A 57671-nucleotide genomic window follows, 5' to 3' on the forward strand; every position below is an offset into this window, starting at 1 on the left:
CACCAAGGTGGAGTTCGTGGCACTCAGGTTGCCGCTGTCACCGTTCAGGGTCACGGTGGCTGGCGTCACGCCCAGCGCACTGCCGCCCACGCTGACACTCAGGCTGGCGACACCGGAAACGGTGCCGGCGGTCAGGGTGGCGCTGTAGATGCCACTGGCCTGCTCGGTCACATTGCCCAGTGTTCCCAGGCTGCTGGCCAAGGCCACCGTCTGCCCGGTCACCGGGTTGTTGTTGCTGTCACGCAGTGTCAACGTCACCACCGAGGTGTCGCTGCCGTTGGCTTCGATGCTGACTGGCGCCGCCACCAAGGTGGAGTTCGTGGTACTCAGGTTGCCGCTGTCACCGTTCAGGGTCACGGTGGCTGGCGTCACACCCAGCGCACTGCCGCCCACGCTGACACTCAGGCTGGCGACACCGGAAACGGTGCCGGCAGTCAGGGTGGCGCTGTAGACACCACTGGCCTGCTCGGTCACGCCGCCCAGTGTTCCCAGGCTGCTGGCCAAGGCCACCGTCTGCCCGGTCACCGGGTTGTTGTTGCTGTCACGCAGTGTCAGCGTCACCACCGAGGTGTCGCTGCCATTGGCTTCGATGCTGACTGGCGCCGCCACCAAGGTGGAGTTCGTGGTACTCAGGTTGCCGCTGTCACCGTTCAGGGTCACCGTGGCTGGCGTCACGCCCAGGGCATTGCCGCCCACACTGGCCGTCAGGCTGGCGGTACCGGAAACGGTGCCGGCAGTCAGGGTGGCGCTGTAGACACCACTGGCCTGCTCGGTCACGCCGCCCAGTGTTCCCAGGCTGCTGGCCAAGGCCACCGTCTGCCCGGTCACCGGGTTGTTGTTGCTGTCACGCAGTGTCAGCGTCACCACCGAGGTGTCGCTGCCATTGGCTTCGATGCTGACTGGCGCCGCCACCAAGGTGGAGTTCGTGGTACTCAGGTTGCCGCTGTCACCGTTCAGGGTCACCGTGGCTGGCGTCACGCCCAGGGCATTGCCGCCCACACTGGCCGTCAGGCTGGCGGTACCGGAAACGGTGCCGCCAGTCAGGGTGGCGCTGTAGACACCACTGGCCTGCTCGGTCACGCCGCCCAGTGTTCCCAGGCTGCTGGCCAAGGCCACCGTCTGCCCGGTCACCGGGTTATTGTTACCGTCACGCAGCGTCAACGTCACCAGCGACGTGTCGCTGCCGTTGGCTTCGATGCTGACTGGCGCCGCCACCAAGGTGGAGTTCGTGGCACTCAGGTTGCCGCTGTCACCGTTCAGGATCACGGTGGCTGGCGTCACACCCAGCGCACTGCCGCCCACGCTGACACTCAGGCTGGCGACACCGGAAACGGTGCCGGCGGTCAGGGTGGCGCTGTAGATGCCACTGGCCTGCTCGGTCACATTGCCCAGTGTTCCCAGGCTGCTGGCCAAGGCCACCGTCTGCCCGGTCACCGGGTTGTTGTTGCTGTCACGCAGTGTCAGCGTCACCACCGAGGTGTCGCTGCCATTGGCTTCGATGCTGACTGGCGCCGCCACCAAGGTGGAGTTCGTGGTACTCAGGTTGCCGCTGTCACCGTTCAGGGTCACCGTGGCTGGCGTCACGCCCAGGGCATTGCCGCCCACACTGGCCGTCAGGCTGGCGGTACCGGACAGGGTGCCGGCGGTCAGGGTCGCGGTATACACCCCGTTGCTGCCTTCACTGACCGCCCCGAGGGTGCCCAGCGTGCTGGCCAAGGCCACCGTCTGCCCGGTCACCGGGTTGTTGCTGTTGTCCCGCAGCGTCAGCGTCACCAGCGACGTGTCGCTGCCGTTGGCTTCGATGCTGACTGGCGCCGCCACCAAGGTGGAGTTCGTGGCACTCAGGTTGCCGCTGTCACCGTTCAGGATCACGGTGGCTGGCGTCACACCCAGCGCACTGCCGCCCACGCTGACACTCAGGCTGGCGACACCGGAAACGGTGCCGGCGGTCAGGGTGGCGCTGTAGATGCCACTGGCCTGCTCGGTCACATTGCCCAGTGTTCCCAGGCTGCTGGCCAAGGCCACCGTCTGCCCGGTCACCGGGTTGTTGTTGCTGTCACGCAGTGTCAGCGTCACCACCGAGGTGTCGCTGCCATTGGCTTCGATGCTGACTGGCGCCGCCACCAAGGTGGAGTTCGTGGTACTCAGGTTGCCGCTGTCACCGTTCAGGGTCACCGTGGCTGGCGTCACGCCCAGGGCATTGCCGCCCACACTGGCCGTCAGGCTGGCGGTACCGGACAGGGTGCCGGCGGTCAGGGTCGCGGTATACACCCCGTTGCTGCCTTCACTGACCGCCCCGAGGGTGCCCAGCGTGCTGGCCAAGGCCACCGTCTGCCCGGTCACCGGGTTGTTGCTGTTGTCCCGCAGCGTCAGCGTCACCACCGAGGTGTCGCTGCCGTTGGCTTCGATGCTGACTGGCGCCGCCACCAAGGTGGAGTTCGTGGTACTCAGGTTGCCGCTGTCACCGTTCAGGATCACCGTGGCTGGCGTCACGCCCAGCGCACTGCCACCTACGCTGGCGGTGATGCTGGACGTCCCCACCACGATCCCGGCGGTCAGGGTGGCGGTGTAAACACCGTTAACCTCAGTCACCGGACTCAAGGTTCCCAGGGTGCTGGTAAAGGCCACGGCCTGGCCGGTCACCGGATTGTTGTTGTTGTCCCGCAGCGTCAGCGTCACCTGTGAGGTGTCGCTGCCATTGGCCACAATAGCAGTCGGCGCGGCCACCAACGTCGAGTTAGTGGTGCTCAGGTTGCCGCTGTTGCCGTTCAGGGTCACAGTGGACTGCGTCACACCCAGTGCGACACCGTTGGCGCTCGCGCTGACTGTAGTGATGCCTGATACCATCCCCGCCGTCAGAGTAGCGGTGTAAACACCGTTGCCACTCTCTATCACTGTACTCAAGATACCCAGGGTACTGGTAAAGGTCACGATCTGCCCGGTGACTGGATTGTTGTTGCTGTCGCGCAGCGTCAACGTCACTACGGAGGTATCGCTGCCATTGGCTTCAATATTTATTGGTGCTGCCGTCAGAGTCGAGTTAGCATTGTTTATCATTGGTGCATTTACAGTTATGAGCATGCTCGCCTGACGGGAAGAGTTACCTTGGTTGTCATAGGCGATAGCATTCAGAATGTATCTGTTACCGCTAGCTCGATTGACCTGATATCCAGGCAGCGTTATCTCCAGCCCATCCTTGCTGGTTTGTTTTAACACGCCACCCGCTGCGATCAGCTCTGCACTTTGCCAGTCAATGTGTTTAAGACCGTGTGTTGCTGTCACTTGCGCGGTGATGGTGTGCAGCGATAGAGGATCACCCGCCAGACTTTCTGGCAAGGCCAAGCGCACCAGATTCTGTTTCTGGTAATCCAGCATTATATAATTGTTACGTTCAACCAAATCATACCGACTTCCGGCCAGTGTACGGCTCGCGGCAACGGCTGAGGGGTCTATATGAGATTGCCAGGTTTCACCCAGGCGATAGTTAAACTGAACGTTGATGTTGCTGTCGTTTTGCCCACCTTTGCCGACGCGATGCTCTGCGCCAATAGTGACTAATGGGATTGGGGTATAATTTACCCCCGCAGTAATGGAATGAGGGTTTTTCTGGCGGTTATCTTTGCCAAACAGCGCAACTTCATCACCACGATACTTTTCATACATCGCCTTACCGCCCAACTGGGGATACGACGGTAAATAGGCTTCAGCACGGAGATCATAACCGTTGGCAGGGCGTTCGTTATAATCGGTAAAGTCCCGGGATTGATGCCAATCCGTGAGACCAAAATAGTTATTGGCGGACAATTTCAGGTAATCAGTCCAGGCTTCTGCGCCCACGCCGACACGCCGGTTTTTACCGGTCAGATCATTATCAAAGAAGGTATTTGCACCATACATCCAATTCTCCTTGAATGTACGCACCCCGGCGCCCATATTGACCGTATTACGGCTGTCTTTATTGCGGGCCCCAAGTTGGGTAAAGAGAATGGATTTTTCATTATCATACAGCGGGATCAATACATCTGCCGCACTGCCGTCCAGATGGAGGTCATCATTAACATTCAGCTGTACACGAGCCGTACCAAACTGACTCAGCCACTGTTGTGCCGAGTTATTGAATTCATTACTGGCCGCAGAACGAACCATCCTCTCACCGGATTTAGCGGTATCACCGTTGGATAAGGCGGTCGCACCCGCCACCGCATGACCGGCTAATGTATTTTCTACTGAAAACGTATCGCCTTTATTGTTATCTATTGAGAAAGGAGAGACTTTACGGGGAACATCAATTTCATCGCCCGTCGTCAGAACAGTGAAGGGACGAGAAAAAGTACGGTAGACATTTATTTTTTTTAGTTCGTCAACGGTAATACCGTATTTTTTCGCTACAATATTAACATTTTCTCCCAAACCAAGCACATAGGGTTCAGTAGATGAATAGGATAATGTTGTTGTGGCCTTTGAAGCTTTCATCGCCGCAATGGCCGGAGAGAAAGATGTGCTCAGAGGGATAAATAATTGTAATAGTAACATACCCCAGGCAACTCGTCTGATATGGGGCCGGGGGAGAGGAGAAACGTGTCTTTTCAGTGAAACACCGACTGTAGGTTGCAGTTTATTTAAAAAAGAAAAACGTTTAATCATATTTTTGCGCTCACAAATAACGAATATCACCCTTTATCAAGCAAAATAAAGAGTAGAAATTAATTACACATAACTATTGTAATGGTGTTGTAAACTCGATTTTTCTTGAGTATGACAACCAAAAAAAATAAAACTAAAAATTAATATTAAATACTTTAATTAATAAAAATCAGATTAAGTAGAAGTGCTTTTCGTTACTAACCTTAAAGATGCTTTCTACTCAAAATTAGTAACAAACATTTAGAAATACAATGATCAGTTATCTTTTAATTTAACACATGTACTTCACAAAAAAACTTGATTTACAACACATAAGCAATAATCTTATAATAAAATAACAGGGTAGGTATATAAGATTTAATGGCTCTGTCGCATTAAGGCGTGGTCAGGTAACATGCTGTTTTTTTGGTTCTGTCGCATTAAGGCGTTATCAGGTAGCATGCTGTTTTTTTACGATGTTGCCTGCCCATGTCTCTAATAAGAAAAGCCTTCCGTCGCCTGCATTATCCCACTGATGTTATCGTTCAGTGTGTTCGCTGGTATCTCGCTTATGCCCTCAGCCTGCGTAATCTCGAGGAGATGATGGCAGAGCGCGGTATTATTGTTGACCACTCCACGCTTCACCGTTGGGTCATCCGTATGGTGCCCTTGCTGGATAAGGTATTTCGACGACATAAACGCTCAGTAGGTCGTCGGTGGCGCATGGATGAAACCTACATCAAAGTCAAAGGTCAGTGGAAATATCTGTACCGCGCGGTCGATACTTCAGGCCAGACCATCGACTTCCTGCTGACCGCCAAACGGGATGCTGCAGCTGCATTACGGGGTTGTAAGCGGGAAGCCGCCAAAATTTTGCGGCTGGGTATTTTTAGGGTTGTGTCGCGTTAACGGAGGAAAGACGAAAAAACTAGGGCTGTCTATTTTTCAGGCGGCCAACAGATAAAATTGTTCCGCCGGTGATAAATGCTCCCCGACTGGATGCTGAAGTTGTCCTTTGCGTATCATATGCACTAACTCAATACCTGCCAATATCGTCTGCGCCCGCCGAAATGATTTGAATCCCAACATCGGTCGTATTCGCCGTTTGATATTTCGGTGGTCCTGTTCAATCAGGTTGTTCAGGTATTTACTTTGTCTGAGGGTGATGGTTTCTTCTTCTGGTTTGTCTGCATTGAGTGTGGTTAGGGCTGCGGTGTTGGCACCACTTTTATCGATGGTGACCACATCAGGTTCGCCCTGGTAACGAATGGCCTTGCGAAAAAAACGCAGGGCGGCGGCGGCATCCCGTTTGGCGGTCAGCAGGAAGTCGATGGTCTGGCCTGTAGTATCGACCGCACGGTATAAATATTTCCACTGACCTTTGACTTTGATGTAGGTTTCATCCATGCGCCACCGACGACCCACTGAGCGTTTATGTCGGCGAAACGCCTTATCCAGCAAGGGCACCAGGCGGATAACCCAGCGGTGTAACGTGGAATGGTCAACGGCAATACCGCGTTCAGCCATCATCTCTTCCAGGTTGCGCAGGCTCAGGGCATAAGCCAGATACCAACGAACACATTGCGCGATGATATCGACGGGATAATGCAGGCGTTTAAAGGCTTTTCTGATGAGAGACATGAGTAGGCAACATCGTAAAAAAAACAGCATGTTACCTGACCACGCCTTAATGCGACAGAGCCAGAAAACATGGGAAGGGATAAGAGGTTTACTAGTGCGGCGAAACAATGGTGATTTCACTATGAAAGAATAAGAAAAAAACCATAAAATTCATAAATATAAGCATTAAAAAACCGTGGTGAATTTAGCTAAAAAAAGGATGCCATCTGACATCCTATTGTTTATCCCTGACTACCCTTGATAAGACATTCTCTCAACAATACGCTTGATTGCATCATCAATTTCTAACTGCACTTCAGCAGGCATACGAGAAAACTCATATACAACCAGCCGTTTCTTAGTATCAGTTTTCTTCCTCGCAAACTGGTTGCGATCAGAAAAATCTCGTAGCTTTTCGGTTTCAACCGATTTAAGAGGTGCATCCTTAAGCTCTTTGCTCTCAGCTCGGAAGATTGACAATATTTTAGCTTTATCAGTTATAGGATTATCAGGATCTTTGTGAATACATCGACAGACGTTCACCATTAGTTCTTCAACTGAAACTCTTTTTTTATTTGCGTCTTCTACTATATGCAACAAAAACTGATAGTCCGACAATGAAATATCATTGATTATTGGAAAAACAGAAATTATTTCATCTGGTATAGAAGCAGCCTGAAATGCACGAGTAACTTTTGCTGGGGAAATATTCTCCACCTGCGCAATTTCTTCTTTTGTCATGCCTTTGTCGTACATGACTTTAAATCGCTTCCCAAGTTCGCGAAGGCTATGTTCTCTAGCCGTCTGAATATCTTTTGCAAGTTGTTGGGCGTCGGCAAGGTCGATCTCATCCTTCGTTACAAGGATCTCGTACTTCACCTGATTAAAAATACAGGCGGCTCGGCGGCGGGTACCATCCAGAATTTCAATTTTCCCATTAACCTCCCGGCCAATGGCAGGAAAAAACTGCTGGAGATTTATCGTACGAGAAATATCACTGACTGACTCGGGCGTGAGCATAGTCTGGTCACGCCCATTAACAGTGGAGTCAACAAACGTCCGTGATTCAATCTCACCACTTAGCACAATGGTATGGACAAATTTAGCCTGTTTACCTGATTTGAGAGTGAAGGTCTTGGAATTCTCACCACCTTCTAGCATACGTGCAAATTCAGAACTACTATTCCCAAGAACTCGGCCTCGAGACACGATATTTTTCATGCTACCGTCCCTCTGATGTATTCAATCCGGTCAAAAACAGCTTTAGTGAAACGCTCAGCCTCAGTACGAGCCCTCTTAAGCGCCTCTACGCTGCCTGGATAGGACATCGGATTGGCACTGATTATAGTGTCAAATGACTCACCACAACGCTCAAAACCATCCAGTCGTGGCAATGATGAATCTAGTATGTTGCTGGCATACACCTCACGCGCCAAACTGTGCGATGTTTCATGATCACGTTTATTGGTCATTTTGGACATAAAACCGATACTGGCACTTAATCGTGGCTCAATGCCTTCATCTTCTAATTGTTCCAGCATTTCTGGCAAGCGAGTTAGATATTTAAGAGTTGAATGAAAGTCTACTTGAGCTGGAGGGGTAGGGGTTAATAGCAAATCACTGGCAGCTAGGCCATTGAGTAAAAAAGGGTCAAGGTGTGGTCCTGTATCAATGAAAATGAAGTCATAATCATTCGCCACACGATCAATTATTTTCTTACGTAATACCTCAGACGGAGAGACTCCAGGTAAGTGCTCAGCCACCAAAGACGCCCACTGACTCGCAACAAAACCATCATCAATTGACGCAGGGATAACATCAACCCCCGGAACAATTGTCGGGCGGATAACCGTTGTACGAAGTTGTTCTGCATCGAGATCATTCAGCATTGCCTGAGCTGCTGTTTCGAGTATAGAACCGATGCTATGAGTATGATCCAAAAACATTGTGCTAGAGGCTTGTGGGTCAAGATCAATAACAAGAATACGCAGATCGTGACGTAATAAATCCTGATGTACGCGCAAACCATGCGCCAACGTTACCGTGCTAACAGTTTTTGATACCCCTCCTTTTAGATTCACGACAAAGATCACGTATGGCTCTTTGTGAATATCACGATATTTCGTGATCTTACGATGGTCATAAATATCTATGACGTTCTGAATAGTCAATGCGTACTGCTCAACATTACCTACCTGTTTTTTATTGAAGTGGTAGCCACTGTCCTCCATCTCTTTGATAGCCTGCTCGACGATACGACGGCTTAATTTAGGAAGTTTTGCCACAGCATTACGCGTATAGGTCTGATGATACTCGGTAAGATTGAACTCTTTCCGTTGTTCTTCAATGTCCCTACTCATGGCTTTAAGTAAAGCACTAGCCCTCAGAGCAATAGTGCCAACACTACCGTAATCACGTTTCATCATTATTCCCCTAGAGATGGATTCCTTGCACATCATTAATATGTGAGACTGATTTCAGTGTACACAATAAAATGAAACGTACAACATTTTACTATCAGATAATAAAATTGTGTACGTTTCATTTTTTAGTTAACAAGTGACAACTTGGAGATCAGAAGTGATTGTAAGATAGACCTGTTTTTTGAAAATGAGCACATATCGCTTTAGCCTATACCCTAGTGATAGTGAGTGGTGCTCCACAAAAAACACTCTCATATAAATTGATTTATCACTTTTGATACCAGAGAATCACTTAATCTAGTACCTATTGAGATGAAATGAGATGGCACTTGTCGGTTATGCGCGAGTTTCAACTACTGATCAGGATTTGACTCACCAGGTTGAAGTTTTGACCGCTGCGGGTTGCCGCAAAATTTTCTCGGAAAAAGTTAGCGGGACAAAGAAAGAAGGGCGCCAGGCATTTGACGAATGTCTGGACTACCTGCGTGAGGGCGATACGTTGGTGGTCACACGCATTGATCGCTTATCAAGAAGCCTTCGCGACCTCCAGAATCTGGTGTATGACCTTGAACAGCAAAATATCAAACTCAGGGCGACAGAACAGGCCATCGATACCGCGTCAGCATCCGGCAAAGCCTTTCTGGATATGCTGGGCGTTTTTGCTGAATTCGAAACTAATCTACGACAGGAACGGCAACGGGAAGGTATTGCCCAGGCAAAACAACAGGGTAAGTATAAAGGAAGAAAACCCACCGCTCGCGCAAAATCCGCTGACGTCATCGAGCTGGTTCGTGCCGGTTTTACCCGCGACTCGGTGGCCAAACAACTGAATATCGGCAAAGCGAGTGTCTACCGGATACTGAAAACCTACCGGCTTCAGAACCCCGACGATATTTTGCCTGGCGAGCGTTCAGCCAGAAAAATAGCAACGCTACTCATCGAGCTACGCGTTGAAAATAATACCAAATACGTCAGAGGTAAATCCAAGGTCAGAACGGATATCGAGAACGAATGGCACTGGAGCTTTGATATGGAAAAGCCCGACCCAAAAGGCAACGACTATATTCTCCGGGTTCCCTATGAAACCGAACAAGAGCTGGATGAGCTGGTTGATGAACTAAACCAGGATGCCGCCTATGCAGCTGAGATGCGCTATTGTTATATCGAGTTAGAAGTTGTGCATCAGGAAACAGGGAAAATCTGGAATTAACCGCAGTATTCTTCACGCTCAGGCGCTAAAATCCGTGTTATCAATGACTATGCTACTATTGGCCAATGAAAACGACACCTACACCGCACGACGCGCTTTTTAAACAGTTTTTGACACACCCAGAAACCGCTCGCGACTTTCTGGATGTACACCTACCGCCAGCATTACGCCAGGCGTGCGACCTGAACACCCTGCGACTGGAGTCCGGTTCGTTTATCGAAGAAGATCTGCGTGCCTATTACTCGGACGTACTGTATTCCCTTAAAGCGGGGCAGGGTGACGGCTACATCTACGCACTGATCGAGCACCAAAGTTCGCCAGACAGGCATATGGGCTTTCGGCTGATGCGATATGCTATCGCCGCCATGCAGCGACACCTCGATGCTGGTAACGACAAACTGCCTCTGGTTATCCCGATTTTATTCTATCATGGCCAGGTGACACCTTATCCTTACCCGATGAACTGGCTGCAAGAATTCAGTGAGCCGGAACTGGCGGGACAACTCTACAGCAATGATTTTCCGTTGGTTGATGTGACCGTCATTTCTGATGACGAAATCATGACACACCGGCGCATGGCCATTCTGGAACTGCTACAAAAGCACGTTCGTCAGCGTGACCTTGCCGAGCTACTGGAACAACTGGTCACGTTGCTGCTTGCCGGTTACACTAATAATGAGCAGCTGACATCGCTGATGAATTACATGTTGCAGGTTGGCGACACGGCGGCACCGGAAAACTTTATTAGGGAGCTGGCCCGCCGCTCACCACAGCACGAGGAGGTATTGATGACGATTGCACAAAAACTAGAACAAAAAGGGATCGAAAAGGGTCGCCAGGAAGGCCGGATGGAAGGTATCCAGCTAGGTGAAGCCAAAGGACGTCAGGAAGGCGTGCTTGAAGGTAAACTGGAAGTCGCACGCACTATGCTGGCGAACGGTATCGATCGCGACTCGGTAATGAAAATGACCGGTCTGACCGCTGACGACCTGGCACAAATCCGCCATTAATCATCCAAATGACGGGCAGGGAAGACGTTGTTAGATAACATTGAACCGGACTCACCGGAAAACACCACTTTAGCGTTAAGCCACCTGGCCTTTTGTGCGTTGGTGGCGCTTGGCATAGCCCATCAGGATGGCATGGCGAGAACGCACTACGCAGATAATCTGTTTCTTATCCGCTGGCTGGCTACCGCACAAAAGCAAAAGCGGTTTCCAAAAAGTGTCGCTATCGACATTACCTGGTTACTGGAACGGGGCCGCAAACACGCTGCAGTAGGCAAACTACGCCAGCATCTGGAATATTTATGGCGTTCCTGTAGTGGCAATCTGGCCGAGCAATCAGACCTATTTCGACTCACCTACGCCACTGAGACACTGAGAGATCAAGGCTGGGACAATTATGTGATGGACAGTCGAGAATGGAAATCAGGAACTGTACTCACACCGTCTCAGAATAATGGCTTTTACGTCGAAAAATCCACGCTTAATGCCGCCTTTACCGCCGATGGTCGTCACCTGCATCCCGTACCGTTTCGCATTATCGGTGACACAATGACCTTTATTCAGGTGATGTCGGCGTATTCTCTGCACGCAAGGGTTATCAACAGTGCCCTGGATCACCACACAGTAGTATTGGAACCGGTAGAGTATTCATCCTCACATTGACGGTGCCTGTAGGAGGACACTTAAACGGGCTTGTTGCAAATAATGAGAGTCGGTGATTTTACTCATTGATGGGGGAAATAATTAGGCTAAAACCGTCTCAATGTTAAAGAGCCGATTCATAAAGGCGGATCTTTCCCGCACTAGACATTCAGGTTCGTCACGGCGTAGCCAAATATCAAATTGACCTTTATTCAGTCGTCGCAATGTTTCAAATCCCTGAAGCGTTGACCACGCTCGATTTGGCCGTTTGAACCCCCCGGCCGCTTTTACCAATTTTTTGATGGGTGCATGGTCAGACTCGATACGATTATTCAGGTATTTGACTTGCCGCTGCTTCGCATCATCCCGTAGCTTTCCTTCTTTCATCAAACGAGTAATAGCGTAACCGTATGACGAATGTTTATCGGTATTGAGTATTTTCGGCTGTCTTTCAACCGGATAGGGTTTTAACACCCGTTTAAGGAATTGATAGGCAGCATTTTTGTTTCGTTTAGGCGAAAAGTAAAAATCTAATGTAGTACCGAGCTTATTGATGGCGCGATAGAGATAAAACCATTTTCCGTTGACTTTGATATAGGTTTCATCGAGTTGCCATGAGGAGTCGGCATGCGTAAATTGATATCGTTTCAATTTCTGACGAAGTATGGGGGCATATTCAATAAACCAACGGTAAATGGTAGAGCGATGAACGGAAATCCCACGCTCTGCCAGCATATCGCTGACATTGGCATAACTCATTGGGGTTGAACCGTACCAACGTAAGCACCACAGGATGATCTCGGGTGCAAAATGTTTCCATTTGAAATCGCTAGGGGTCATGTGGGTTCATTGAAGAAGGGATGAATAGCCTCAGTTTTCATGACAACTCCATTTTTTGCAACAAGCCCCTTTTTTAGTCCTTACCTGGCAGATAACGTCTTCATCAAGTCGATATTCACCAACCAATTCTTTAAAATTATCCGGGCTAATTTCCTGATCTGGAGAAAATTCTGGTCGCTTCTCTATTTCGATGAAGCTGGAAAAGAATTCTGATTTTTCAATCATTTACACTCCTTATTCAGTTATGTACTGTGTAAAAATACATGCCTGGTCAAATATACACCAAATTAGCACAGTGAACAATCCAGATTCAATGCTTTGTCTTATTCGAAGGGGTCATAGCCATACAGGAAAAACCTGTTCATTAGCCTGTTGTGCTGCGTTCAATGCAATCTTTCTAAACGACTTTACCTAAAAAGGGTGTGGGAGTCCCCATCCGGTATCGCCTCCTTGCGCCTGCACCAACTGACCTGCTTGTACCGCCTGCGCACCACTGAGTGCCGCTTTAACCCCTTGCAGCGCAGACAGTCGTCCATTGCTTTCGTCACTGGCGGTATTGGCGGCACTGCCGACCGCACCGGACAGCGCCAGTGTCAGGCCGCTGCTTTTTTACTCGACGCTATGGGTTTGGCTGCTGTGATTTTCCGCCGCCACAATAGCGACATTCTTACCGCTCAGATTGATGTCTTTACCGGCTAACACCTCGGAGCCTTGCACCCTCAGGTCTTCACCGGCGGTCATATTGACATTGCCCAGTACGCTGCCCACCGTGCTGCCGACATTAGACATCGACTGACCGCTGTCGGTGACTTTGGTGCCGCTGCTTACGGTCGCGGGAAGGTGGAGATTTAGAGCTTAGAAGAAAAGCCCCCGGTTTTGGCCGGGGTTGTCGTTAAGGCTGATAATCTTCATACTCCCAAGCAAAGACGCGGGATAGTTTTTGGGCGATTTCCATCCAGTCCTTACCTTCACACCGGTCAATATAATCTGTGATGGTCTTGGTGATCTCATCAAGATCATACTTACGAACCAATAGAGTATGACGCATTAACTCAGGTACCCAATGATGTTTACAGAGCCACTCAGGAGTACAGATAAATACTTGATAATCATGCCCTCCCATTTGCTTTTCCGGACCAATACATAAGTTCACCCATAATCCAAAACAATCAATCTCATCAGGTTGATAAGTTTCTGGAGTGAATTCTGCTGAATTAACGCCTAAAGATTTAAGCTCCCCTTTCATTGAGTTATCACCATGTGTCCGTTACCTATTTTTTGTCCATCTTTTAATGTTTCAAAATTAGCTTGAACACCTGTTGGACTGATTTCTTGCGGTGTATTTGGCTTAGATGCAGGATAACGATAAACACGAGTGCCATCAGCGCTAATCAATCCTTTTCCATCACTAAGTGGCCTAGCTCCTTCTCCCACCCAAATTTGGCCTAAGCGATCAGCTTCTTCCTTAGATCCTGACCCAACACCATAATTCAACTTACCATTGTCGCCTTTAACTACAGCATCCAATCGTGGATCTTGCTTTGCAATGCTATCGAGGTTTTGTTGCCTTAAATCATCTTTCAACTTCGGATAGGTGGCTGAGTTATGCGCTGATATCTCACCACTAGCCTTATTCAGCAGATTCGACGCTTCAGCAACATTTCCTTTCTTCAACGCTGTCTCTGCTGCCTTGATAAGCTTACCCGCAGCATCCCCAATCCCTGGAATAAATCCTATCGTCGCAATCAGGTAATCCAGCGCACTCTGTGCTTCCGCAACGCTCTTGATATCACCGATGACGGGAACGAAGTCTATCCCAAAACCCGCAAACCCTTTCAGCAGTTCGTCGCTATTGGCCTGCATCTTGGCTGAACACGCATCGGAACTTAACCCGGCGCAGTTCTGTGCTTTGAACTCTTCAACAGCGGCAACCAGTTCTTTCTGCGCATTCTGGTATTTCTGTTCCTGAGTCACACCAGAGACTTTATTATCGATAATGTCATGGAGCGAGTTATTCTCCACCGCATTCTTCCCAGCCTGCGCTCCGGCAACCGCGTCAGCGGTCATACCACCGGTCATACCACCGGCCAATCCTGCTGCCAGTGTACCCAAGGCGCTGATGGTCTGTCGTTGATCTTCGGTCAGGTCTTCACGATTGATACCAGGGTACATCTGTTGGGCGATATACTCACCCATCGCTGCACCCGAAGCGCCCGCCAGCGCACTGTTGCCGTTGATCTGCGCCACGACTGCACCCAGTACCGCATGGGCCATCAGGTTAGCCGCCTGATTATCTCCCGTGCTTTTCTTAATCACTTCCGCCAGATACGGGGCTGAGGCGCCTGCCAGCGCTTTCGCCATATCGCCACCCGCCAGGCCCTGTATGGCCGCTGTTGCGGCCTGAAGACCTTGTTGCAGTGCACTACCGGTGCCGTATTTTTGCATTTCGGCTTTGTATTCTTTTGTCTCACGCAAGGCTTCCGCATCGCCTTTCAACTCAGGATGGCGTTTCAAAGCTTCCTCAAGCCCGAGGATATCTCCCTGCGTCCGCGCAATATCCATTGCCTGACCGGCAATCTCGCCAATCAACTGCGCTTCTTTCAGGCGATTCTGCTCTTTCTCTTTATCAAAGATAGGATTGATGCTGCCGTTGGCATTGTCGGTGTCGCGGCTCAGGTCATCGACATTCTGCTGTTGTTTATCGGTGTCACGAATAGTGATGCTGCCCTCACTGACCGCTGCCTGCGTGGTACCTTCGGCATGGCCGTCATTACCCAGACCCGACAGCACCACACTGCCCAGATTACTCAGCAGGTCAGACCCCACCGGGCCACCGGTACTCAGGCTACCGCCCTGATGTTCCGCTTTAAAATCGGCTTTATTTTCAATGTCACTGAAGCCGAGCGTGCCGGTATCCAGACTGTTTTTACTCTTGTCCGCGGTGCTGGCAATCACTGCGCCATCGAGCTGAGTGAGCCGGGGTTGCATTTAGTCGAACTCTTTTTCTAATTTATCGACAACTCTATTATATATTTCAACTACTTCTGGAACACCATCTGTAAGATCATCTTGAAAGTACTCTTGATATAATTCATCAGGCCATAATGCTAATTCAAAATCACTAAATTTCTTTATTTTCCAGTATATAGAAGGGCGAGCATCGATCACTTCAAATAGACATAAAGGCGCAGGAACGGCGTATCTCATTGGGATTTTTAACATTGTTCCAGCGTAATACCCTATCTGCATATGTATCCCTAATACCGTGTAAATCTTCCCAATAGTAAAAGGGTATTGTGGAGATTCTTCCTTATTCAAGCCTAATTCCCTTTTCTGTTCTTGGGTTAAATTAGTAGCAATACATTTAACTTTCATATCATTTCGTCTTTTGAATAGGAATAGATTTAGGTTCAACAACCTTCCCAGTTAAAGCATTACGATAAGCATGAATTTCAAAAATCGTACCATCAGCCGCTTTGTAACTACTACTGCTGACTTTGCTCCAGTCCTCTGCTTTTCCACCATACTCTGCTGCTAATCTGGGCGCATCACGTAAAGGATCTTTTGCTCCCTTACCTGCAACCGAAGTGCCACCATTGTTGATCAGGTCAGCCAATTGTGCTTCGTTTGCCAGCGATTTATTTAGATTTAACCCATTGGTTGCGCTATGCGCTGATATCTCACTGCTGGCCTTATTGATCAGATTCGACGCTTCAGCAACATCACCTTTTTTCAGTGCTGTCTCTGCTGCCTTGATAAGCTTACCCGCAGCATCCCCAATCCCTGGAATAAATCCTATCGTCGCAATCAGGTAATCCAGCGCACTTTGGGCTTCCGCAACGCTTTTGATATCACCGATGACGGGAACGAAGTCTATCCCAAAACCCGCAAACCCTTTCAGCAGTTCGTCGCTATTGGCCTGCATCTTGGCTGAACACGCATCGGAACTTAACCCGGCGCAGTTCTGTGCTTTGAACTCTTCAACAGCGGCAACCAGTTCTTTCTGCGCATTCTGGTATTTCTGTTCCTGAGTCACACCAGAGACTTTATTATCGATAATGTCATGGAGCGAGTTATTCTCCACCGCATTCTTCCCAGCCTGCGCTCCGGCAACCGCGTCAGCGGTGCTGTCACCGGTCATACCACCGGCCAATCCTGCTGCCAGTGTACCCAAGGCGCTGATGGTCTGTCGTTGCTCTTCGGTCAGGTCTTCACGATTGATACCAGGGTACATCTGTTGGGCGATATACTCACCCATCGCTGCACCCGAAGCGCCCGCCAGCGCACTGTTGCCGTTGATCTGCGCCACGACTGCACCCAGTACCGCATGGGCCATCAGGTTAGCCGCCTGATTATCTCCCGTGCTTTTCTTAATCACTTCCGCCAGATACGGGGCTGAGGCGCCTGCCAGCGCTTTCGCCATATCGCCACCCGCCAGGCCCTGTATGGCCGCTGTTGCGGCCTGAAGACCTTGTTGCAGTGCACTGCCGGTGCCGTATTTCTGCATTTCGGCTTTGTATTCTTTTGTCTCACGCAAGGCTTCCGCATCGCCTTTCAACTCAGGATGGCGTTTCAAAGCTTCCTCAAGCCCGAGGATATCTCCCTGCGTCCGCGCAATATCCATTGCCTGACCGCCAATCTCGCCAATCAGCTGTGCTTCTTTCAGGCGATTCTGCTCTTTCTCTTTATCAAAGATAGGAGCAATGCTGCCATTGGCATTGGCATTGTCGGTGTCGCGGCTCAGGTCATCGACATTCTGCTGTTGTTTATCGGTGTCACGAATAGTGATGCTGCCCTCACTGACCGCTGCCTGCGTGGTACCTTCGGCATGACCGTCATTGCCCAGACCCGACAGCACCACACTGCCCAGATTACTCAGCAGGTCAGACCCCACCGGGCCACCGGTACTCAGGCTACCGCCCTGATGTTCCGCTTTAAAATCGGCTTTATTTTCAATGTCACTGAAGCCGAGCGTGCCGGTATCCAGACTGTTTTTACTCTTGTCCGCGGTGCTGGCAATCACTGCGCCATCGAGCTGAGTGTGTTCACCCACGGTGATATCAAAGCCGCCAGAGCCTGCAAAAATACCGGTCTGCTCCTGTACTGAGTCATAATTGCTGTGCAGCTTATCTTTACTGATGCTCAGGTTGGCAGAGCCACCGCCGCCGACCACCGCCATGCTGACACCGCCGCTGGTACTGGTCTGCTTCGCATCATAGTTATCGCTGTCCTGCTGGCTTCGCAGTAACAGGTCACGGCCGACATCCACTTTGACGGTTTCACCGCTGGCTTGCGCGCCTATCAGCGAAGTGTCACGCCCGCTGCTGAGTGACAGTGTGCCGCCTGTGTCAATCTGCGTTTCAGTCCAGAAGGTGCCGTCGCCGTGCTCATTGCCCTGACCCTTGTTGGCATTGGCAAAGATGCTCAGACCACCGCCAGCGCTACCGAACCCCAGACTGACACCCACACTGCCACCGCTGCTGCTGTTGCTGCCGTCGGTTTTCTGTGTGTTGGCGGCACCGAGCAACAGCACATCACGCGCCGCATCCAGGGTGGTGTCGCCACCGGCTTTGAGCTGGCTGCCTTGCACCACAATATCGCCGCTGTTCGCCGGGTTCCCCTCACCGGTGGCCGTCACGCTCAGGTTGTTGCCCGCCGTCAGGGTCGAGCCCGTCACGCGGGTCTGTTCCTGATGTTGCTGTGAGGCCGATTTTTGTGAGCCTAATGAGGCACTGATGCCGAACATGCTGGCAGTATCGCCCCCTTGCGCCTGCACCAACTGACCTGCTTGTACCGCCTGCGCACCACTGAGTGCCGCTTTCACCCCTTGCAGCGCAGACAGTCGGCCATTGCTTTCTTCGCTGGCGGCTTTGGCGGTGGTGACCGCGGTATTGAGGGCGCTGCCAACCGCGCCAGACAGTGCCAGTGTCAGGCCGCTACTTTTTTGCTCAACGCTGTGGGTCTGGCTGCTTTGGTTCTCCGCCGCCAAAATAGAGACGTTTTTACCGGTCAGACTGATGTCTTTACCGGCTAACACGTCAGAACCTTGCACCGTCAGGTCTTCACCGGCGGTCATGCTGACATTGCCCAGTACACTGCCCACCGTGCTGCCCACGTTGGAGATAGATTTGCCAGTGTCGGTGGTTTTTTGGCTGTTGCTGCCCACCGTGACACCAATCCCGCCGGTACTCATCAGGCCGGATTTTTTCTGCTCGAACAGGTGAGATTCGCTCTCGCTCTGTTGCGCAGTGCCGACGGTGATGTTCTCTTTTGCCCGCAGATTAATATCGTTATCGGCCACCACGTTACTGCCGATGACCGCGATATTGTTGCCGCTGACATCAATGCTGCCTGCCGATAGCATGGAGCCGACCGCCAGCGTCTGGCTAATACTGTCTTCGGTACGCGTGGTGGTCGTTGATGCCAGCCCTTTACTCTTACCGGTATGATTGCGCTGCGCATCATGCTGTTCAGTCTGGGTGGTGAGGGTGACATCGCCGCCTGCCGCCAGCTTCAGTGCGCCATGGGTTTGTACCGCACTGGCACTGATATTGATGTCTTTTGCTGCCTGTAAATTGATATCGCCGGTGGCGTTTAACTGGCTGCCGCGCAGCGTTTCATCGTAGAGCTCCACTGAACTGGTATGGCGCTTGCTCGACGATTCGCCGGTGACGTGCAGGCTGTCAGTCGCTGCACTCAGGTTAATGTTCTGTGCCTGCACATCCACCGTGCCGGCGTTAATGTTAGCCCCCACCGCCGTCAGATTGTCGACGTTGGCCGTCAGCGCACCGCCGACATTCACCTCGCTGCCCAGATGGCGGATATGCTCACTGGTCGAACTGCCATAACCATAATTCGCACTTATCTGGTCGCTGCTTTGTACGGTATTGAGCAGCCAGTCGCCGCCGGTATTCACCTGCAAATCCTGACCGACATTGAGGCTGGCACCTTGCATGATAAAATCACGCTCAGTATTGATAACCGCGTTATTGCTGACATTGATACTCGCCAGCGGCCCCAGTACGGTTTGGCTGCGCTGAACCGCACCATTATCACTGCTGAGTTGCTCACTGCTGGTGCGCAGTATCACATCGCGGCCACTGTCCAGTTGCAGGTTGGTAGCATTGAGCCGCGTACTGGTCAGGTCAATATCACTGTTCAGTGTACTGAGCAGCATATTGCCACCGGCCTGAAGTAAGCCGCCGCGGTTATTGAGCGTGATGCCTTGCGCCATGCTAATGCTCAGGTTATTGCCGGCTTTCATCGCGCCCTGATTAGTGAACCCCTGAACCTCGGTTAAGGTGATATTCTCGGCGGCAATTAATGCGCCGTTGGCCTGTAAATCGCCCGGCTTGACCCCCGCCAGATACACCACCGGCACTAACACGGTTTGCCCGGCGACTTCGCGGCTTTCCATCAGCACGATATTACGGGTCAATGCCGCCATCTGTTCCGCACTGAGGTGGGTGCCGAGGGCAAGATTAAACGTCCTGCTGTACTCGAGTCCCGCCGCAAAGAGCTGTTCGAACTGCTCCTGAGCGCTGCGGTAATCACTGGCGACCGCCTGACCGGTCAGTGCCAGTACCTGATCGCGCACCAGACGCTGTTCATAGGCGTTATCCCCCAGGCGTTTGAATATCACATCCGGGTTACTATTCAACTGTTGGAGTACGTAGTCTGATCCACGCCAGTTATTCAGATTGGCAAACGCCGGGTTAGTTTCAATCAGATAACCGCCGCTGACGGTGTAGTCGGTATTGAACTTATACAGTCCACCGTTGGGCTGTGTCAGCGAGATACCGTTAAACTCGATGGCCAGATCTTTTCCGCTATTGTCGCTACTCTGGGGAGGCGCAATGGCTCCGGGGTTGGCGCCATTGTTGATCGTGGTGCCGCTGCCGCTAAGGGTTTGTGCGGTAATACTGGAGGCATATTGGTTAGTCGCGCGCTCACTGACCTCAGGACCCCAAGAGGTGCCCCATAAATCGCCTTTGTAGGTCCGATAACGCCACTCACCCGTGGATGTTGTTTGTTCAATCAGGCGTTGTGCATTCCCCCAACCATCCTGGTTCAGGGTGACACCGGTGAGGTCAATCTCTCCCTGCGCACTGATTTTACTCCAGAAGTTTTCCAGCGTACCCACTTGTGGGGTCAGGTTCCCACCGGCCAGCAGTTGCGCCTCTGGGCTAATGTTATCGATGCTGTTATAGGCGATAGTCGATGTATAATCGGTGCCAATATAGTCGCTATTCATCGAGCCGCCATGAGGCGGTTCAGCATAGCGTCCCCCCGGAATATCAGGGTTTTCTTCTGTCCAGACCGCGGACCCATTCACGGTGTCGGCCACAACAAAGTTGCTATTGGCGGTGAGAATATGACGGCGATTGGTCAGTGTCGTGGCGTAAATCAACATATCTTTGCCGGATTCAATCAAACCCGAAATATTGAGCACCTGAGCCGCCGCCAGATAATTGCCGCTATTGTCCAATGCGCCGGCCAGAATAATGTTGCCCATCCCTAAAAGGGTGGTGGTTGGGGCGGAATCAGTGTGGGTGACGGTATCACTGTTTTCAATTACCGGTGCCAACAAGGCTAAGGTACCGTTTTCATCGGTGGCACCGATCAGGGCACCAGGGCCGGAGTTGGTAATACGCTCCCGTGCTTTAAGCGTGGCTTCGGCACTGATCAGGGTGCCGGTGTTGAACAGGGTATTGGAGTCGGTATCGAGTCGCCCGCGGGTTAATATCTCACCACGGTTAATCAATGCGCCCGCTGCGCTGAGGCTGGCTTGCGTCGCAATAATATGGCCGCTATTGAGCAAGCTGCTTGAATCGGTGCTGAGTTTGCCGCCCGCTAACATTTGTCCGTTATTGGTCACATCACCAGCGGTGGTCAAGGTGAAATCACGCCCAGCTTGAAGGGTAGAACCCGCCAGATTGCTGAAATCACGCTGTAAATCAAGGGTCAGATCCTGACTGGCAACTATCTTGCCTGCGTTATTGTCAAGCTGACCCAGATTCAACGCGATGTTATTCGCCGCCAGTGTGCCACTTTGGTTATTGAGGGTTTGCCCGGCACTTGCCCCCGCATTAATGGTCAGCGTTCCAAGGGCGAGAATATTGGCGCGCTGCGTACTGATATCGCCACTGTTGGCGGTGATGTCTATCTCTCGGGCTTGGGTATGGCTGTCGGTCAAATCAACCCGGCTACCGGTTAGCGTCATCGCACCGGCGGCTAGGGTCTGCCCTTGCGCGATCAGCTCCTGACGGGTGCTTACCCTCAAGTCACCGCTCTCCATCAGGCGGCCATCACTGTGTACACCCGCCGCTAACAGGCTGCCCCCGTTGCTATCCAGGCGCTGTGCATTGACCGCCACATTGCCTTTAGAGAGAATTGTGCCGCCCCGGTTATCGACATCACCCGGCAGATTCAGGTTGAAATCTGTGGTTCCGGTTTGGGCTATCGTCCCGCCAACATTGGAAAGCGCCTGAGCGTTGAGGGTCATTTGCTCGGCAATCAAACGAGCGTTGTCAGTGCGTAACAGCGCGGCGGTCGACGCAGACAGGTTGCCACTGGCTAACAGTTCAGCGCCGGTGAGATCGATAGCGCCACCTTGTGCGGTGAGTGTCAGGTCACGGCTCTGTGTTTGGCTGCCACTCAGATCGATACTGTGCGCGTTAAGCACTTGCGCCGTCCCGCTAATATTTTTGCCTTGGGCGGTTAACATCCCGCTGGCATCAACGCGCAAGGTGCCACTGGTGATCGCGCTGTTGTCGGACTTGACACCGGCACCCAGTACCGAGTTGCGGCTACTATTGACTTCTGCCGCGCGCAGCGAGGTATCACCTGCCGCCGCGACAGTGCCGGTGTTATTCAACGTGCCTGCGGTGGTGAGCTGGGTATTGCCCTGCGCATAGAGCACACCTGCGTTCGCTATACCGGCGGCGGTATTCACCGCCAGATGTTGAGCACTGTTGATCTGGCCGTTGTTTACCAGCATGCCATCCGCCGTGATAGTGATATCGCCGGCTGACGCCCCTATTTCACCGGCATTGCGCACCCCGACACCGCTTTCAGTCCCGATCAGGCGAATTTTACCGGCGTACATGCCACCCAAATTGGCGACATCCACCGCCACGGTAGGGCGAGCGCTGCCATCGTCGGCTTTGGTGGTAATATTTTGGTGCGCGGCGTCAACCTGATTGCGTCCGGCGGTGACTTTTAGATCATTGGCCCAGATGCCGGCATTGACTTTAACCGAACGGGCAATCAGGTCGGTATGGTCCTGACGGCTGCTGTCCAGACCTTTGCCCTGAATAACAATCTCACCCCGATCCACATCGTAGCCAGTGAGTTGGCCGTTATTGAGCTGTGCCTGACCGGTGGTTAAGGTCGCACGGTTGGCGTTGATAAAGCCGCAGCCATCACAGGTAATGCCTGATGGGTTGGCGATAACCACCTGCGCTTTGCGGCCAGCGACCTCGATATAACCGTTAAGTTTACTCGGGTCGCGGCTGTTGACTTCGTTGAGGATAATACTGGCCTCACCGCGTGCCAGCGACGGGTTGCCGTTGACAAAACCGCCGAGTTGGGTCTGGTTGACACCGTGGCCGTTATTGAGGATCACGCCGCGATTATCGACATCGAACTGGCTGTAAACGTTACGCGAAACCCCACCGCTACTGGGTGTCTGGATATTGACCTGTGGCGTACCGTTGGCGCTGCTGATAATGGTCGGCTGTTGGTTACCCGGCGCACTGGCATCGGCGACAATATTGGCTTGCGCGGATAACGAGACGCAGCCCAAGGCCAGTAACAGACTAAAACTCAGCGACGATAAGGCACTGATACGGCGGCGTTGAGTATGCCCAAGACCTGATGAAGGCGACGAGGCGGCCCGACCGGAGGCGGCGATATCGGCTACCACCATTAATAAGCCACGCGCCTTGTTAAATACGATACGGTACAGGTTCTTATTCATGGTGACTCTCAACAGCTAAAGGGTTAATAAGGTGCATCAGTATTGCCAGTTCAGGTTAAAGCCCACAGTCACTGAGTCGGCTTTGAAGCCATCAGGTTTTGACAGTGGCTTGCCAGCAAACAGGTCATAACGGGTATTCAGCACAGTGCCGCGCACACCGACGACACTGCCCGCCAGATGGTGGCCCAGCAGATAAGGGTCGCTGCGACCACTGACCTCGCCGTAATCCACGCCGACATACAGTTCATGGCCTGGTAGCGGGGTATACCAGCCGAGATCATTGCGTACCGTCCAGCCGCGATCGGCATTCAGCGTGCGCTCACCATCAAAACCGCGCACTGACCAGCGGCCGCCGATGGAGAATTGATCCTGTGGCGTCAGGGGGGTGTTGGTGCTTTGCCGCTGATATTGCAGGTTGTAATGGACGTTTTGCGCCGCAACCACAAAAGGAATATCCAGTTGCGCATTCAAACGCAGAATTTTGCTCAGGGCAGTGGCTTCGCCGACATACTCTTCTTGTGCCGGTACTGCACCCAACCAGCGGGTGCCACGCTGGTAACTGATACCGGCATCCAGTGTGGCCTGCGAGATAAAGTGGCGATGTTCCAGCCCGACACGCCAGGCCGAGGTGCGGCGGCGCTGCACTTCAATTTCGGTATCATTGATATAGTTTTTCGACGAGCGGGTCAGCACATCGTAGGTCAGGGTGGTTTTTTGGCTGGCATTGCGGTGCAGCAGGCGGCTGAGTTGCAGCGTGACGTTCTCCGTTTCCCCCCGGTAATGGATATCGCCATTCAGACCCGCCACCGTTTGGTGGTAGTCATAGCTGCTGGCGGTCATGCCAGCGGTCCAGTAACCGAATGGTAGCGAGTAATGGCCGGTCAGGTTATTGGTGCCTTTATCGCCGCGATCCTTTATTGACCCCCCGGCAGAGACATAAAACAGGTCACTCAGCGAAAGCGGGTTATCCAGAAACAGGGTTGCGCCACCTTGATAACGGCCGGTGCTGCGGGTGCCGGAGTCATCCAGTGAGGCCGCCAGCCGCCACATTTTGCGCTGCTGCCAGTTCAGGGCGACATCGGTCTCGCCGGGGGCCTCACCGGGGACCAATTCCATGCTGGCTTGCACGGTGGGGACGCGCTGTAGGTTCTCCAGTCCTTGCTCGATATCACGTAAATCCAACAGGTTACCGGGGCGGGCAGGGAAGGCACTGAACAACGTGACATGGCGGTCACTGCCGGGCGTCAGCTCAACATGGCGTATTTTGCCGGGCACGACGTGTAACGCCAGTGTGCCGCTGTTCAAATCCTGCTGCGGAGCCAGTACCCGGGTAGTCACATAGCCGTGGTCGATCAGGCGGTTTTGCATCTGGCTCATCAGCAGGTTAATGCCCTGGCCGCCCAAACACTGGCCTTGCGCCTGATTGGCGATGCGTTGCAGTGGCAACCAGCGGGGTAAAGGCTCGGTGCCGCTGAGGGTAACGCGGTCAATAACAAAGCAGGTTTTCTCAACCGGAAAGACAATCCGGCCCCAAGAGGCCGCCGGTGCCGATAAGCGCACATCCGGTGTTGAGGGGGCCAAACGCTCTTCCAGTGCCCGTTGCCGGGTTTGTTGATGAATACTTTGCTCAACGGGGGGGAATTCCGCGCCATAACTGGCGAGTGGAATAAGGGTTATGGGCAATATTGTGCTCACCATGGATAAGCCATAGCAGAAACGGGACATCAGGAATGCCTTTGCCCCAGAATATGGGGAGAGTGATAGACTATAATTTGAGGCTATTCTGCCTGTCGTGGTGTTATTTTCAACCTGTTTTTGATGAGGCTAAATATCCCAGGGAAATAATTAATCAATCTTGTAGGAAATATCTGACAATAAAGTCATTGTGTGGGAAATATCGCACATAGAAGACAAGTTAAGTGAGAAATATCTTATTTATGAGCCAGGGTGAAGTATCAATAACCGATGAGGTCCAGCAGAAGCGAAGCTGCAAAAACGACATCTATCTTAACTGGGGCGGCTATTAACAACACATCTAGCTAAGGATATACCCGATCCTTAACTGTTTGCGGGCAAAGTTCAACATCCATGTTGAATCATTCAACGTTGAAGCGTTACCCTTGGTTTCTTTCTTGGTATGAATGATAGAAGTACAAACCAATCAGTCCAATGGGTGCAATGAAAATGGCAAAAGCCCAACATAGTGCCATCATTATAAATTTTGTCATGAGAAATAATATGGCGTTAGTCCAGAATCTATTATCCCCAATGATATAGTTTATTAGGGTTTCATATACAAATCGTGAGTATGGGTATAGCAACGTACTAATAGCGAAAATAAATAGGGGCGGGAATTTCATCGGGGTCGTTGAGGTGCTTATGACCCATACAAAGGCCCCGAAGAACAACATACCAAAGAGGAAATTTCTAATGTAGTACTGCTTAGATAATCCGCCAATACTCTGTTTAATAAAATTGTTCATATACACAGTCCATTGAGTTAAATCCATTTACAAAAAATGAATATAAATTATAGCGGGCACCAATCCCAGGGATTTTCTAACCCGCTTCGGTGTTAAAGCATACGTTGCCGCTACTGCTTACCCCCACAATACGGTTGGAGTACGCTACCGCATAATAGAAGCCAGGGTCACAAGTGCCGCAGCCCCCTAAATGTGCAATTTCGTAAATTCCGCTTGCCCCTCCCTCTTCTATACTTATCCTCCCCTTTGGGATTTACCTGTAGAGTGCCAAACTCGGACTCTTCACCTGTTTATCGCTGCGACCCCTGTTATAATAGGCTATGCCTCAGCGGGTTACCGTTCGTCTGAAGGCAGGGGCGCGGGGTGTTTCGGGGGCGTCACGTCCCGCAGAGTCCCCGTGTTATTGGCTTTACCCCTCTCCCACCGGAAACTCCCAAAAAATACCCGTTTTTAAAAATGTCCGATCACCGATTTAATTTCGCTACTTTCAACAGTCACTTTGGCTTTGTTCACTATCCGTATAACTGTTCTTTCAGATACACCCGTGAGCCTTGCTGTATCCCTGATACTTTGGCCATTTTTGATGCGCAGCTCTATTATTTTCTCATGCAGAAGGCGATCTGCCTGTCGTCCCTTAAATTTCCCCGCCGCTTTGGCTTTGGTTATCCCCTCTTCCTGGCGCCGGCGTCGGTCACTGTAATCTTTCCGCGCAATAGCCGCTAACATATCCAGCATCATGCCATTGATGGCTGTCAGCATGGCCAGAGTAAACTCATCAGGTGCATTCAGAGTCAGTGCCTGATGACTTGTGGGTAGATCCAGACTGACAACAACAAGCCTTTTTTCTTGGATAAGGTATTTTAGTTTTTGCCACCCTGCTTCATCCAGTCTCGATAATCGGTCAACTTGTTCGATAAGAATAATGTCACCCGGGGCGGCATCATCGAGTAACCGTAAAAGTTCTGGCCGCTGGAGTGACGCCCCTGACACATTTTCGGTGTACCAGCTGGCCATCCGAAAACCTTTCTCTTCAATAAAGGCTTTCATCCGGTTTTTGGCTCGGAGTGCGTCTTGTTCTTTCGTCGAGGCGCGGAGATAGCCGTGAATGTACATTTTTTGCCCATAAGTGACTTTTAGGTGATGATCATAATGTACATGACAGATAGGTGATGATCCAATGGGGAAATGACCATAATTTTAACTATGACATTAGGGTATACTTAAGTGCCATATACAATAATAAAATATCTTGCAATTTTGTCCGTTATAACGGACAATTTCATTAGTTAAGGGAAATGAGGGATGTTCGATGCCATATACGGCAAAGCGATACCAGGAAGAAAACGGCAAAGTGCCTTATACGGACTGGATAAAGAAGCTTAGAAAAAAAGACCCTCGCGCTGCGGTAAAAATTGATAACCGAATAGACCGCGCAGAATCTGGAAACTTCGGGGATCACAAATTTGAGCGAGATGGAGTTTGGGAATTAAGAATTGATTATGGGCCTGGTTATCGAGTGTATTATGCTGTTGATAATAAAGAGATTATACTCCTACTCATCGGCGGTGATAAGACTACACAGGATAAAGATTTAGATAAGGCCGTGACCTTTTGGCGAGATTATCAAGCGAGGTAAAATATGATCACAACCAATAATAAGAAATCTTCCGCGAAGGTAGTTGACCATAACGACGCGATGATCGCCGAGTTAAAAGAAAACCCATCTTACGCCGAGATTTATCTACAGACGGCATTTGAGGAAATTTACGAACCTGGCGGTATTCCTGCCTTTTTGACAGCGCTACGCCGCGTTATTGAAGCCCGAGGCGGATTGGGTGAGTTTTCCAAACAATCTGGTATATCACGGCAGCATCTTTATACATCTTTATCTGAGAATGGAAATCCGACTTTATCCCGTCTTGTTGAGATAACCCGAGCTGTCGGTGTTCGGTTATTCCACACTTCACAAACTAAGTAAATTAGCCCGCTAATGCGGGCTTACATTACATGCAGATTGACGCCTAAATGAAGCGTTGAGGAAGATGCAGTAGAGACTAGATGAAGTGATTCTCTGGTATCAAAAATGATAAATCAACGTATATGAGAGTATTTTTTACGGAGAGTCATCCGCTATCACTAGGGTATACTCTAAAAATATTAGTCTGATTGTCTGATGCTAAGATCCGACTTTATGGATAGTTAAAATAATTTAAAGTACCGTCCAAATAAGGGAGGTACTTTATTGTTTAGACATCTGAAAAAGTCTTCTTACACATGCAAAAAAAGCTGATATTTATTAAGAGTTACTCTAGTGGCACTTAATAAGGTTATGTCGCATTAAGAGCTTGTCAGGTAACATGCTGTTTTTTTTATGATGTTACCTGTCCATGCCTCTAATCCGAAAAGCCTTCAAACGCCTGCATTATCCCGTCGATATCATCGCCCAGTGTGTTCGCTGGTATCTGGCTTATGCCCTGAGCCTGCGTAATCTGGAGGAAATGATGGCAGAGCGCGGTATTGTCGTTGACCATTCCACGCTCCATCGCTGGGTCATCCGTCTGGTACCGTTGTTGGATAAGGCATTTCGCCGGCATAAGCGTGCCGTTGGACATCGGTGGCGCATGGACGAAACCTACATCAAAGTCAAAGGTCAGTGGAAATATCTGTACCGCGCGGTGGATAATGCCGGTCAAACCATCGACTTTTTGCTGACCGCCAAACGGGACGCAGCTGCCGCATTACGCTTCTTTCGCAAGGCCATTCGTCATCACGGCGAACCCAAGGTAGTGACCATCGATAAAAGTGGTGCCAACACAGCCGTGCTATCCACACTCAACGCAGACAAAACAGAAAATGAGACCATCACAGTCATACAGAGTAAATACCTGAACAACCTGATTGAACAGGACCACCGCAATATCAAACGACGAACAAGGCCAATGCTGGGATTCAGCTCATTTCGGCGCGCGCAAACGATATTGGCCGGCATTGAGTTAGTGCACATGATACGCAAAGGACAATTTGATCATCCCGGTGGTGCAGCGTTGTTACCGGCGGAACAATTTTATCTGTTGGCTGCCTAAAAAATAGACATCTACCATTCTTTCGTCTTCTCTTCGTTAATGCGACAGAACCAAAAAAACAGCATACTACCTGACCACGCCTTAATGCGACAGAACCCGATAGAGCACAGACAACAGTGCCGAAACACTGTTGTCTGTGAGGAGGTATTACTCTTAGAAGTTATATTTAACGCCTAACATGACCGCCGTATCACTGTAGCCTTTGTTGCCCACTTGCTGACCAACATTGCCCCACAGATTCACTTGCTTATTGAGCTGCCCTTCAACACCCACTTTCAGTTCCGCAATATTGGCTGCGCCGTCTTGTTTCACGGTCACGCTATCCATTGTAGTACCAAAATCGTTGGTATTATGGACCCAGTTCGCTTCAACAAACGGCTGGAATACCCGGTCTTTGCCTTTGTCCTGGTCACTGTAGCCCTTCATAAACGCTTTCACGCCCAAACGGGTCTGGATATTGCCATCACCTTCACCTGACACATTCGTGCCGTTGGCTTCTTTATGGTCATCGGCTTTCACACCCATCCACGTCACTTGTGCTTTTGGCTGGATAAAGTACGTGGCGTTTTTAGCAGCATTCTCGCCCACTTTAAAGGTATAGCCACTCTCAACAGAAGCCGTTACCCCTTTGGACTTGTATTCTTCAGACGCTAAATCCTGACCATCCACGGTGTTGTTAAACCAGCTGTACTGTGCCCAGCTGTCCACGTATAAGCCAGACTTGTCGGCATCATTGGCATACCAGGTACCGTAAATGCCGGTGCTGTAACCGTCAGTTGACCCTTTGGCGTTGTAACCCGACAAACTGGACACTGTGGTACTCTTGCTGTTGCCGTAACCGGCCATCAGGCCCAGATGGAAACGGTCCCTGTCGTTATTGCTCCATTGCGCAATATCGCCCCCTAATTGAACCACGTAGCGGTTAGCCTGTGTGCTCAACTGACCCGAGGTATCACGGGAACGATTGTGCCCGCCTTCATTACGCAGCCACAGACTGGTGACTTTCTGCTCGCCGGTCAGGGCATCAATGTACTGCGTTTCACCCAGGCGGTCATGCAGTGTAGTGACAAACATATTATTGACTGCCGCCAGGTTGGCGGTATAGCTGCCAGCTTCCGGACGTTGAAGCAGTGTTGGTGGTGTTGGTTCTGGTGTTGGTGTTGGTGTTATTACACTGGTCAGATACCAGTTGCTGGCATTTGTATCTGCACCGCGCACCAATAAGTAATCATAGGCACCCGCCACAATACGGCCATTTTTGACAAACTCCCCATCAGAAACACCGCTGACCTGTATTAACTCAATACCGTTGAGCGTTGCGGCACCACTGCCACCGAGGTTGTTCACTCCCACATACGTGGTTCCGGCAGTACTGCCGTTCACCACCAACTTATCGGTGACCGATGCATCATCAGCCAGCACGGTATTCAACAGCAGGCTGCCGCCATTCCCCACATAATCGCCGTTAATGATGGTGACATCGCCCGCGCGGCCGTTGTCCATGTTCAGGATACCGGTGCTGGCGTTGGTGAAGGTACCAACATTGTTGAATGTGGTGGTCTGCACCGGGTCAGTTACAGACCCGTTCGCGGCGATAAGGGTGCCGTTATTGACCAGGCTATTGCTGGCTGTCAGCGCGCCGAACTCATTGGTCCCACCTGCGGTGACCCAAGAGCCGCCGGCGTTGTTAATGACACGGTTGCCTTCATCGCTCAGTTGAACAGTCCCCTGCAACAGGCCACTGTTGGTGAGGGTTCCCTGTGCTCCGCTGGTCTGGATAGCGATATCTGAAGCGCTGCCTGATAAATTACGGACAGTCCCGGCGTTGGTGATATCGATTGGCGTGGTCGAATTGACGTCAATACCGGTAAGAGCGCCTTGCACCGTACTGCCGGTGTTCACCTCGACAGACACCGGTCCAAGGCCGGTGTTTATCGCCTGAATGCCTTGCATGCCTCTCCCTGTTACCGTGCCGGTCGTAGTAATCGATGTTACCCCCGCGCCGCGATTTTCAGCAAGAATACCAACGTTTCCGGAGACATCAGCGGCCTGAATGGTCAGGTCTGTACCGAGGTTTATGGCATAAATACCAGACTCGTCCGTACCAGTTGCAGTGCCAGTGCTGGTGATGGATAGCGCACCAGTGCCACTGTTGATGGCTAAAATGCCTGCATCACCTCCAAAGACATCAGTGGCGTGGATGGTCAGGTCTGTGCCGAGGTTGGTAGTAGAAATACCATATCCATCCGTACCCGTTGCCGTGCCGGTGCTGGTGATTGACAGCGCACCTGAACCGTCGTTTCGTGCGAGAATACCGGACTGGTATCCAGACACCGTACCGGTGGTGGTAATCGATGTTACCCCCGTACCTCTATTGATGGCATAAATGCCTGCACCGTCACCAAAGACATCGGCAGCCTCAATGGTCAGGTCCGTGCCATCGTTGGTGGCCATAATGCCAAACTGGTTTGTTCCGGTGACTGTACCAGTGGTAGTGATTGACAGCACTCCTGCACCGTCGTTTCGTGCTAAAATCCCGTCCTCCTGTCCGGTGATAGTTGAACCATTGTCGTCGGTAAAGCTCAGACCGTCGGTCCCATTCAGATTAAACGCCTCGTCTGAACTGGTAACGATGCCGAAGTTAGGCTCAGTGGTTACTGACAACGGTGAACCTGACAAGTACTGAGTGGAATCGGTTACGCTATCCTGAACTCCCGAACAGGTATAAACACCGAGCGAGCCAGTACACGAGCCTGCGTGAGCCATTCCGGCCATACTACAGAGGATGACTGTACTCAGGGTGCTCAGAAGAAATTTACGCCTACGAGTATCGCTGGGATGAGGGCAACGGGTTAATTTTAACATTTAATTTATCTGTTCCTGTGGAAGGTATTGTTGCCTTTTATAAGGGCTACGGCATGGTTGTGGCATGTGCTACCAATAAAGGCATCAATATCTGTAATTCAAAGAAATAATACATACAAAAACCATCAAAAAGGGCCGCAATAAAATTATAGTAAAAAAGTCCTAAATAGCTAATACCGGACAAGTCGATGTTAGGGGACATCTTATTAGAAACAATACCTTTGGCGGTCGTCCTTAACTGAGTAATTCTATTGATTGGCTACGGGATAAGTATGGCTCACGATGTTTCTATAAACGCTCAACAATGATATTGTTATATAAGACAGCATTATATGGCGATAATTATTAACTTGATATAGGAATACAGCCTCTATTCAGTGAGAAATTTCCCATTTAACAGGGGCGATTTTGTCGCATTAAGGCGTTGTCCGGTAACATGCTGTTTTTTATGAGAACGTAGCCCGCCTTTTCCAACAACGTAAAGGACAATATCAACATCCGCAAAATGAGGGATTGTCACCTGTGGAACAATTTTATCTGTTGGCTGCCTAAATAACCGGCAGCGCCACTTTTGCTAACTTCTCTACGCTAATGCAACAGAGCCTAATTAATCAGCTCCAGCGTCAGAAGAGACTCTTTTGTCGTGCTCACCCCGACTCTGGCCTCTTCGTTTGTCATAATAGGTTCTATCTCCACACGGACACTGAAGACTTTTCCCTTGACAAGCTGTCTGTTAAGAGTGGCTCCCACCGCCTGCCCAGGTTGCAACCGCTGTGACTCCGACGCAGACCCAGTCACACCGCCATCCGGGGTGACCGGCATTATCTGCACGCTTTCTCCATCCCGCTGCATATCAAACAGACGCACCACCACGCTGCCTCGCTCGCCATAACGCAACTCTCCATTACCCGAACGGTCGCCGCGCAGCGCCAACCGCAGGGGCTGCGTGTAAGGACACACCACACTCAACGTCAGTGTTCGCTTGCCAGGGGTTAGCGTATTGCCACCTGGAGAGGCGGCCTGCAGTTGCCCGCGAGACTGGTTACCGTAGTCAATCACTCCGCCGCCGAGAGACAGACTGCAACGGGTATCCACCAGCAGAGAAGGGGGCTGAGCCTCCGTTAACGCAGGCTCAGCCCCGGCAAGCGAGCTGAGCCCCCAGCCCAGCATCAGGGCAATAAAATAGGTTCTTTTCATGGCAGCTCCAGAGTTACGCCGGTTATCGGCATTGCGCATTAGCGGTCTCAAACAGTTCGCCCCGCACGGCTTTTTCAGGCAGGCTAAGCACGATACTGCACAGCGTCTGGCCCGAGGTTTGTACATCCAGCTTCATGTTGTTGGCCGCATCAGGAATAAACAGCTGCCCTTTGTTACCCACAACGGTCACGAAGTTACCCTCACTGTTGAACACACTGGCCCCGAGGGGTAAAGGATTACCCTGCACATCTCTCACTTCAGCCAAGACCCGACGGCTACGCACAACATCAAAATTGACGTAACTCACCGAACCCCGCGCCGCCTCGGTTTCCTGCCAAGCGTTGCCAATATCGATATTTTTCTCCAGACTGCGGGTATCCAACTGAATGGCAGAACGTTTGTAACCACTGAGCGACGGCAGCACCGCGTAGCCGCGCCTGTCGGTCCAGGCAGGACCGACAGGCGTTTCCAGGCGTACCCCCCCCTCTTCACCTACCTTGGCGATACCAAAGGTGTCACCCACACGGTAAGGCGACAACGTCACGCCATGGTCATGTGCCACCACGGCACCTGTGGCGCGTGCTGACCAGGTGGTGTTATTGTCAGAATTCCGGCTGAGGCTGCCGTTGAGCTGGCTGATGGGGGTCACCCAGTCTGCGCTGCCCGTACTAGACGTTCGTTGGTTACGAAAATCACGGTCGCTGGACAGGCTCCACCCACGGTCCTGGCTGGAGCGGTTGCTGTAGCGCACCCCTGCGCGGTTGCTGCTGCCGCTGCTGTTGAAGTAGCTGCTGACGCTGCGGCTATTGTCAAATGGAATATTGACGGTCAGGAAGGCGCGGCTCTCTGCATCGGTGGTACGGCTCCCACTGCTGCGCTCCAAGCTAGCACCCAAGTAGACTTGGCCGAACTGTTTGCTCCAGCCCCCGCGCAGGTAGTCGGTGTGGTAACCGTCAAAGGTGGTGCTACGAGCCCAAGCAACAGACAAACTGCCCAGGTTTTTCTCTGACCAGTTGACCCCTCCGCCAATCTGGTTACGGCTGCTCCCTGTGGTGTTCTGGTCATCTGCCTGCAAAGCATCGCTCAACTCCCGGTAACCAGCGGTTTTCTGCGATGCATTGACGTTGACCCCGATGCGTTCAGTCAGACTGTGGTTCAACGAGGCCGATAGCGAGACACCCTGACTCCCGTGCTTGTTGTCCTGGGCCACGGTGGTTTGCAATGACAGCAGGGTGGCATCAAACAATTGACTGTCCAGCCCGATAGCGCCCGCACGATAAGGCGTAGAACCCAACAATCCGGCATTTAATGTCGCTTGTGGGACCAACGTCCACCCATTGGCAATCGTGCCAACCAGAGGGGCTTCACTACTGCCTTTCTGGTCAATTTTTCCCACACCGAAAGACACCCCAGGCGCCACTGTGGTTCCGTTCAATAACAAGGCGGACGCCGGTACGGTGAACTGGCGCGTCGCCCCCTCACCGCCGGTGACAGTCACGACCAGGTCTGAGCGAGTATTAAGCAGCGAAAACCCCTGAAGACGAAAAGGGCCGGCTGGCACGGTGGTGCTGTAAACCAGTACCCCGGACTGCCGTACCTCGACCACGGACTGGTTGTCGGCAATCCCTTCCACCAAACCGGCCCCGCCGCGGTTACCCTGCAGTGCCATTTCCGGGAACATCTGAAACCCCAGCACCTGGCCGGTCCCGAACATGGAGTTGGACAGGCTGATTTGGCCAGCCTGCAGTACCTTTTTGATGCCGATAAACGAACGCTGGGCATAAGCATTCTGATGGCGTAACTGGTCTTCACCGTTAAAACGTGAAAACGTCTGGCGACTGCGGACAATCCAGTCGCTGACGTTGAATCCGGCCTCGGTACCGAGTTGCATAAAGCTGACGCCGGCCGCACTGCCGGCAGAATCCAGATATTGTGCGTCGTAGTTGAGCATACCGGCGAAACCACCGTGGCTCCAGTTGCCACTCTCTGTCCCAGGGCCCGCTACAGCCTGCGGCGGTACCACGACATCCACGCGCCCCTCTCCTGGGTCAAAGTTCAATTCGGTTTGCGGCCAGGCGGTTTTCAGATCAAAACAGGGGATATCCTCGTTAAAACCGGGCAGTGACACCAGGCCAGCGTTGTCCTGAAAACGCTTATTGGCACACAGCTTACCCTCACTGTCAAAACGCAGGGTGGCCTTGCCACGCGCGCTGCCGTTGACGGTCAGTTCCACCGTCGACTCGCCGGGCATAAAACGCGGTGCCTGACGAAACCATTCGGCCAGTTTGGGGTCGATACCCCGGGTCTTCATCATCTGCGCATCGAACTCGGTCCCCTCCTGACGGTCAGTGGGGTCAGCGGCCAGCAAGGGGGCTGAGATGGCGAGACTGCCCAGCAAGGTCAACTGTAGTCTGGTGAAGTGATACTTATATCTCATTGGTGTCGCTTATCAGTGAGTAAGAGCTGCGTCATAGGTATTGACGGTATAGCCCCAGGTCGTGGCCGGAGAAATCCGCACCTGTTGCGCGGCACCGGCCTTTTTATTGTCGTTTGGGGTGACAGTCATCGTCTGGCCCGGCAATATGTAGCTGTTCGGCAGGGTCCATGACGTGTTGTCCGGCAGGGTTTGTACGCCCTGCCCCAGGCGAACCACGTACGGTGACGGGTTGCTGACGGTGATACTGTTGCCACTCAACTTCCAGGTCAGGTGTTTCCACGGGGCAAGGTCTTTCTCCAGGCCCGCCGGACGAATAATCACCGGCAGGTTCTGGCGCACGGTCATGTGCACCTCGCTTGTGCCTTTTTTCTGCGGCGGTACGCCTTCAAAGATGACGCGTTTCAGGCGTTCCGTTTTCAGCGGCGTCTTGCTGGTCATGATAAAGCGCACCCGCTGGGTTTTGCCCGGTTCAACGCGCGCCGCTGGCGGCGTGACAGTCAGCAGGGTTTCATCGTCGTCCTTGATGTTTTCGAGGGTTGTGAGCAGCAGCACCGGGGAGGCATCCGTATTCTTGACGTTGATAGCACCTTCGCCATCATCCTGTTCGACAATCACGACAGATGTTTCCGGCACCATGCCGGTGGCCTGGCTATAGGTGGAGGACAGCAGCAGGGCCGCTGCACCGGTTTTCAGCAGGGAAGAGAGTGTCATGGTTTTTTCCTTTCGATTGCGCAGGGGATGTTGAAATAAATGGTCATGTATTCAATGGGTTGATACCACATCAAACGTAAGGCTCTGTCGCATTAGCGCAGTTCAGTCAGCAAAAGTGGCGTTGCCGGCTGTTTAGGCAGCCAGCAGATAGAATTGTTCCGCAGGTGACAATCCCTCACTTTGCGAATGTTGATATTGCCCTTTTAGTATCATGTGGCTCAGTTCGGTGCCGGTCATGAGCGTCTGTGCCCGTCGAAACGATTTGAATCCCAGCATCAGCCGTATGCGTCGTTTGATATTCCGATGGTCCTGCTCTATCAGGTTGTTCAGGTATTTACTCTGCCTGACGGTAATCGCTTCCTCATCAGGCTCGCCGTGATGACGAATGGCCTTGCGAAAGAAGCGCAATGCCGCTGCAGCGTCCCGTTTGGCCGTCAGCAGGAAGTCGATGGTCTGGCCTGCAGTATCGACTGCGCGGTACAGGTATTTCCACTGACCTTTGACTTTGATGTAGGTTTCGTCCATGCGCCACCGACGACCTACTGAGCGTTTATGCCGGTGAAACGCCTTATCCAGCAAGGGCACCCGACGGATGACACAACGGTGCAGCGTGGAGTGGTCAACGATAATACCGAGCTCTGCCATCATCTCCTCGAGATTACGCAGGCTGAGGGCGTAAGCCAGATACCAGCGAACACACTGAGCGATAACATCAGTGGGGTAATGCAGGCTTTTAAAGGCTTTTCTGATTAGAGCCATGGGTAGGCAACATCGTAAAAAAACAGCATGTTACCTGACGCCGCCTTAATGCGACAGAACCCCTTTATTTTTCAATAGTGCCAGGCACAATGCCTGGCACGGCGTGACGATTACAGATAAACAATTTCGATGGTGGTCAAACCATCCAGCGCGATGGGTTTGGTCAGGTCGAGCTCAGAGGCTTTGTTGATATAAGCCTGCACACCCAGTTTACCGGTCAGTGTGGTAAAAGCGATTGGGGTGGTTGTCCCAGGGGCGGCCCAACTAGCGCCCCGTGTGGCCGTGCTGAAAATGCTGCCAGTGGAAGTAACCACCCATGCAGAGGTAGGTGAAGGTCTGTAGATAGACACTACAGGGGCAGAGTCAGCGGTGTAAGTACCTGGCACAAAGCGCATGCCGTAGCCGCCAATTTTATTGTTGTCATGCAATCCGAGACCTGCAACATAATTACTGTTTGTACCAAAAATAGTCACAGAAGTGACAGGCTGCCCGCCGTTGGCTGTATCAGCGGCGGCATCAGGCAGTGTTCCCACACGGTAATTAATTACTTGAACAGCTACTTTGGCCGGTGCATCACAGTTGATAGTGAAATCCAGTTGTTTCTCAGCCAGCGTGGTGTAGGCATCTTTAGCCAACGTATTAGGATGGATGGCGCCATAATCGATGGTACCGCCACCAGTCAGTACCGGGGTACAGGCGGTCGGGGTGATGGTACCGATCACACGAACATCAACGCTTTCTGCAAAAGCCGGCAGAGAGGTGGTGGCCAGTACGGCCAGGGCACAAACGGTTTTCTGGATATTGTTTAACATATTTATTGATTACCTTTTCAAGGTGAGTAAAAGCGGCTCTGTCGCATTAGCGTAGAGAAGTTAGCAAAAGTGGCGCTGCCGGTTATTTAGGCAGCCAGCAGGGTTCTGTCGCATTAAGGCGGCGTCAGGTAACATGCTGTTTTTTTACGATGTTGCCTACCCATGGCTCTAATCAGAAAAGCCTTTAAAAGCCTGCATTACCCCACTGATGTTATCGCTCAGTGTGTTCGCTGGTATCTGGCTTACGCCCTCAGCCTGCGTAATCTCGAGGAGATGATGGCAGAGCTCGGTATTATCGTTGACCACTCCACGCTGCACCGTTGTGTCATCCGTCGGGTGCCCTTGCTGGATAAGGCGTTTCACCGGCATAAACGCTCAGTAGGTCGTCGGTGGCGCATGGACGAAACCTACATCAAAGTCAAAGGTCAGTGGAAATACCTGTACCGCGCAGTCGATACTGCAGGCCAGACCATCGACTTCCTGCTGACGGCCAAACGGGACGCTGCAGCGGCATTGCGCTTCTTTCGCAAGGCCATTCGTCATCACGGCGAGCCTGATGAGGAAGCGATTACCGTCAGGCAGAGTAAATACCTGAACAACCTGATAGAGCAGGACCATCGGAATATCAAACGACGCATACGGCTGATGCTGGGATTCAAATCGTTTCGACGGGCACAGACGCTCATGACCGGCACCGAACTGAGCCACATGATACTAAAAGGGCAATATCAACATTCGCAAAGTGAGGGATTGTCACCTGCGGAACAATTCTATCTGCTGGCTGCCTAAACAGCCGGCAACGCCACTTTTGCTGACTGAACTGCGCTAATGCGACAGAGCCAGTTAAATAACTCGGTACTGTTGTGTATTAATTCGATTGAGGTTGCCCACAAGAATTAATTATATATTTATCGCTGCTGGAAAATAAGACCAGTTGATGAGTACTTTTATCAATCTAATAAATGTAGAAACTCAAGGTGTGTACTTTGTAGCAAAACGATACTTTAAATATTTTTAATAGTAGGAGTAAAGCGGGTTTCTAATATTCACATTGCCCGTACTGTATATAAAGCATTTTAGAAACTTGAAATGTCCTTGTCGCTGTACTCTCTTGCTATTGATTGAAGTATACACGTTCGATTCCTCTAGTAAACGCAAATACTGCAGATCAATGGCCTGTGGATGGAATTGAATTTAAGTTTATTATTATGATATCAATCTAAATCCAGGTTTTTTAGATCGGTTATATAAAAAAATTAACCGTTAATATTGATTTGGATAATTTTAGCAGCTTATTGTTTTTTTAATTTAAAGAATCAAATGATTCCTTCCCATGCGAAAATGGGAATAATCATGTTATTTATGTAATTAAACCTACAAGTTAAAAATAAAAATCCTACGTTATTGTAGGAATATGATTATTTATTGGTCTTTTTTAGTATATTAACCTCACAGCAGCCTTACTTACTTCTCATTAAGTATGGCGTTGGTGCATGGATGGCTAAATTGGTATCATTAGAGGGTTCTGTCGCATTAAGGCGTGGTCAGGTAACATGCTGTTTTTTTACGATGTTGCCTGCCCATGTCTCTGATCCGAAATGCCTTTAAAAGCCTGCATTATCCCACTGATATCAACGCGCAATGTGTTCGCTGGTATCTGGCTTACGCCCTCAGCCTGCGCAATTTGGAAGAGATGATGGCAGAGCGCGGTATTATCGTTGACCACTCCACGCTGCACCGTTGGGTCATCCGCCGGGTGCCCTTGCTGGATAAGGCGTTTCGCCGGCATAAACGCTCAGTAGGTCGTCGGTAGCGCATGGACAAAACTGACATCAAAGTCAAAGGTCAGTGGAAATATCTCTACCGGGCTGTTGATTCGTCAGGCCAGACCCTCGACTTCCTGCTGACCGCCAAACGGGATGCTGCAACGGTATTACTCTTCTTTCGCAAAGCCACTCGACACCACGATGAACCTGAGACAGTGAACCTTGATAAAAGTGGCGCCAACACCGCAGCTTTAGCCACGCTCAACGCTGAAAAACCTGATGAGGAAGCGATTACCGTCAGGCAGAGTAAATACCTGAACAACCTGATAGAGCAGGACCATCGGAATATCAAACGACGCATACGGCTGATGCTGGGATTTAAATCATTTCGGCGTGCGCAGACGCTCCTGGCTGGCATCGAACTGAGCCACATGATACGAAAAGGGCAACTTCAGCATCCCGTCGAAGAACATTTATCACCAGCAGAACAATTTTATTGGTTGGCTGCCTAAAAAAACGGCATCGCTACTTTTGCTGACTTGCCTACGCTAATGCGACACAGAACCTTAAACCTTATTTATAAAAAAACAATAATGGTCCTATCATCTAAAATAATCATGATGCTTAGTGCGTATATCTATATATCAGTAATTTCACGATCTATCGGTCTATATAAAGACTGTTTTATGGTGTTTAATTCTACGAATACTGTTTGTGTTGGTATTTAGATCTGCATTTTGTTTGGTTGACAGGATAAAAGGCTGTAATGTATAGTTTCTTCGGCGTTTGAGTTCGAGTAAAATCTAAATTTAAATTCTGCGTTTTCTAAGAAATATTTTCGTAGGTTGGAGTGTTTTATGGCGATTAATAAGATAAGCAAGTTAACTCATAAGAAGAATGAAATGAATTTGGCTCTCGGCACTTCATTTATTATTTTAGGCCTGCTGGGGATTGCCTTAGTCTTAATGTAATGAAACCAATTCCATTATTTTTTTCAATTAACCCTATTGGGTTGTGTCATTAAATAATGAGTTAAGTTGCCATTTATAATGTCAACGCCTTAAAAAATACCCAGGAAGAAAGGTAAGCGTAATGTTTATTCATCTATATGGCATGAAAGAGAATAAAAAAACAACAACAAAAAGACCCATTCTTTCAGGTCTATTACTGTTTCTGGGGTGTACGGCCCAATCATTCGCTGTACAACCTCCGGTTCCGGTGGAGAGCACGACTCAACCCTTTACCCTCAAGTTAGGGGCTACACGGGTGATTTATGACCCCACATCAGCGGGTGCCACATTGGTGGTCAGCAATCCGCAGGCCTATCCCATACTGGTTCGCTCCGCTGTGTTGGCGGAAGACAGGGTCGCATCAGCTCCTTTTATGGTCACGCCTCCGTTGTTTCGGCTGGAAGGACAGCAGCAGAGTCGCCTTCGGGTGGTCAAAGCTGGCGGTCAGCTGGCCAGTGACCGTGAGAGTTTGTACTGGCTGTGTGTGACGGGGGTTCCTCCTAAAGGTGATGAAGCGTGGGCTGAAGGACAGGATGGAAAACCGGCTCTTCCCCAAAAATCCGTGAATTTAAATATCCAGCTTAGTGTGCAAAGTTGCATCAAGTTGTTCGTTCGTCCCTCAGGATTGGGCCAGCCCTCTAATACCGCTTCCACGCTGACCTGGACCCGAAAAGGTGAACAGCTCGATGTCAATAATCCGACGCCGTTCTACATGAACCTGAAATCTGTCAGGGTGGGAGACAAGGCCGTTGAAAACATCACTCACGTACCGCCTTTCTCTTCACGACAGTTTACACTGCCTAAAGGGGGGGGCGGGCAGGTACAGTGGCAGGTCATTACTGACCTTGGCGGTGAAAGCCGTATTTTTAGCAGTACGTTGTCATGATTTTTATTGTAATGAAGGGTAAGTCTCCAACAATAAGCACAATGAAAAAAAATATTATGACCACATATTTGATGGCAGGATTGGTCTGTATTTCAGACGGCGCTGCGGCACGGACATATACCTTCGACTCTGCAATGTTGGGGGGCGATGCGAGCAGCGTTGACATCGAGTTATTTAACCAGGGTGGGCAGTTACCCGGAACTTATATAGTTGACATACTACTGAACGGTGAGCGTGTTGACTCGCGAGAAGTGACATTCGCGCAGGAGAACAATGCGCAGGGTGAACCAGTGCTTAACCCCTGTCTGGCAGTGGTGGCCTTATCCCGTTACGGTATCAGGGTTAACGATTATCCCGGTCTGTCACGTGACGGTGATGATTGCGCTGATTTGTCTGCCATTTCCCAGGCCAGTGCAGATTTTCAGTTTCATAACCAGCAACTGTTACTGAGCGTACCTCATGTGGCTATACGCCCAAAGATGCGCGGCATTGCTCCTGTCGAGTTATGGGATGACGGTGTGACTGCCGCACTGATGAATTACCGAGCCAATACCAACCGGACAGAGTATCTGGGTAACAGTAACAATCATACGGACTCGCAGTTTGTCCAACTGGAGCCGGGCATGAATCTGGGGGCGTGGCGCCTGCGTAATTCAACGACCTGGCAGAAGTCGGGGGACCAGTCGGGAAAGTGGCAGACCCCGTACACTTATGCTGAGCGGGGGTTATATCCCCTGAAGAGTCGCCTGACACTAGGGGAGCGTTATACCCCCTCCGATATTTTTGACACCGTTCCCTTTCGGGGAGCCATGCTCGGGTCAGATGATGAAATGGTGCCTTATCATGAGCGTGACTTTGGGCCGGTCGTTCGCGGAATAGCCCGCACACAGGCCCGTGTTGAAGTGAAGCAGAATGGATTTACTCTCTATAATGCGACGGTGGCTCCTGGGCCATTTGCGCTCACAGACCTGTCGACGGGGAGTTCGGGCGGAAATCTGGAGGTAACTGTCTGGGAAACGGACGGTAGCCCACAGATTTTTACGGTGGCCTATCAGACCCCCTCCATTGCTTTGCGGGAAGGGTATGTGAAATACAGCACGATGGCGGGGCAATACCGTTCAGCAGACACCTCGATAGAAGAGGCGGCAATCGGGCAGGCGACAGTGATGTACGGTCTTCCCTGGGGTCTGACCGCTTACGGTGGAGCTCAGGGCGCTAACCACTACCAGTCCGCTTCTTTGGGGTTGGGGGTGTCGATGGGGGAGTGGGGGGCGATTTCTGTCGATGGAACACATATGCAGGGTGAGCGTAACAAGTTGGAGCGTGAGCGTGGTGGTGCCTGGCGAACCCGTTACAGCAAGGTCGCAGAAGCCACGAATACCAGCGTGAGTGTGTCAAATACCTACTATACCTCATCTGGGTACCACACGTTGTCTGAAGTGCTGGATACGTACCGGGATGGGTGGAGTGACAGCGATATAAAGCTTCGTAAAACCCGTAACACGGTAACGTTGAGCCAGTCGTTTGGCGGCTGGGGCTATATCACTCTGAACGGAACCCGCGAGAGTTACTGGAACAGGGGCGGGCATGATGATTCCTTCGGTGCCAGTTATGGCGTCGGCTTGGGGGGAACGTCCTTGTCACTCAACTGGACGCAGAACAAACGAATTATTTATTCAGGCCAACAACAAAACGACCGTATTACCAGTGTGATGGTGAGCGTTCCGCTTGGGGGCACAGTGCGAGGCAACTACCAACTGGTGTCACCGTCATCCGGTGGGGACACACAGCAACTGGGGCTCAGTGGTCAGGCTTTAGACCGACAACTGAACTGGAATGTTAATCAGCGTTATCGCCCGGATGCCAACAGCGGTGACCGTAATAACAGTGCAATGCAACTGACCTGGTACGGCGGTTATGGACAGGTCGGGGGCAATTACAGTTACAGCCCAAATATCCGGCAAATGGGCGCGAATGTAGCAGGCGGTGTGGTGGTGCACCGGAACGGTGTGACACTCGGTCAGCCATTAAGTGACACCGTGGCACTGGTGGAGGCCCCTGGGGCGTCGGGTATTCCGGTTGGCGGATGGCCGGGGGTGAAAACTGATTTTCGGGGCTATACCACGCAGTCTTACCTGAGGGCGTATCAGGAAAACAACGTCAGTCTGGACCCATCCCGTTTGTCGTCGGAGGCAGATATCACCCAGACGGATGTTCGGGTGGTCCCGACAAAAGGAGCCGTTATTCCGGCAACATTCGCGACCCGTATTGGGGGGAGAGCCTTGATGGTGCTGACTCGCCCAGATGGTAGCACACTGCCATTTGGTGCCATGGTGACCCTGGAGGACGCCAAAAACCTAGGGGCTGCGGGCGTGGTGGATGATAAAGGGACGGTGTTTTTGACGGGATTGTCAGCTGAGGGTGAACTGGTGGTGAAATGGGGCCTGGGTCAACAGCAGCAGTGCCGTGTGAGTTATCGCCTGCCCAAAGACATCGGGCCTGCCGGTATATTTGAAATGAGCGGTGTATGCCATTGAGTCGAATTTTTTACGGGGTACCACGTCAAATGAAAGAGGCAATGATGGCAATAAAATATGCATCATGGCGGGGATGTGTGATGGTGGTGCTGTGGGCCGGACTTTCACTGGCGCAGGCGGCTGATACGGTACAGCTGACTCTGCGAATGGACAGTGTACAGGTTGCCGGCAGGGTTTTAGACAATAGCCGTATCGGGCAAGGACAGATTGTGTATGACGGTGAGCATGCGGGATTTCAGGTATGGAGTGACACCGCCCCGACCGGTGGTCAGCCGAACAGCTACGTGCTGACGGGACAGAGTCATGGCAATAATCAGTTGCGGGTGCGGATAGAGCAAGAGGGTTGGGTCGCGGACAGCGACGGTGGTAAGGGCATAAAGATACAGACCGGCGAGCGCAGTACGGGATTTGACCTGGTGATTGACGGTGACCAGACGGTGCTCGCCGACCGTTACACGCTGACGTTGCGGGGTGTCGGATTGCAGCCGTAAGCGTGTTGAATTAAACATACTGGTGCGGCCTGAATAAAAGAAAATATGGGCACGCAGCAGAGTGCATTATCTGAAAAGTATCTGGGGATATCCCGTGAGAAGATACCGTGAGTCAGACATAAATATAATTAGTGCATGAATTAACTCGTTTTATACAATGTGTTCGTCTGTATCTCGACGCAAATAATAAAAACATGAGTTGAAAATAACATGCTGCCGTTAATAAACTAGGCTCAATTATAATTTTTTATGCAACCCGATATTAATGGGGTTGATGTTACCGGTTAATATGATGCTGCCATGACCGAGCATATTGAATATATCTCAGTAATGAGTGCGCCGGAATTAAAAAATATAAGGTAGAAGATTAAATTCACTCGCTGATAGAGGCGTGACCTTTTTTATTATTCACTGGCCACCCTGTGAGGAATGAGTCAGGAGAGGTTTTATTTATTCAGATTGTCGGCGAGCTCAGCAGATGCCGGGAAAATATATTACTGCACTTAGACAATGGGTGCGGAATTGAGGTGTGTTAATGCGTGATATTAATTATCACGAATTGCACTGATGTTAAGAGAGTTAATTACAATACATGGAGTTTTAAATGAAGAATATGAAAAAGTTTACCCTGGCGGCGGTTGCTGCGTTAACACTGGTGTCACAGTACAGTACAGCAGCGACTGGGGATTTATTGACGGTGCCGGGGGCAAGCCAGCAAGTGTCGGCAGACTTAGTGTTCGCTGCGCCCGGAGTTTTGACAGCAACATTAACGCCGACGGGGGGGTTAAGCGCGGGCCAGCTTGCTAATGGTGCTGTGCTGGCTTCGGGGGCGGTCGACGCGAGTCTTTTAAGTGCCGCAAACCAAAGTGCAGTGAATGCGGAATGGTTGAACGGAACAATATATATGGGCATTAATTCTGCTCGAGTTATTCCTGGGAAAAATCCAGCTAACACGATACGAATCATGCTAGCTGATAACACTTATAGTGGCTTCCCCCCTTCGCCCATAAATTCGGGGGTAGATGTCGATATGAGTAATGGCACCGGGGATTTCTTTATTACCTCTATGGCACAAACGGTGGTAGCAGACACTTACACCGTAAATATTTTATTCACCGCTATCGAGCTCTGATCCGCTCAGGTTTATTTGGCTGTTTTATTTCCAGTAGTACTAATGAAAGCCCTATGATATAGGGCTTTTTATTTCAGACCTGCCAGTAGTGGACGATAATGTGCTATGAATACAGACATTAAATTCGGTCGGTAACAACATGATTATTTTTTATTTATAGGTAATGAAAAGGAGTTAATGTGTGAGTTATGTGATATTCAGCCGGTCTTGGCTAATTTCATTTTCTTTTGAAATTATTTTGTCTGAACAATTTAAATCCGCACCTCCACCCAAAAGTAAAGGGGGTAGAGTTTGTCCTTCTATAAGTGCCCTCATGAAGGCAATAGGTAAAAAAACAAAGTTGTTACTGTTAGATATTACGGAGTTAGACCATGCTGATACGAGGTTTTTACTCAATACAGTAAAATCAAAACACTCGATCAATATTATTTTGTTCTGTGATGAATATACTGACATGTGCCATTTCCCCCATCTGTATAACGCTGCCCTTTGTTGGAGTAGCAGTCTTGTCAATATCCGAGAAACGATTAATTCAGTGCGTGTCAATGGTAATTCGGGGGATATTATTAATATTGATGGGGGGGAGTTGCGCAAATCAGTCCTGACCCGAAGAGAGCAGGAAGTATTAGGTCACATTCGTTCAGGCTTAAACAACAGCCAGATATCGGACATTTTGTCGCTCAACTATAAGACTGTCAGTGCTCACCGACGCAGTATATGCGTTAAATATGGTGTTAACAATCTGGATGTTTATTATTCAAAACAGAAGAAAAAAATATCGTTAGTTAGCCGCACGGTTACATAAAAATATGCGTAGGCGGGCAGTATTGAATGACAAGAAAGGAAATGCCTTGTTTCGTATCTACTGCATTATTTCCGCACCACAAAATGTGGTTTGAGTCACATCATTGTTATATTGAACTTCAGTCATGATAAGTGACCTTGAAATGCGCATGTCAGTCATCACAGGGGATGCTTAGTACGAAACGTATTGGCTTGAATACGGGCTTAGCAGGGCGTTTTTGCATGATTAATTTCCAACGGACGCGACGTTGGCACGTTGTATGAAAACACGCGTTATCATCGTCGTTTTTGACGAGTCGCTGGCCTACAGATACAGAATAAGCTCAGCCAGGAAGGCTTATAACCCCTTATGTGTTGCTGAGCTTAGCGTGACAAAGAAGGGATCTGTCTAGGTGGAACACTTAAATTTGAGTGTGGCCAAGAATTTGGCAGGGGCATGAATAAAAATCGAAAAGGAGACGGTATGAACACCCCATTGACTGATCGTGTGCTGATTGCCTTACTGGGGATGTGTGACAGTGATAATGATATACTTCCTCCCCAGGAGCAGTGGCCAAAAACCCGAGATATTGCGGAATGCTGTGAGATGAGTATTTATAGTGTCCGGCATCATTTAATTCACCTCGTTAGAATGCAAAAAGCGCATGTTTCATCAAGTCCAATCAATAACAGTTTGAGATGGTATATTGTGAAGTGTAGTGGCATAGTGAATTTGGCCACCTGACTAGAGGTGTTATTCTTGCCTCAATAACTTTACAGGTGATCCATGACCAAATATTTTACGGCTGAATTTAAACTCGAAGCAGCAAAGCTGGTTGTTGACCAGAAATACTCTCATTCGGAGGCGCTAAAGCCATGAATGTCAGTCTTTCGCCCTTAGCCGATGGGTGGGTAAGCTCAGATTGGAATGTCAGGTTAAAACCCCCGCTGGGCTTCCACTGACGCCTGAACAAATAGAACTTCGGGAAATGAAGAAAAAGATTCAACGTCTTGAAATGGAGAACGAAATTCTAAAAAAGGCCACCGCTCTCTTGATGTCGGACTCGTTGAACAGTTTGCGATAGTCGATAAATTGAGCGCGCTTTATTCGGTAAAAGCACTGTGTAAGGCTTTTGATGTTCAGCGTAGCAGCTATCGCTACTGGCATAACAGAGAACGCGTCCCAGATGTCGAGCGCACAATTGCCTGGTTAGCGAAGTCTGGCAGGCCAGCGGCGGGTCAGCCGGTGCCCGAAATATCGCCATAATGGTGACGAATAAGGGCGTAAAACTGGGGCGTTGGCTTGCCGGAAAATTGATGGCAGAGCTGAACATGACAAGTTGCCAGCGTCCCACACACAAATATAAACGGGGTGGGCGGGAGCATGTTGATATATCGAATCTATTGGAGCGGCAGTTTGCAGTAACCCAACCGAATGAGGTTTGGTGTGGCGATGTGACCTATATCTGGACAGGTAAGCGCTGGGCTTATCTGGCTGTGGTGTTAGATCTGTTTGCCCGCAAGCCCATAGGCTGGGCGATGTCATTTTCACCTGACTCAGCGCTAACGGGTAAAGCGTTACAGATGGCATGGGAACTCAGGGGGCGCCCAGGCGGAGTGATGTTCCACAGCGATCAGGGCAGTCATTACAGCAGTAAAAAATACCGTCAGTTGCTGTGGCGTTACCGGATAAAACAGAGCCTAAACTGGCGTGGAAACTGTTGGGACAACGCGCCGATGGAGCGATTCTTCAGAAGTCTGAAATCCGAATGGGTACCGACGACAGGTTACCAGAGCTTGGGGGAGGGCAGAAATGGCATCACCCGATATATAACGGGTTACTACAGCGAACTTCGCCCGCACTGGTACAACGGAGGCTTAACGCCCAATGAATCCGAACGGCTGTTCTATGAACAGTCTACTACCGTTGCCAATTTTAGTTGACCACTACAGTATCAGGAAGCGTTGCAAGCAAAAGACATAAAGCAAAGCATGTCGCGTAAAGGGAACTGCCTGGATAACGCTGTGATAGAAAATTTTTTTGGTCTGTTAAAGACAGAATGCTGGTATCACGAAGAGTATGAAAACACGGAACATCTGAGAGATGCAGTGGAAGAATACATCCACTACTACAACAACGAGCGAATCAAAGGGAAACTGAACGACCTGAGTCCGGTACAATATCGAACTCAGGCCATGCCATCCGCCAGTTAAAGCAAAGTGTCCAATATATGGGGTTCACTTCATACGGGCGGTTTCTATTTGGCAGGATCAGGCGTGGGAGATACGCCGCCCCAACATTTCCATGATAGGACGCATTGGGGGTCGCTTATGTTTTTGAAGCGCTTCTCGCGCTTCCCAACGGTCATGAGCGGCTTGGAGGTTCAACCAAAATTCGGGCGTCGTCTCAAACAACTCAGAAAACAGCGTCGCTTCTTCTACAGTCAGACGACGACGGCCTTTGCACAAACGGTTAACCGTTGCGCGAGTCACGCCCATAATATCGGCCAGTTCTTCCTGCCCAATGGCTAATGGGGTTAAAAATTCTTCCTGCAAAATTTCGCCTACCGTAGTAGGTTCGCGAGTAGTGGTATCAAGCATAAATCCCCCTGCTAGGTGTCTTGATGAGGATCGAGGTAGATGCTTTCAGCATATCCGTCTTTCCATTGAAACATTAACCGCCATTGAATATTGACTCTCATACTTGACCAGCCATCAAACTGCCCTGAGAGACGCTTGTAGTAATTACTGGTTGGAATAAACAAATCTCGCTCATTATGTGCGGCGGCCAACATATCAAGCTTCTTCGCTAACTGGCGCTCTATTGTTGCCGGTATCGCGCGATCTCGTTTACTTTCCATGTAGAACAGTTCTAGGTATTTATCCCGAAAAGACTTAATCATTGTCTGTTCCGTCATTCCATTCCGTACATGCATTGTATCACTAAAAGTTACACAATGTAAAATATAAAGTTACCGTTATCAATTACTCTAAATACAAAGTGATATATGACTTCTATATATCACTTTGTATTTAAAGTATTAAGCGGCTTGTAGGCGGGAGAATATCGTCATCATCCGCTCAACGGCTTCAGCGTGTTTTAACTTCTCTTCCCACCCTCCCAGATACCAAAAAGGTGTATGGAAAGTTCTATTCACTGTCAGTGTGAGTGTATTACCGGTAATAACCTGGGCAGGGATACCCAACAACGATAATTGGATGTAACACATATCAGCAACCATGCCATCAATGTCTGTACAAACCGGCGTTGTTGAATAAATCGAACTTTTGGCCGTAGTTAGGATCAGATCACCACACTCCTGATCCTGCAGCGATATCACGTGGCAAAACAAAAGTTCAAAATCACCAACTGGGCCACCTACAACAAGGCGCTTGTCAATCGGGGCTCACTGACATTCTGGCTTGATGAGTCGGCCATTCAGGCCTGGTATGACGAGCCCAACACGTCTTTACGCGGTCGTCCGCAACGTTATTCTGAGCTGGCCATTTCAACCGTTCTGATGCTCAAACGCGTTTTTCGCCTCACACTTCGCGCTGCGCAGGGATTCATTGACTCCATCTTTACCCTAATGAAGCTCCCGCTCCGTTGCCCGGATTATTCCTGCGTCAGCAGGCGGGCTAAATCCGTCAGCATCCCTTTCAAAAACCCAACACGCGGTGAAATTGCCCATCTGGTTATCGATTCCACCGGCTTAAAAGTCTTCGGTGAGGGTGAGTGGAAGGTGAAAAAACACGGCCAGGAAAAGCGCCGCGTCTGGCGGAAACTGCACCTGGCGGTGGATGCTGATACGCATGAGATTATCTGCGCTGACCTGTCCCTAAACAACGTGACTGATGCAGAGGCATTCCCGGGGCTTATCCGTCAGACGCACAGGAAAATCAGGGCTGCCTGTGCCGACGGGGCTTATGACACAAAGCGGTGCCACGACGAGTTGCGGCGCAAGAAAATTAAGGCGCTTATCCCGCCGCGAACGCGCGCCGGCTACTGGCCGGTGGAGTATGCCGACAGAAATCAGGCGGTGGCGAGGCAACGGCTTACTGGGAGCAATGCGTACTGGAAATGGCACACGGCTTATAACCGGCGTTCAGTGGCCGAAACGGCGATGTACCGCGTAAAACAGCTGTTTGGTGGGCATCTTACGTTGAGGGATTACGATGCGCAGGTTGGAGAAACTATGGCCATGATCCGTGCCTTAAACAAAATGACGCGTGCAGGGATGCCAGAAAGTGTGCGGATTGCCTGAGGAAGTCAGTGACGAGAGGCGCTTTTATCTAAATCCGAATTATTCAACAAAGCCCCGATTCAAACGTAATACTCGCGTTCAATGAAAGTGCCAATGATTTTGAATGGTTCTGTCGCATTAACATAGGCAAGTCAGCAAAAGTGGCGTTGCCTTTTTTTTAGGCAGCCAATAAAATTGTTCTGCTGGTGATAAATGTTCTTCGGCGGGATGCTGAAGTTGCCCTTTACGTATCATCTGTAACAACTCGATGCCTGCTAACAGCGTCTGCGCACGCCGAAATGATTTAAATCCCAGCACCAGTCGTTTGATATTCCGATGGTCCTGCTCTATCAGGTTGTTCAGGTATTTACTCTGCCTGACGGTAATCGCTTCCTCATCAGGTTTTTTACCGTTGAGCGTGGCTAAAGCTGCGGTGTTGGCACCACTTTTATCTCAGGTTCGCCGTGATGACTAATGGCCTTGCGAAAGAAGCGCAATGCGGCTGCAGCGTCCCGTTTGGCCGTCAGCAGGAAGTCGATGGTATGGCCTGCAGTATCGACCGCCCGGTACAAATATTTCCACTGACCTTTGATTTTTATGTAGGTTTCATCCATGCGCCACCGACGACCTACTGAGCGTTTATGCCGGCGAAATGCCTTATCCAGCAAGGGTACCCGACGGATGACCCAGCGGTGAAGCGTGGAATGGTCAACGGTAATATCCCGTTTTGCCATCATCCCCTCGAGATTACGCAGGCTCAGGGCGTAAGCCAGATACAAACGAACACATTGCGCGATAACATCGACGGGATAATGCAGGCGTTTAAAGGCATTTCGGATCAGAGACATGGGCAGGCAACATCGTAAAAAAAAACAGCATGTTACCTGACCACGCCTTAATGCGACAGAACCCTAATTGGAGGCATTACCAAAAAACTTAATTTAGCAGTCAATAGTTAATTTAAGAATAGGAGATAGTCCATTACTTTTTAGGAAAAATCTTCTTTTTTAGAGTTGTTGTAATTCTATTTTTTTTAAAAGATGGAATTAATACTAGCAAGAAATAAACCTCAAAAAACCTCGTTGTGCCGGTTCTGTCTCATCAAGACGTCTTCAGGTAACATGCTTTTTTTTGTGATGTTATACGGCTATGTGTTTGATCTGAAATGCCTTCCGTCGCCTACATTGGCCGGCATTGAGTTAGTACATATGATACGCAAAGGACAAATTCAGCATCCCGCCTGGGAGCATTTATCACCGGTTGAACATTTTTATCTGTCGCCAGCCTAAAGATCAGGCAGAAGCTTGGTATTATGATCAGCCTCTGGGCAGAGTGAGTCTGTTTAACTCTATTTTCAGTCTCTAAGGCTTTTAACCTGCGAGAAAGCTCAGCCTTAATATTTATTTGCAATAACACCCTATTACGTATGTTCGATGAATGAAGAGTGGCACCGAAGTGCCACTCTTCAACTTACTTTACTCTTATTAGAAGCTGTATTTCACCCCTAACATCACTGCGGTATCGCTGTAACCTTTGTCGCCCAATTGCTGGCCAACGTTACCCCAGACATTCAGTTGCTTGTTCACTTGCCCCTCAACACCCACTTTCAGTTCACCGATATTCTTCGCGCCAGCTTGTTTCACGTCAACGGCGTTCATATTGGTGCCAAAATCTTTGGTGTTGTGGATCCAGTTGGCTTCCACAAACGGTTGGAACTCGCGATCCTTGCCATTATCACTTTCGTGGTGGCCTTTCATATAAGAACGCAGCCCCAGACGGGTCTGGATATTACCGTCGCCTTGACCACTCACCTGAGTACCGTTTGCTTCACGGTGCTCGTCAGCTTTCACACCCATCCAGGTGATTTGGGCTTTCGGCTGGATAAAGTACGTTTCGTTTTTAGACTGATTTTCACCGATCTTAAAGGTGTAGCCGCTCTCGACCGACGCGGTGATCCCTTTCGATTTATACTCTTCCGTCGCCAGACCGTCGCCCTGCACGCTATTGTTAAACCAGCTGTACTGCGCCCAACCGTCAACATACAAGCCCGACTTGTCTTCGTCGTTGGCATACCAGGTGCTGTACACCCCGGCGGTGTATCCATCAACCGAACCACTCGACTTATAGCCCGATTTCGCGTGGGTGTCGCTCTTGCTATTACCGTAACCGGCCATTACACCCAGGTGTAAACGGTCCAGACCATCGTTGCTCCACTGGGCAATATCGCCACCCAATTGCATCACATAGCGGTTGCTTTGGGTTTTCAACTGACCACTGGTGTCACGTGAACGGTTATGTCCGCCTTCGTTACGCAGCCACATGCTGGTCACTTTCTGCTCGCCAGTCAGGGCGTCGATATACTGTGTTTCGCCCAAACGATCGTGCAGACGCGTCACAAACATAGTGTTGGCTGCGGCCAGGTTCGCGGTGTAGCTGCCGGCTTCAGGACGTTTAGTTTCCTCGCCTGGACTCGCCGGGTTTTCCGGGTCGACCGGGTTTTCTGGATCAACCGGTAAATTGCTCAAGCTGGTCAAATACCAATTACTGGCATTGGTTCCCACCCCCCGTACCAGAGAGTAATCATACGCGCCTGCCACAATACGGTCGCTGTTCACAAAATTACCGTCTGACTGGCCGTTCACCTGGATCAGTTCAATACCGTTCAGGGTCTTGGCACCCAGACCACCCGCATTGTCCACACTGACGTTAGTGGTGCCGCTGGTGTTACCGTTCACAATCATGCTGTCGGTGGCCGAGTTATCGTCACCCAGTGCGGTGTTGAAGTGCAGCAGACCGTTGTTGCCAATATAGTTACCGTTGACCACTAATTGGTTACCGGTGGTGCCGGAGCCGTCACTGGTTTTGTTACCGATAAATACCGTGCCGCTGTTGGTTAAGTCAGTGCCAACGGTAAAGATGTTACTGGCCGGCGCCAGACGGCCCATCGCCGGTACCACCGGTGCCGTTGGGTTGCCCACAAACAGCACGCCCTGGTTATCAACCGCGCCCGCTACGCCACCAAAACCGCCCATAAAGGCACCGCTGGCTATATTCACCTGCTGGCTTGCCAGCGTCATGGGGTCAGCACTGCTGCCTAACATCAGGCCACCCGCATTGATATCTGTCTGGCCGGTATAGGCCGCCGTTTGAGTCAATGACAGGGTACCGTCACCGTTTTTAGTCAGACTACCACTGCCGCTAATGCTGTTTGCCAGCAACCAGTTATTATCGCTATTGAGCACCAATGAACCGTCGTTAGTGACCGCTGCCGTCCCCAGATGTTCTGCCTGAGAAGCGGTTAACTGGCTGCCGTTCGTGATAGCAAACAGGCCGCTGAACAGGCGGTTATCACCGCTCAATGTGATATCGCTGTTATCTTCCAGCACCACACTGCCGGCATCACTGATAGCATTTGCTAACTGGCCCGCAGCCCCTTTCAGTGTCAGCAGACCGGCGTTAACGATATTGCCATCGCCCAGACCCGCTGCATTGTTCAGTAACGCTTGTGCGCCACTGGCAAGGGTGGTCACCGCGCTCAGGCCAGTATTGGCACGCTTAACGGTCAGCACATTGGCGGCAATTGTCAGCGCGCCACTGCCGGTCAGTTCACCCTCAGACACACCGCCCTGACTCAAGGTTAAGCTGCCACCATTGAGATCAACCGTTGAACCCGCAGTACTGTTCAGTTCGCCCACGGTTTGGCTGTGACCCTTCATGTCAAAGGCGGTATCTGCTGCCAGTGATAACAGCGAGGTATTCCCCAACACATTATTATTCAGCATCTGCAAGGTGCCGCTGCGTACATCGGTAGAACCGGTGTAATCATTGTCCAGATTGGACAGTGTTACCGTATTTTCTGCACCGGTATCAATCGCCAACTCACCACTGCCCGTCACTTTGGCACTCAAATCCGCCGACGGACCGGTTTTATTGGTGGCGTACAATGACAGCGCATCCGCGCCGCTGCCCAGCAGTTCAACTTCGGTCAGGCCGTAACCGATATACAAACCGTCGTTACCCGTACCGCTGCTCAGGCGATAATCGTAAGTGCCTTTGGCGACCGTGGTGCCATTCTGTGCAATATCGGCCGTGGTGGCATCGGTAATGACATTACCATCCTGGTCTTTCAGCACCAGATTGCCGCCATCGCCTTGCACGGCCACATCACTCACCGCCAGTTGCAGCACGGTGTTGGCATCATCCTGCTCCATGATGGGCAGCGCAGGATTGACCGGCGTCTGGCTGTTGTCGACGCTGTCGATGTCCACCACCACCGTCCCGGTGCCCAGCAGGTTCATCTCTTTGGTGGTATGGATAGTGCTTTTCGCCACCGTCTCACCCGGGGTGCCGGTGTCAAATTTCACCGTACCGCCGTCAAAGGCCAACCCACCGATAGTTTGCACACCGTCACCGACGGTGGTGATACTGTCCGCGCCCAGTTTCAGAGTGGCATTCACTAATGCTGCCGTGTTATCCGCCGCCAGCTCAAAGGTGGCGTGACCTAATGCCAGTACCCCGTTAAAGGCGTTCTGTGCCGCATTAGCCGTAAAATCAAAGGCATTACCGGCGGTATTAACGGCCATCGTGCCGAGGCCGTTCAACTTGCTGTTAAAGCTCACGGCATTCAGGTTATTAACCTGCAACAGACTGCCGTCACCCAGATTAAAACCGGTGTTGGCATTGTCATCCTGACTGTCACCCAACGCCAGCAGCACGTTGTCCAGTGTCAGCGTCGAGTTATTGATCAGATCGATATAATCCATATTACTGATGGCAGCAGCGTTACTCAGGGTATACGCCGAGTTATCAAAGCGCAGGGTATCCATGCCGGTACCGCCGTTCAGTGAGCTGAACACACCCGTATCAGTTAATATAAGATCTTTCAGAATAAACAGGTCGTCACCCGCGCCGGTGTTGAAATCATTGCCTTTACTGCCTTGCATCAGGGTCACGGTGTTGTTGCCCGCTAACAGATCCACCTTGCCAACAATTGTGCCACCCGTGGCGTTGGTAAATGCCACACCGTTACCGCTCGTGGTGATTACCGCTTGTTGTGCCTCGCTGTTGGCTTGAATGGTACCGCTGTTGACGAAGCTGTTAACAAAACCATTATCAATATCGACCACCGGGCTGCTCAGTGACTTAGATTTCAGGTTACCTGATTGTTCCACTTGTGCCGTGGTGCCGCCAACGATAAGCGCTGCACCGCCTGCGGCATCATTGACGTTTACGCTGGCACCGGTTTTCAGATCCTGGCTGGAGTTGGTGACAATCCCTTTGCCCGCGGCTGAATTGACGTTAATCACCAGATCGGCCGAGTCGGACATGTCCAGCGTATTATCGGTGATGGTGTCGCCTGTGTTGGCAAACAGAATACCGGTACCGCTGCCGTTGACATTGATCGTGCCAGAGTTGGTTGCCGCCATGGAGGCACCGGTACGAATACCTGCACCATTACCCACCGTCAGCGAGGTGTTTTTTAACTGAATGCCGGTAATTTCCGCTTTGTTTTCAATCGCATTACCTGTGCCGCCCGCGGTCATGGTAATGGTTGCGCCATCCACGGTCAGTGCTGTGGCACCGGTATCAAGCAGTACGCCATGGGCGGTGCCGCCCGCTTTGGTTTCACCGTTACCGGATAAGGTCAGGCTCGCACCCGCACCCAGCAGATAAGCGGCGGTGCCGTCGGTCGCGTTGACGGTACCGCTGTTATTCACGGTAGAGTTAGCGCCCTGAATATTGACCGCAGTCCCATTTACGGTGATGAGGTTTTGGTTGGTCAGAATCCCGCCGTCTACCAGCACGCCAGTACTGCCTGCTTGTGTAAAATCAATGGAGCCCTTGTGGATAAGCTCACCGCCATTACGGGCGATATAGCCATAGGCACCAGACGCGGTGTTACCGGTGGTCAATACCGCCGAACTGGTTAAGACAGATTTTCCGGTAGCACCGGTGGCAATACCATCCAGGCCGTAGTAGTTGCCATCGACGATCCCGGCAGTAGCCCCATCACCGCTCAATTCCAGACTGGCATCTGCCGTGATGGTGCCGGTGGCTCCTCCTTCAACTTTGACCCCAGTAGAGCCCTCGCCAGACAGGACCATATCTAACGCGCCGGAGTTAAATGTACTGCCAACACCGGTGACTTGAATAAGAGAAGAATCTTTACCGGTGGCATTCATGGTTGAGGCAGTGGTCCCGATAAAGCTGGCACCCTTATCAACGCGATACAGTGTAGAGCCTTCGGTTGAAACCGTTTCATCACCCGTGGCAATATTATTGACGCTAGAGCCCGTACCGTAAATCAGGTAGCCCACCTGTTTTTTACCTGAAACAAACTCAACCTGACCGGTACCGGAGACATTAATGGTACCTTTATCTTCAGCAACCACCCCAATAGCACCATCGCCCGCCAGCTTTACCTCACCAGAGAGATTAGCAACCGCGCCCGCACCAACCGCCTGAATACCGTAGTTCGCCAGATTAGTGGCAGCATCAAGCCCGTTATTTACATAAACGTTACCGGCGTTAGTGGCTGAACTGTTGGTCAGTACTTTGATACCGACGGTATTGATACCATTAATGATGATATCGCCATTATTGAAGATATTCGTGGCGTTAGCGCTGGACGAAATACCGATATTCTGCGCTGCATTTTGTCCTGGTGTTGCACCCGCACCGTTGAGCTCGAGGGTGCCGTTCTGATTCACCGCAACTCTCTCCCCCCGTGCATCAATAGCGATGGAGTTCTCAGTTTTGCTGCCAATCACGATTTTGCCGGTCGCATTATTGGTAAAGGTGGCGATATTGGCCAGATTAACCGTATCTTGCAGTAATTTGACGGCATAAGACTGAGTCTTAATGGCCAGATCAGTGACGATATCCGTCGCTGAACGCTGGGCTTGACGGCCAATGTAGATCGTACCGTTATTTTCAAAGGCAGCGCCTTTCTGAACACTCACCCCTTCGTTCAGATACCCGGTTGGAGGCGATTTATCGATAGTTGCAGCAATGTTAATTGCGCCGTTATTGACGAAGGTTGAGGTACCGTCAATGATAGCTACGCGGGTATAAACACTGGTCCCACGTGAAGCCGTGTTAATTACGCCGTTGTTAGTGACTGAGGAGG

At 50.7% G+C, this 57671-nt stretch carries 32 protein-coding genes and 11 pseudogenes (2 of these 43 cut by a window edge); 19 read left to right on the top strand and 24 right to left on the bottom strand.

All coding sequences use genetic code 11. The features are described 5' to 3' along the window. Nucleotides 1–4644: the 5' portion of a YrIlm family inverse autotransporter adhesin gene (gene yrIlm, locus V1955_RS22590; protein WP_442821498.1), read on the bottom strand. It extends 2697 nt beyond the left edge of the window; the window shows 4644 of its 7341 coding nt (coding positions 1–4644); the start codon lies at nucleotides 4642–4644; the stop codon falls past the left edge of the window. A 468-nt stretch (nucleotides 4645–5112) separates the two neighbouring features. Here yrIlm and V1955_RS22595 point away from each other — a divergent pair. Then, nucleotides 5113–5469 (top strand): annotated as a pseudogene (locus tag V1955_RS22595) (IS6-like element ISYps1 family transposase); the annotation flags it as partial. Nucleotides 5470–5568: 99 nt separating this feature from the next. Here the strand turns inward: V1955_RS22595 and V1955_RS22600 are convergent. The 3 genes from V1955_RS22600 to V1955_RS22610 form a co-directional block, all read right to left on the bottom strand. Beyond that, on the bottom strand, nucleotides 5569–6264 hold the full coding sequence (locus tag V1955_RS22600) for an IS6 family transposase (protein ID WP_442821499.1): 696 nt from the start codon (nucleotides 6262–6264) through the stop codon (nucleotides 5569–5571). A gap of 231 nt (nucleotides 6265–6495) precedes the next feature. After that, nucleotides 6496–7464, bottom strand: coding sequence for a ParB family protein (locus V1955_RS22605; RefSeq protein WP_442821500.1), 969 nt, complete (start codon nucleotides 7462–7464; stop codon nucleotides 6496–6498). After that, nucleotides 7461–8666: an AAA family ATPase gene (locus V1955_RS22610; protein WP_442821540.1), complete on the bottom strand. Its 1206-nt coding sequence runs from the start codon at nucleotides 8664–8666 to the stop codon at nucleotides 7461–7463. The genes V1955_RS22605 and V1955_RS22610 overlap by 4 nt, the downstream gene beginning before the upstream one ends. Nucleotides 8667–8988: 322 nt before the next feature. On the opposite strand from V1955_RS22610, the pseudogene V1955_RS22615 reads away from it, so the two are divergent. The 3 genes and pseudogenes from V1955_RS22615 to V1955_RS22625 all read left to right on the top strand — a co-directional run. Further along, nucleotides 8989–9537: pseudogene (locus tag V1955_RS22615) on the top strand (recombinase family protein); the annotation flags it as partial. Nucleotides 9538–9941: 404 nt separating this feature from the next. After that, nucleotides 9942–10886, top strand: a complete 945-nt coding sequence (locus V1955_RS22620; protein WP_420071497.1) for an Rpn family recombination-promoting nuclease/putative transposase — start codon at nucleotides 9942–9944, stop codon at nucleotides 10884–10886. A gap of 27 nt (nucleotides 10887–10913) precedes the next feature. Continuing rightward, nucleotides 10914–11546 (top strand): DUF2913 family protein, encoded by a 633-nt coding sequence (locus tag V1955_RS22625; protein WP_420071498.1) that lies wholly within the window; start codon nucleotides 10914–10916, stop codon nucleotides 11544–11546. Nucleotides 11547–11627: 81 nt separating this feature from the next. Here V1955_RS22625 and V1955_RS22630 read toward each other — a convergent pair whose 3' ends face one another. The 9 genes and pseudogenes from V1955_RS22630 to V1955_RS22670 form a co-directional block, all read right to left on the bottom strand. Then, entirely contained in the window at nucleotides 11628–12365 is a 738-nt protein-coding gene (locus tag V1955_RS22630) for an IS6 family transposase (RefSeq protein WP_442821501.1), read from the bottom strand. Nucleotides 12366–12398: 33 nt separating this feature from the next. Then, nucleotides 12399–12590, bottom strand: a pseudogene (locus V1955_RS22635) (hypothetical protein); the annotation flags it as partial. Nucleotides 12591–12806: 216 nt separating this feature from the next. Then, a pseudogene (locus V1955_RS22640) lies at nucleotides 12807–13190 on the bottom strand (hemagglutinin repeat-containing protein); the annotation flags it as partial. 67 nt (nucleotides 13191–13257) lie between these two features. Then, a complete protein-coding gene (locus V1955_RS22645; protein ID WP_442821502.1) occupies nucleotides 13258–13611 on the bottom strand; it encodes an immunity 8 family protein in 354 nt (117 codons plus the stop codon). After that, a pseudogene (locus V1955_RS22650) lies at nucleotides 13608–15338 on the bottom strand (VENN motif pre-toxin domain-containing protein); the annotation flags it as partial. The pseudogene V1955_RS22650 and the gene V1955_RS22645, both read right to left, overlap by 4 nt. A gap of 15 nt (nucleotides 15339–15353) precedes the next feature. Further along, nucleotides 15354–15740, bottom strand: coding sequence for a hypothetical protein (locus V1955_RS22655; protein ID WP_442821503.1), 387 nt, complete (start codon nucleotides 15738–15740; stop codon nucleotides 15354–15356). Between the two features lies 1 nt (nucleotide 15741). Further along, nucleotides 15742–23346, bottom strand: a complete 7605-nt coding sequence (locus V1955_RS22660; RefSeq protein WP_442821504.1) for a hemagglutinin repeat-containing protein — start codon at nucleotides 23344–23346, stop codon at nucleotides 15742–15744. 36 nt (nucleotides 23347–23382) lie between these two features. After that, complete coding sequence (locus tag V1955_RS22665) at nucleotides 23383–25071, bottom strand: ShlB/FhaC/HecB family hemolysin secretion/activation protein (RefSeq protein ID WP_442821505.1); 1689 nt, start codon at nucleotides 25069–25071, stop codon at nucleotides 23383–23385. A gap of 1208 nt (nucleotides 25072–26279) precedes the next feature. Then, nucleotides 26280–26942 (bottom strand): recombinase family protein, encoded by a 663-nt coding sequence (locus V1955_RS22670; RefSeq protein ID WP_442821506.1) that lies wholly within the window; start codon nucleotides 26940–26942, stop codon nucleotides 26280–26282. Between the two features lie 196 nt (nucleotides 26943–27138). Between V1955_RS22670 and V1955_RS22675 the strand changes: the two genes are divergently transcribed. From V1955_RS22675 to V1955_RS22685, 3 genes are all read left to right on the top strand, one after another. Then, the gene (locus V1955_RS22675; protein ID WP_057631447.1) at nucleotides 27139–27465 is read left to right on the top strand and encodes a type II toxin-antitoxin system RelE/ParE family toxin; all 327 of its coding nucleotides are present in this window, start codon (nucleotides 27139–27141) and stop codon (nucleotides 27463–27465) included. 3 nt (nucleotides 27466–27468) lie between these two features. Then, on the top strand, nucleotides 27469–27807 hold the full coding sequence (locus V1955_RS22680; RefSeq protein WP_050288233.1) for a helix-turn-helix domain-containing transcriptional regulator: 339 nt from the start codon (nucleotides 27469–27471) through the stop codon (nucleotides 27805–27807). A gap of 409 nt (nucleotides 27808–28216) precedes the next feature. Further along, nucleotides 28217–28912, top strand: a complete 696-nt coding sequence (locus V1955_RS22685) for an IS6 family transposase (protein WP_442821478.1) — start codon at nucleotides 28217–28219, stop codon at nucleotides 28910–28912. Nucleotides 28913–29065: 153 nt separating this feature from the next. On the opposite strand, the gene V1955_RS22690 is transcribed toward V1955_RS22685, so the two are convergent. Then, a complete protein-coding gene (locus tag V1955_RS22690) occupies nucleotides 29066–31777 on the bottom strand; it encodes an autotransporter outer membrane beta-barrel domain-containing protein (RefSeq protein WP_442821507.1) in 2712 nt (903 codons plus the stop codon). 477 nt (nucleotides 31778–32254) lie between these two features. On the opposite strand from V1955_RS22690, the pseudogene V1955_RS22695 reads away from it, so the two are divergent. Further along, nucleotides 32255–32329: pseudogene (locus tag V1955_RS22695) on the top strand (IS6 family transposase); the annotation flags it as partial. A 51-nt stretch (nucleotides 32330–32380) separates the two neighbouring features. Here V1955_RS22695 and V1955_RS22700 read toward each other — a convergent pair. The 5 genes from V1955_RS22700 to V1955_RS22720 all read right to left on the bottom strand — a co-directional run bounded on the left by V1955_RS22700 (nucleotide 32381) and on the right by V1955_RS22720 (nucleotide 37693). Further along, nucleotides 32381–32974: a hypothetical protein gene (locus V1955_RS22700; RefSeq protein WP_442821508.1), complete on the bottom strand. Its 594-nt coding sequence runs from the start codon at nucleotides 32972–32974 to the stop codon at nucleotides 32381–32383. Nucleotides 32975–32996: 22 nt separating this feature from the next. Beyond that, nucleotides 32997–35411 (bottom strand): fimbria/pilus outer membrane usher protein, encoded by a 2415-nt coding sequence (locus V1955_RS22705; RefSeq protein WP_442821509.1) that lies wholly within the window; start codon nucleotides 35409–35411, stop codon nucleotides 32997–32999. Between the two features lie 12 nt (nucleotides 35412–35423). Continuing rightward, entirely contained in the window at nucleotides 35424–36122 is a 699-nt protein-coding gene (locus V1955_RS22710) for a fimbria/pilus chaperone family protein (protein WP_442821510.1), read from the bottom strand. Between the two features lie 132 nt (nucleotides 36123–36254). Next, nucleotides 36255–36881: an IS6 family transposase gene (locus V1955_RS22715; RefSeq protein WP_442821511.1), complete on the bottom strand. Its 627-nt coding sequence runs from the start codon at nucleotides 36879–36881 to the stop codon at nucleotides 36255–36257. Nucleotides 36882–36991: 110 nt separating this feature from the next. Further along, nucleotides 36992–37693, bottom strand: a complete 702-nt coding sequence (locus tag V1955_RS22720) for a DUF1120 domain-containing protein (protein ID WP_442821512.1) — start codon at nucleotides 37691–37693, stop codon at nucleotides 36992–36994. Between the two features lie 162 nt (nucleotides 37694–37855). Here V1955_RS22720 and V1955_RS22725 point away from each other — a divergent pair, with 162 nt between their 5' ends. The 9 genes and pseudogenes from V1955_RS22725 to V1955_RS22765 form a co-directional block, all read left to right on the top strand. Next, the gene (locus V1955_RS22725; RefSeq protein WP_442821511.1) at nucleotides 37856–38482 is read left to right on the top strand and encodes an IS6 family transposase; all 627 of its coding nucleotides are present in this window, start codon (nucleotides 37856–37858) and stop codon (nucleotides 38480–38482) included. A 793-nt stretch (nucleotides 38483–39275) separates the two neighbouring features. Then, a pseudogene (locus tag V1955_RS22730) lies at nucleotides 39276–39971 on the top strand (IS6 family transposase). 580 nt (nucleotides 39972–40551) lie between these two features. Next, a complete protein-coding gene (locus V1955_RS22735) occupies nucleotides 40552–41355 on the top strand; it encodes a fimbria/pilus periplasmic chaperone (RefSeq protein WP_442821513.1) in 804 nt (267 codons plus the stop codon). Nucleotides 41356–41411: 56 nt separating this feature from the next. Then, nucleotides 41412–43892, top strand: a complete 2481-nt coding sequence (locus tag V1955_RS22740) for a fimbrial biogenesis outer membrane usher protein (RefSeq protein WP_442821514.1) — start codon at nucleotides 41412–41414, stop codon at nucleotides 43890–43892. After that, nucleotides 43883–44383: an AfaD family invasin gene (afaD, locus tag V1955_RS22745; protein WP_442821515.1), complete on the top strand. Its 501-nt coding sequence runs from the start codon at nucleotides 43883–43885 to the stop codon at nucleotides 44381–44383. The genes V1955_RS22740 and afaD overlap by 10 nt, the downstream gene beginning before the upstream one ends. Nucleotides 44384–44987: 604 nt before the next feature. Next, nucleotides 44988–45515 carry a hypothetical protein gene (locus V1955_RS22750; protein WP_442821516.1) on the top strand — a complete coding sequence of 176 codons (528 nt, stop codon included), beginning with the start codon at nucleotides 44988–44990 and terminating at the stop codon, nucleotides 45513–45515. Between the two features lie 181 nt (nucleotides 45516–45696). Continuing rightward, the gene (locus V1955_RS22755) at nucleotides 45697–46320 is read left to right on the top strand and encodes a response regulator transcription factor (protein ID WP_442821517.1); all 624 of its coding nucleotides are present in this window, start codon (nucleotides 45697–45699) and stop codon (nucleotides 46318–46320) included. Nucleotides 46321–47085: 765 nt separating this feature from the next. Further along, nucleotides 47086–48242, top strand: a pseudogene (locus V1955_RS22760) (IS3 family transposase). 9 nt (nucleotides 48243–48251) lie between these two features. Continuing rightward, nucleotides 48252–48512: pseudogene (locus V1955_RS22765) on the top strand (transposase); the annotation flags it as partial. 57 nt (nucleotides 48513–48569) lie between these two features. Here the strand turns inward: V1955_RS22765 and V1955_RS22770 are convergent. From V1955_RS22770 to V1955_RS22780, 3 genes are all read right to left on the bottom strand, one after another. Continuing rightward, nucleotides 48570–48899 carry a HigA family addiction module antitoxin gene (locus V1955_RS22770; RefSeq protein ID WP_049615233.1) on the bottom strand — a complete coding sequence of 110 codons (330 nt, stop codon included), beginning with the start codon at nucleotides 48897–48899 and terminating at the stop codon, nucleotides 48570–48572. Between the two features lie 11 nt (nucleotides 48900–48910). Next, nucleotides 48911–49234 (bottom strand): type II toxin-antitoxin system RelE/ParE family toxin, encoded by a 324-nt coding sequence (locus V1955_RS22775; protein ID WP_442821518.1) that lies wholly within the window; start codon nucleotides 49232–49234, stop codon nucleotides 48911–48913. 105 nt (nucleotides 49235–49339) lie between these two features. Next, entirely contained in the window at nucleotides 49340–49528 is a 189-nt protein-coding gene (locus V1955_RS22780) for a hypothetical protein (RefSeq protein WP_442821519.1), read from the bottom strand. Nucleotides 49529–49639: 111 nt separating this feature from the next. Between V1955_RS22780 and V1955_RS22785 the strand changes: the two genes are divergently transcribed. Then, nucleotides 49640–50563 (top strand): IS5 family transposase, encoded by a 924-nt coding sequence (locus tag V1955_RS22785; protein WP_226717630.1) that lies wholly within the window; start codon nucleotides 49640–49642, stop codon nucleotides 50561–50563. Between the two features lie 117 nt (nucleotides 50564–50680). Here V1955_RS22785 and V1955_RS22790 read toward each other — a convergent pair. Beyond that, nucleotides 50681–51390 (bottom strand): annotated as a pseudogene (locus V1955_RS22790) (IS6 family transposase). Nucleotides 51391–51726: 336 nt separating this feature from the next. Here V1955_RS22790 and V1955_RS22795 point away from each other — a divergent pair. Then, nucleotides 51727–51831 (top strand): annotated as a pseudogene (locus tag V1955_RS22795) (IS6 family transposase); the annotation flags it as partial. 195 nt (nucleotides 51832–52026) lie between these two features. On the opposite strand, the gene V1955_RS22800 reads toward V1955_RS22795, so the two are convergent. Further along, nucleotides 52027–57671, bottom strand: the 3' portion of a protein-coding gene (locus V1955_RS22800; protein ID WP_442821520.1) for an autotransporter outer membrane beta-barrel domain-containing protein. Its footprint extends 1426 nt past the window's final position; only the last 5645 of its 7071 coding nucleotides appear in the window; its start codon lies beyond the right edge, outside the window; the stop codon is at nucleotides 52027–52029.

The sequence above is a fragment of the Yersinia sp. 2545 StPb PI genome, assembly GCF_052217125.1.
Lineage (GTDB): Bacteria > Pseudomonadota > Gammaproteobacteria > Enterobacterales > Enterobacteriaceae > Yersinia > Yersinia enterocolitica_E.

Excerpts from the sequence above, each read along its gene's own strand:
- V1955_RS22775 (WP_442821518.1), bottom strand. The coding sequence starts at position 49,234 with ATGCATGTACGGAATGGAATGACGGAACAGACAATGATTAAGTCTTTT.
- V1955_RS22600 (WP_442821499.1), bottom strand. The coding sequence starts at position 6,264 with ATGTCTCTCATCAGAAAAGCCTTTAAACGCCTGCATTATCCCGTCGAT.
- V1955_RS22690 (WP_442821507.1), bottom strand. The coding sequence starts at position 31,777 with ATGTTAAAATTAACCCGTTGCCCTCATCCCAGCGATACTCGTAGGCGT.
- V1955_RS22715 (WP_442821511.1), bottom strand. The coding sequence starts at position 36,881 with ATGGCTCTAATCAGAAAAGCCTTTAAAAGCCTGCATTACCCCACTGAT.
- V1955_RS22655 (WP_442821503.1), bottom strand. The coding sequence starts at position 15,740 with ATGAAAGTTAAATGTATTGCTACTAATTTAACCCAAGAACAGAAAAGG.
- V1955_RS22670 (WP_442821506.1), bottom strand. The coding sequence starts at position 26,942 with ATGTACATTCACGGCTATCTCCGCGCCTCGACGAAAGAACAAGACGCA.
- V1955_RS22660 (WP_442821504.1), bottom strand. The coding sequence starts at position 23,346 with ATGAATAAGAACCTGTACCGTATCGTATTTAACAAGGCGCGTGGCTTA.
- V1955_RS22720 (WP_442821512.1), bottom strand. The coding sequence starts at position 37,693 with ATGTTAAACAATATCCAGAAAACCGTTTGTGCCCTGGCCGTACTGGCC.
- V1955_RS22705 (WP_442821509.1), bottom strand. The coding sequence starts at position 35,411 with ATGAGATATAAGTATCACTTCACCAGACTACAGTTGACCTTGCTGGGC.
- V1955_RS22680 (WP_050288233.1), top strand. The coding sequence starts at position 27,469 with ATGATCACAACCAATAATAAGAAATCTTCCGCGAAGGTAGTTGACCAT.
- V1955_RS22770 (WP_049615233.1), bottom strand. The coding sequence starts at position 48,899 with ATGCTTGATACCACTACTCGCGAACCTACTACGGTAGGCGAAATTTTG.
- V1955_RS22710 (WP_442821510.1), bottom strand. The coding sequence starts at position 36,122 with ATGACACTCTCTTCCCTGCTGAAAACCGGTGCAGCGGCCCTGCTGCTG.
- V1955_RS22605 (WP_442821500.1), bottom strand. The coding sequence starts at position 7,464 with ATGAAAAATATCGTGTCTCGAGGCCGAGTTCTTGGGAATAGTAGTTCT.
- V1955_RS22700 (WP_442821508.1), bottom strand. The coding sequence starts at position 32,974 with ATGAAAAGAACCTATTTTATTGCCCTGATGCTGGGCTGGGGGCTCAGC.
- V1955_RS22630 (WP_442821501.1), bottom strand. The coding sequence starts at position 12,365 with ATGACCCCTAGCGATTTCAAATGGAAACATTTTGCACCCGAGATCATC.
- V1955_RS22735 (WP_442821513.1), top strand. The coding sequence starts at position 40,552 with ATGTTTATTCATCTATATGGCATGAAAGAGAATAAAAAAACAACAACA.
- V1955_RS22725 (WP_442821511.1), top strand. The coding sequence starts at position 37,856 with ATGGCTCTAATCAGAAAAGCCTTTAAAAGCCTGCATTACCCCACTGAT.
- V1955_RS22645 (WP_442821502.1), bottom strand. The coding sequence starts at position 13,611 with ATGAAAGGGGAGCTTAAATCTTTAGGCGTTAATTCAGCAGAATTCACT.
- V1955_RS22780 (WP_442821519.1), bottom strand. The coding sequence starts at position 49,528 with ATGTGTTACATCCAATTATCGTTGTTGGGTATCCCTGCCCAGGTTATT.
- V1955_RS22675 (WP_057631447.1), top strand. The coding sequence starts at position 27,139 with ATGCCATATACGGCAAAGCGATACCAGGAAGAAAACGGCAAAGTGCCT.
- V1955_RS22750 (WP_442821516.1), top strand. The coding sequence starts at position 44,988 with ATGAAGAATATGAAAAAGTTTACCCTGGCGGCGGTTGCTGCGTTAACA.
- V1955_RS22620 (WP_420071497.1), top strand. The coding sequence starts at position 9,942 with ATGAAAACGACACCTACACCGCACGACGCGCTTTTTAAACAGTTTTTG.
- V1955_RS22665 (WP_442821505.1), bottom strand. The coding sequence starts at position 25,071 with ATGTCCCGTTTCTGCTATGGCTTATCCATGGTGAGCACAATATTGCCC.
- V1955_RS22610 (WP_442821540.1), bottom strand. The coding sequence starts at position 8,666 with ATGAAACGTGATTACGGTAGTGTTGGCACTATTGCTCTGAGGGCTAGT.
- V1955_RS22685 (WP_442821478.1), top strand. The coding sequence starts at position 28,217 with ATGCCTCTAATCCGAAAAGCCTTCAAACGCCTGCATTATCCCGTCGAT.
- afaD (WP_442821515.1), top strand. The coding sequence starts at position 43,883 with ATGCCATTGAGTCGAATTTTTTACGGGGTACCACGTCAAATGAAAGAG.
- V1955_RS22740 (WP_442821514.1), top strand. The coding sequence starts at position 41,412 with ATGACCACATATTTGATGGCAGGATTGGTCTGTATTTCAGACGGCGCT.